This is a genomic window from Bradyrhizobium sp. AZCC 1588 (assembly GCF_036924735.1).
GTDB lineage: Bacteria > Pseudomonadota > Alphaproteobacteria > Rhizobiales > Xanthobacteraceae > Bradyrhizobium.
In genome coordinates this window covers 2,732,781-2,789,905 of sequence record NZ_JAZHSC010000001.1, presented here as the reverse complement: position 1 = coordinate 2,789,905, position 57,125 = coordinate 2,732,781, and the positions used below count along the sequence as shown (strand labels likewise).

Genomic DNA, 57,125 nt, shown 5'->3' with positions numbered 1-57,125 from the left:
GCATCAGGAGCAAATCCGAGAATGTCGAGCGCGTCGTGACCGAGGAGCAGATCTCCAGGCTCGGCTGACCTCAAGCCTACTGCGCCTTCTCGTGCGCTGCGGTGCCGATCGCCTTGTAGTCGTAGGTCGGATAGAACTCGGTGCGGTAGCTGCCCCAGGCCGTGTTCTCGAGGATGCGGTTGACCTCGCGCAATCGGGACGCCGGCAGCCGCAGCGTGACCACCTGTCCGATCCCCATCATGACATACCAGCTCACGACTTCGACGCCGTCAGGCGGGAAAGCCTTGTAATATCCCTGCCGCTGAAGCTGCGCGTTGAGTTCGCTCAGGGGCCGCGACTGGCCATGTTTGAGGAATACGGTGAGCATCACCGCGTTGTCGGTCGTCGGCGGGGCGTTCTCCGCCGCCGGTGCGGTTTGCGCCGCCACGCCCGAGCTGAACGTCAGGACGCCGGCCAGCGCGGCCATCGCTATCCATGATCCCTTTGCCTGCGACATCGCGGTCTCCTTTTTTGGATTCGTTGCGGGATGATTTGGGCTTCGATCATTGCGGGACTGCCGGCGCATGTAATCAGGGCGATGCCGCGAGCAAGCCGTCGCGCGGAACGGGCGTCGGGGGGAAGGGACACTCCGGCTTGGGGCGCCGACGGGAAACACATCGAGAAGCGGTTGAGATCTATTAACAAAGCAAATGCCATCACCGTTAAAGTACGGGGCTGGCGCGCTACGGCATTTATGTTCGGATCACGTATTTCGGCCGAAAACATCCAATTTCGAGTGAATTCGGCTCAATCTAGTCCGGCGGCGGGACGCGCCGGCGGATTTCTCCGTATTCTTACCGGTTAAGAACTTAACCATGAAAGAGGGTGGAACCGATAAAATAGTTATATGTCGGGACAAGATCATCGCGCCGCTGATTCGCACTTCACGAAGTGGATGGAAAACGTCACACCTCTCGAAGAGAATCCTGAGATCGTCCAGCTATCCGCCGCGCGCTCGCGTGCCGCGGAAGAGGCGGGAGCGGCGATTGCCCGGCAGTTGAACGGACCGCTGACAGCGCTGCTGCTCTACATGAATGAGATCAAGCAGCACAGCCACCAGCTTTCGCAAGGATCCGGCAACCGGCTCTACCTGCAACAGGTGGTGGAGAACGCGCTTCAGCAAACCGAACGCGTCTGCGCTCTGGTGAAGCAGATGTCGGACAATCACCCGGCGTCCGACGCCGTTCGCAAGCAGGCGAGCGAGGGTCAGGCCGGCCGCTCCGCGGATGGCGCCCGCAGGCCGGGCCTGATGTTGGCCCCGGAGTCCGGCCAGAAGCCTCTGACCAGGCGCGAGCGCGAGGTGCTGAGCCTGATCAGCGAAGGTTGCTCCAACAAGCAAGGCGCCTTGCGGATGAATATCAGCCCGAGGACATTCGAGAGCCATCGCGCCGAGGCTATGCGCAAGCTTGGCGCCCGCAACACCGCGGATCTGGTTCGCAAGGCGCTGCTGCAGCCCGCCTGATTTTTCTCGAAGCGATGCTTGCGATGCGCGGCGGCGCGGCGCGGTTTTGCGCTGCCGGAATCGGGAGGCTTGCGCACCCGACAAGTCGCCGATCACGCGGCGATTGCCGACATGTCTTTGGTAAGTGTGGTCTACGCGTCGTAGTTGGCGATATGAATAGTTGTGGGGTTTGTTGGCGCGCCACGGCCGATGAAGATGGGCACTACGCGTTCGCCGTGCCGCTATGATGAAGCATCCAAATCTGCGACTAACCTCGCGGCGTGGCCGCGACTGGCCGCCTTGGCGCTGTCAACGACGGCCTGCAGCTCGTCGACGATGCGTCGCACGCCGTGCAAGAACTCGCGGCCGGCCGGGTCGGCCGCGCGCCGCCGTTAGTTCGCTCGAACAGCCGCACGCCCAGCAACCCCTCGATACGCCGGCTGCGTCAGCTGAGATTGGATTGCGTGAGCCCGAGCACATCAGCAGCCTTTCGGAAGCTGTCGTGACACGCGGCCATCTCAGCGTAGCGTAGATGCTTGAGCTTGACAGACACGCGGACGAAACGGATGAACAGTCACGGCCGCCGACGGGCCAACGCGAAGGCCCAGTCGCGGCCCTCGCCGCGTATAATGGCTTGGTTGATCCACACCATGGCCAAGGGCTCGAGCAGGCGCGCTATGCTGAGCGGACCCGCGTCCAATGGCTCAAAGCCGAGTTCGGCGACTAACGCTCGTGCAGTGTCCTTTGCGGCGGCATCATCGCCAGCGAGAAACATCGCGGGGCGCGCCGAAAGCATGGTGGTATCTCCCATCACCTCCGCGCCGGCCTGATTGAGCGTCTTCACGACGCGCGCGCCCGGAAGCCAGGCTGCCACGCGTTCCGCGCCCGACGTGTCAAATCCGCACTCAAGCCCGAGCGCCCCATCGCGCATGATGAGCGGGTTCATGCAATCGATGACGACCTTTCCGTTGAGGTCGCCCAGGCCGCGTACGGCCGGTTCCGCCTTGCCCCACGGCAACGCCAGTACGACAACGTCCGCAGCAAGCGCGGCGGCCTGGCCCGGTGCTTCGCGTCCCCCAGTCTGGGCGAGAAAAGACGCCATGTCCTTGGCGCCGGCGGTGCGCACGCCATAGACCACATCATGGCCTGCCTTGACCCAGGCGCGCCCGAGCGCGCGCCCCACTGCGCCAGCGCCGATGACTGCAACGCGCATGACCAAATCTCCTTCTCGGCTTGGCGTGCGCTGAACTACGCGCTTCTGCGATTCACACCAGCAACGATCGGCGGTGGCGTCCAGTTATGTGGGTGCGGCCAGCCGCGATCCCAAAGATAGATCGCAAGATCGAGCGAATTATCGGCCACGTCGATGCGCACGATCTTGTTCGCCTGGATGGTCAGCAACAGCGTCTCGATCGAAGTTCCCTCGCGAAAGGTGGGCATGAGCCCCATGAATTCGCGGTCGTGCTTCCAGTGGAGATTGAAGGTGATGAAGCCGCGACCGTTGCCGCGGCTGTCTAGTGCAAGGTGTTCATCGACAAGGTCGATCTGATAAGCAAGCGTGGTGGCGAAGGCTGCCGCCCACGTCTTGAGAGGGCCGATCCCCTCGATCCCCCGTCCGCCTGGGCTATTGGTCACGACATTTGGTGAAATGATCGCGTCCCATCGATCGATCTGGGCGCTTTGGAAGGCGTCATAGAGTTCGCGTGTCAGTGTCATTGGTTCAATCCCCGAGCTGGTTTTGGCAGTGGCGAGCGTGGGAACCACGATAGCGAGCGTGCTACCGGCGATAAGGAGGCATCTGTCTATTTTCGATCATGGTCCTAGCCGGCATCGTCTATTGACATGATCGATGGGGTTGCGGCTCCTGGGTCACACTTTGGCGTGGACGAGCGGAAACTGAATCAATCTGTTCAGCCCGCGCAGCAAGATAGTCTGCTCAGATCCTTGTCGAACCCCTGTGCAGCGAGCTTGAGCCCTTCGACGGTGGTCAAATAGGGGAAGATCGCGGTCGTGAGATCGTCGATCGTTAGTTTGTGCCGGAGCGCCAGCACCGCGGTCTGGATACTGTCCGCGCCTTCCGGAGCCAGGATATGCGCCCCGAGCAGCCGCCGTGACGCGCGATCGGCGATCAGCTTGATCAGACCGCGGGTGTCCCGGGCCGCCAACGCGCGCGGCACCTGGTCGAGCCGGACCGTCGAAACACGAACATCGTAACCGGCGGCGCGCGCCGCCGTTTCCGTGAGACCGACGCTTGTCCCCTGCGGGTCGGTGAACACCACGGCCGGCATCGCCGCATTGTCGTAACGCAGCGTGTCGCCGTTCAAGGCGTTCATCGCCGCAAGCTTTGCGCCGTAAGCCGCCATGTAGACAAACTGGTCGCGGTCGGTCACGTCACCGGCAGCATAGACGTCCGGCCTGGTAGTACGCATGTGGTCGTTCACGACGATCGCACCGTTGTTCGAGGCGGCGATCCCCGCTTCGGTGAGACCGAGTTGCTCGGTATTCGGCGTCCGGCCGGTGGCGATGAGCACCTTCTCAGACTCAAGAACCTGCTCCCGGCCATTGCGTGCCACGGCGAGCTCCACGCCCGCGCCGTCCTTTCGAATCGCGCGGTATGCAACACCTGCAACAATTTTGATCCCTTCGTCTGCAAGGTACTCCGTCAGCGCTTCGCTGATTTCATCGTCGGCCTTGGGCAGCAGGCGTGAACGGCAAACGAGCGTGACCGCAACGCCGGCGCGGGCAAACAACTGGGCAAGCTCCGCGCCGATGTAGCCGCCGCCGATCACGAGCAGCGACTTCGGCAGCTCCTCGAGATCCAACGCCGACGTGCTCGTAAGATAGGGAACCGTTTCGATGCCGTGAATCTCCGGCACGGCTGGTCGCGCGCCGGTGGTGATGATGATCTTTTCGGCGTGGACCTGCTCGCCCCTGACCTCGATTCCGCCATTGACGAGACGGGCCGCCCCTTCGATATACGCAACGTCTCCATAGAACGGCAGAATGTCTGTGTACCTGGCCTGCCGCTGCTCCGTGACCAGCTCGTTCTTTTGCCGAACCGTCGCGCGCCAATCCCTGAGCTTGGCCTCTGCTTCGATTCCGGCGAAACGGGCTGCAACGCCGGCGCTATGAAATGTCTCGGCCGCACGTATTAGCGTCTTGGAAGGCAGACACCCGATGTTGGTGCAGGTGCCGCCGATGACCCCGCTGCCGATGAGGGCGACCTGCGCGTTCTGCTCGCACGCAGTGATCGCAGCCGAGAAACCCGCTGAACCGGCTCCGATGACAGCCACATCGTAGCGGCCGCCATTCTTGCCGTTCGCGATCGTGTTGTTGTTCGCCATTGAACCATCTCCTGGGCGTGTCAGCCGCCGACCGAAAGAGCGTCGAGGCGTTGGGCGGAGCCGGTGCGTGCATCGATACCCGCTAAACTTGGTCCGAAAATCGCCCGGCCGGCCTCGAGCGCTTCGGCGAGCGAAAGGCGAACGCCGCGCATGTCAGCAGGTTGATCCTTGTGCCACGCTTCGAGATGGTCGTCCGTGGCGAAGAATACGGTCACCGTGCAAAGAGAGTGCGCCGCGGATCCGCCTTCATAACGCAGGCTCAACCAGACAACCGTCGTTTCAGGACGAGCAACCGCGATTGCTCGGCCGCGGTCGCGAGTTGTGATCCTAATCGCGGTGCCGCTGCGATGACAGCGCGAGTCGATCTGAATGTCGCGCCGCAACATAGCGCCGACGCCGAGCGCGTCGACGGCGCACATGGCGTTGGCCGTTCGTCCGTCCAGCTTGACCCGCTGACCGGTGTCGCGGTCGGTGAAAGGATAGGCTCCGATGATCCGCTCGCCATCGCGGGAGAGGACGACAAGATCGCGCTGCCGGAGTTCCGCAAGCTGACCCCGGGCCTCGGCCGTATCCAACCGGGCGCGCGCCGCAAGTACGTCGATGGTCGGAGCTCGACCCTGCTCCGCGTAAAGCCCGAGTAGCGCAGCACGTACGCGGTCTTCGGCGGGCGAATAACCCGACCAACGATTCAAAATGTGTTCAGACTCGAACATCGCCAGTACCGCATCCTTGACCACCGGAGATGTGACGACCGACCAATCCGGACAGGGAACGCCGGGACGCATGATGAAACTCGGCTGGGCTGTCGCCTTTGCGGATGATGGACGCGATGCGCTGCTAGCGGTCATTGTTCAGTGCTCCTGTCTGTTGCGCCGTATTTGAACTCGCGATCCATTGCCGAAATCCGATCTGCCGCCTAACTCTGGGGTCTGTAGCTGCTACAGGCTCAAGAGGGTTTTCATGATGCGCGATCACGCTGGCGTGAGGGGCCTGCAGAGGGGCGAACTTGCCAAACGGGCCCGGTGCAACATCGAGACTGTCCGCTATTACGAGAAGATCGGATTGCTGCCGCAGCCTTCACGCACGACTGCCGGCTATCGGGTGTACGACACGATATACGAGCGACGTCTCGGGTTCGTGCTCAGAGCGCGTGAGCTCGGCTTCCGCCTCGACGAGATTCGCGCGCTGCTGCGGCTCGTCGACGAGCTCGATCAACCGTGCACGGAGGCTCGCGCTGTTGCGACGGCTCACCTCGACGATGTACGTGCGAAGATCGCCGACTTGAAGCGCATGGAACGCCTACTGAAAGACGTGATTGCGCAATGCGGCAGCAGCAAGTTGCGCGAATGCGCGTTGATCGAGACATTGTTTCGCGACGATCGTCGTGCCTTGGCGAGCACCCGCGCTTGAGTGCGGGAGGTGCGGTAGATCAATGCACACTTCGTCGTCATTGCCGGGTCGAGGAAATCGCGGATTTGTATAAGCGCCGATCGGTCATTGAGCTGTTCTTCGATGGGTCAAACACACCCTGAAATCAGCGACTCTTCCGAACCTCCGACCGGCTCAATTTCATCCAAATCCCAAAGCGCATCCGTGGCGACTGCCTGCTACCTTGCATGGGGTCGTTTTCGATATTTTTGGTTGGGAGCCACAGCTACGCGACGGCAAGATATCCTGCTTGAAGCCGCACACTCTAGCGAGGCCAGCTCGTGGAGTTCAGCGGCGAGCAACGTGGCGGCTACGCGGTCGCGCCGTTCCCGCGGGCGGACTTGTTCGTCCTGCACTATGTTCCAGAAGCGGCCTGATCATCGAATGGCGGCGCAGAAAACGGACTCTTAAGCGGGTCCTGGCGTGCTGTAGCGTAATTGGCGCGCCACGGCCGATGAAGATGGGCGCTACTGCTTCGCCGTGCCACTATGGCAGAACCATGCGGATCTGCGATAGGCCGCGCTTTCGCTGCCGCGGCTCCTCGGAGCTACTCTGACGCGGTCAGGCTGCCGTCCGTTTCATTGCGCGCCGTGGTTGTTTGGGCGACGGAATCAGAAGGTCGGCCGGCGTGACGTCGGCCTCGACTGACGCATCGGGTGCAAGCGGGATACGTTCGTCCACGGCGCTCTCGACCCGATTGCGGCCAAGCGCCTTCGCCTGGTAGAGCGCCTTGTCAGCGCGTTCACATAGCGCCTCGATGTCGGCTGGCCGGTCGTTCGCATGTGCGAGCCCGATGCTGACCGTGGCGGCGATCGGGACACCGTCCACGACACGCGCCGCCGCCGCGAAGCTCTCGCGCACGCGCTCGGCAGCCGCAATCGTCGTCTGTTGGTCTGGCCCGCTGACGATCGCGGCGAACTCTTCTCCCCCAAGCCGGCCCGCGATGCTGTCCCGCGGCAAATTGGCGGAGAGCGTGTGCGCGAACAGCCGCAGCACGCGGTCGCCCATCGCATGCCCATGGCCGTCGTTGATCGCCTTGAACCAGTCGAGATCGAATATGAGGAACGCGACCGTCCCGCTCGCAGGCGCGTTCAGACGTTGCTCGGCGAATTCCATGAAGGCGCGACGGTTGGCAAGGCCAGTCAGTGCGTCCGTCATTGAAGCGCGCTTGTGTGCGAGCTCGCTCCGCTCCTTGGTGAGCGCGAGAAAGAGATAGTTGATGGCGATGAAGTAGAGCAGGGTGAACGTGCTCACGATCGCGAACCAGAACGACCGCAGCGCATCGAAGCTGGCGATCGGTGCCTCTGCGAGCGGAGACATCACGGCGAGCGGAATGCGCACGAGAAACAGGCCGCCACCGAGCGCGGTCAGCACGATCAGCGGCCAGCGCGACAGCAGCGGCTCGGCGCGGCCCCTCCACAGCACGTAGGCGCAGCCCAGCGAATAGGAGCCCACGGCGGCTGACACGATGATCATGCGCGCCGTGGCGGAATCGTACAGCGCTGGGATCTGGCAGGCCGCGATCCACACGAGAGCACCGGCAAGCAGGACGGCGGGGCTCGGGCGCTTGCCTTCGAAGCAGCGCGCCCCTTCCAGCATTAGCGCACAGGCGCTGAACAGCACCACGTAGGCGAGGTCGACCGAATAGACGTCCGGGATCGTGCCGCGCAGGCAGAGCAGGCCAAGCGCGGCCGCCATCACGAGCACTGCGCAGCTCCACCAGGCAAGCGCACGGATCGCGCGGTTTTGCAGCCAGGCGAAGAAGGTCAGCGCGCCGAGCAGCGCCATGACTGACAGCATCAGCACGTAGATTGTCGGAACATAGAGTAGCGGCATGGTTCCTGCCCGGTCGCAGGCCCTATACCAAATCCTTGCTACGATTTGCTTGCGATAGTTGGTAAACGTCGTCGTAACGGCTTCCGAATTCGGGGATGGACGTGCAGCGCCGCCGACGCCGCGTCGGGCGGCTTCATCAAATCTCGTTCCGCGAACCTGCCGTCGGAAAGCAGAGTCGGAGCTTGAGCCCTGGCGCGTTGTCGAGCAGTTCGATCCGTGCGCCGTGGAGACGGGCAACGGCGGCGACCAGGCTCAATCCGAGACCGTTGCCCTGCGCGTAGCGGCTGTGTTCGAGCCGGTAGAAGCGCTTGAACACATGCTCATGCTGATCGGCGGGAATTCCCGGGCCGTCGTCGGCGACCGAGACGGCCGGCTGACCGTCAATGGTCTCGTGCACAACCACGACCTGCCCTCCGGCACGGCCGTGCTTGATCGCATTGTCCACGAGATTGGCGATGGCATCGAAGATCAGATCGCGATCGCCGGTCACCAGCACCTCGCGATCGCCGGCAATGGTGAGGCGGGTGCCGTCCTGCTCGGCCGCGGCATCGTACAGCTCGACCACCTCGCCGGCGATCTCCGCCAAGTCCACGCGGTGGAACGCGTCTTTTCGCGCCTGGGTCTCGATCTGCGCGATCCGCGTGATGGATGCAAAGATCCGCAAGACAGCATCGAGGTCGGCGATGGCGTCGCCGATCAGCGTCTGATCGTCGTCGCCGATGCGCGGCCCGTGCCAGGCCTTCTCCAGCCGTCCGCGCATGCGCGTCAGCGGCGTCCGCAAATCGTGCGCGACATTGTCGCTCACCTGCTTGATCTCGCCCATCAAGGTTTCGATACGGTCCAGCATCAGATTGAGGTTCTCCGCCACGCGATCCCATTCGTCATGGGTCCCGCGCAGCGGGATGCGCTTGTCGGGACCGCTGAGCATGATGGCGCGGCTGGTGGCGTTGATCGACTCGATCCGCCCTACCGTCCGCCGCGTCACCAGGATGCTCGCGACGCCGCCTATCATGAACATCAAGGCAATGCTCAAGGCCACCGCCGTCTTGATGTGATCGGTAAAGCCGTCGAGGTCGCTGATATCCTTTCCGACCAGCAGACGATCGCCGTTCGGAAAGGTTTCGACCGCCGCCCGCAGCAATGGCCGGCCGTCTGCGCCGGACGGTGGCTCCACTCCGCGAAACTCGGCCCATCCCCCCGCCGCCGTGACCGCCGGTGGCCAGGTCTTGAGATTGCCGGCCAGCGCGGCCGATGCGGGATCGACCAGAAGATAGATATTGTCGGCAAAAGTCTGGTCGGCAACGCGTTGCCGGATCAGGGCGATCAGCCCATCGCGCCCGGAGCGCTCGTAAGCGCCGCGCAGGCTGACAAGCTCGATCATGATGGCGCGGTCCGACTGGCTGCGCACATAGGAGGAGGTGGCGAGATAGACGTAGGCAAAAATCGCCGACGCTATCACGCCAAAAATCCCGATCCCGAGCAGCGCCTGCTTGAACGTCGACGAGGCGAAGGTCTTAGCCAGGAGCACGGAGACAATACCCGATGCCGCGCACCGTATGGATCAGCGGATAAGCCTGCTGACCGTCGACCTTGCGGCGAACGCGCCCGACATAGACATCGATGATGTTGGTTGAGGGATCGAAATGAAGATCCCAGACTTGCTGCAGCAGCATGGCGCGTGATACGACGCGGCCTTCGTTGCGCACCAGATACTCCAGCAACTGGAATTCCCGCGGCAACAGCAAGATGTCTTTGCCACGCCGACTGGCGGTGCGAGACACCAGGTCGATCACGAGATCGCCCACCCGCAAAATGGTCTCCTTCACGATGGTGTCGCTGCGGCGCCCCAGCGCCTCGACCCGCGCCAGTAGTTCGACGAACGAAAATGGCTTCACCAGATAGTCGTCGCCGCCGGCGCGCAAGCCGCGCACCCGATCGTCGACCTCACCGAGCGCGCTGATGATCAGGACGGGCGCGGCGTTGCCATCGTCGCGCAGTTGCCGCATCACTGCGATGCCGTCGATATCCGGAAGCATGCGGTCAATGGTGATTACGGCATAGTCGCTGGCGGCGCTGCGACGCAACGCCTCATGGCCGGTGGCGGCCAGATCCACCTGGTAGCCGCTGGTCGTGAGCGAATCCACGAGCTGGCCGGCGGTTTCCGGGTCGTCCTCAACGACCAGAATACGGCGGTGACCTCCCGTCATGGCGTTTCGTCTCCGAACGACTGCTCAAAAGCCGAACCCAGTCTGGCAAGAAAGCCGGAAGTCGTTGCGCGACTCTATGGCCGAACAAACCCACGCGTCGTCCGAGGGTTGCTTGCGGAGGCGCAAATAAGCGTGAGGCCGACGGCCGATCCGACGGCCGATCCGGCGTCCGGATGGCCGTCCTCGTTGCGACCGTCACGACGTTCCGGGCCGGAGAGGCGACCGAAGTCCGCGCGTCCACTCCGAACCCATCACGCTCGATTCTTTTGTTTGGAGCATGATCTCCGCGCTAACGCGTTCCGCGTTTGTCGCGAGGGAAAACCGGTGCCCACTTTGCACGCGGTCCCGCGGATCATGCTCTAGTAATAACCGTAGTCGCCGCAGACATTGACCACCCGGAATCCACGCGGCGTCCATACCCTGCGCCAGCAATTGTCGTAAGCGGCGTAAACTGCGGGCGCGCCAATGAACGCAAAGCGGTGGAAGCGATGATGATGGCGGTGATGGAAGCCGCGATGGAATCGGCCGCCGTGGAATGCGAACCGCGGCGAGGCTCCGGCATGCGCAAAGGACGCCCCTGGGAAACGGCTGCCGCTGAAACGGGGTCCTGCGCCGGAAAAGCGCGCGCCGCCGCCGATGTTCGTGCCGCCGCCAAAGCGCGGACCGCCACCCACGGCGCCGGCACGCATCCCGCCACCGCCGCCTCCGGCGTGCATGCCACCGCCGAAACCACCGCCACCGCCGGCGCGCATGCCGCCGCCGCCTCCGATACCACCACCACCGCCCATACCGCCGCCGCCGCCCCCGACACCACCGGCGGCGTGACCGCCACCACCGCCGCCACCCATACCGCCGCCGCCACGCTGCGCGAGCGCCGGCGACGCAAGCGCCAGCGTCGTACCAAGCGCCGCCGCGATGAGGCCGTTAAGGAGCTTGCTGTTCATTTGCGATCCTCCTCCGTGATTGGACCATAGCGACGGATGCCGTCGCAGGAGGAAGACGAACAGGAGACGCAAATGATCCCGCGATGACCCATGACAAATGCGACAGTTTCTGACAGCGAAGTTAGTTTCACCGCGGAGCAGAGGCGTAGTTAAAATATGTGCGTCGATCGACCGACAGCAATGCGAAGAGTGGCACGCGAAGTTCGTCGCAATCATCGAGCGTTCCGCGGCCGGCCATGTGTGTTGGGAACCGCCACTTTCCATTTTCCCTGGCGACCGCGCACGAGGCTGACGCTGTCGATGCGGATGTGATCGCCCAGGAAGTCGATGAACGCGCGCACACGGGCGGGCAGGAGACCGCCCTGGCCTAGGTAGACGGCATGAACATCCTCGCAGTCACCTGGATTGAAATCCTCCAGAACAGGCACGAGACGGCCCGCTTCGATATCGGGACGGATATGAAACAGGGCAAGGCGCGCAAGTCCCGCGCCGCCGAGGGCGAGGAGACGCGCGGCCTCGCCATCGCTTGCCCGCGCAACAGGGGGCGCTGACCGTGACTCAATGCCTTTGCCCTTGCGAAACGGCCAGCCCTCGACCATGCGCGAGAAGGTCCAGCCGATGCCTTTATGGCGCGCAAGGTCGGCTGGACTGCGAGGAGCTGCGTGCCGCGCGAGGTAGTCCGGCGATGCCACAACAGCCATTCGGCTCGTACCGAGCTTGCGCGCCACGAGGCTCGATTCCCGAAGCGGGCCCACGCGTATGGCGATGTCGGCGCGCTCTTCCAACAGGTCGATGACCGTGTCCGAGAGCATGATGTCGAGCGTGACCTCGGGATTCTGCGCAAGGAACAGAGGCACTATCGGCATCACGTGACGCATCCCGAACGGGACGTTGCTATTGACCCGGAGATGGCCGCGGGGACAGGCGCCGGCCGATGCCTCGCGCTCGGCCTCATCCATATCGGCCAGAATGCGCATGGCCCGGTCGTAGAAAGCTTGCCCCTCGGGCGTGAGCTGTAGCTTGCGCGTTGAGCGATTGATGAGGCGTGTGCTGAGCCGCGCTTCGAGCCGCGACACAAGCTTGCTGACGCCCGAGGGCGTCAGCTTGAAGTCGCGCGCCGCCGCAGTGAAGCCGCAGAGGTCGGCGACCCGCACGAACACTTCCATCTCGGCGGCGCGGTTGGTGTCGAGGCGAGGCATAGTGAATTCATCTCATAAATGAATGGAATTGTCGCCCTCTAGTTCCAGATGGCGCGGCGCACCATTGTTGGGCCCAGTCACTGCTGATCGGGAGCCAAAATCATGCCTGTTGCCGTCCTCGCCCTTACCGCTGGCGCCTTCGGCATCGGCACGACCGAGTTCATCATCATGGGTCTGCTGTTACAGGTCGCTGCCGACATGCAGGTCTCCGTCTCGACCGCCGGCCTGCTGATTTCCGGCTACGCTCTCGGGGTTTTCGCCGGCGCACCGATCCTGACGCTCGCTACGCGCCGAATGCCGAGAAAGGCGGTGCTGCTGGGGTTGATGGCGATCTTCACGCTCGGAAATGCCGCCTGCGCAATCGCGCCCAGCTATGCCGCGTTGATGGCGGCGCGCGTTCTGACGTCGCTCGCGCACGGTACCTTCTTCGGCGTCGGGTCGGTTGTGGGGACAGGGCTTGTCGCACAAGACAAGCGGGCCTCGGCGATCGCGATGATGTTTACGGGCCTGACGGCCGCCACGCTGCTTGGTGTGCCTTTCGGTGCCTGGTTCGGCCTGTCGTTCGGCTGGCGGTCCGCGTTCTGGGCCGTGGCGGCGATCGGCGTCGTCGCGTTCATCGTGCTTGCCCTGCTTGTGCCGAACCATGTGGGCCGCAACGGCGAGAACACTTCGCTGCGCGAAGAGCTGACGGTGCTCGCCCGGCCGCAGGTGCAGCTCGGGTTGGCGATGACCGTGCTTGGCTTCGCCGGTCTTTTCACGGTATTCACCTACATTCAGCCGATCCTCACCAAGATCACCGGGTTTTCCGAAGCCGCGGTCTCGCCGATCCTCCTCGTATTCGGCGTCGGGCTGTCGATCGGCAACATCGCCGGGGGACGGCTTGCAGATCGTGGCTTGCCGCGTGCTCTGATCGCAACCCTTGCCGGTCTCGTCATCGTCCTCGTCGTGCTTGCGCTCGCGCTCTCTGCCAAGACGCCGGCCGTGCTGCTGGTCGGCCTGCTCGGCGCGGCGGCTTTTGCCACGGTCGCGCCGCTCCAGATTCGCGTGATTGAGAAGGCAGGAGCGGCCGGGCAGAACCTTGCTTCCAGCCTGAACATCGCCGCCTTCAACCTTGGCAACGCGCTTGGCGCGTGGGCTGGCGGCGTGACCATCGATCGCGGTTTCGGCCTCGCCGCCTTGCCGGTGGTCGCAGCGGTTATCACGGCCCTCGGTCTCGCGCTGGCGTTCTGGAGCCTGCGGCTCGACCGGAGGTCCGCAACGCCGATCACGTGTCCCGCAGAATAACGGCGCGTCCGAAGAAATATTGGGTGCAGCGATCAAAGGCCGCCGCGACAAGCTATTGATCTCGACAAAGACAAGTCTGCCGATGGGTGATGGTCCGTTTGACGCCGGCTCATCTTGGAAGCTGACGCCGCTCGGGCCGATCAGCAGAAGTCTTCCATCAAGGAGCGACCGCGCGCCGCGGGTCGCGACGAGCGCGTCGGCTTGGGCTCTTCCGGGATGATCGTGATGGTCCACGCCGCCGGAACGCTCGACTTGCTTTCCACGATCGATCGAACGTGGCCAGTGACCGCCGATCCGGCCGAATGCACGGTTGCAGTCCTGCCATTGAACTGGGCGATACGGAGACGCCGCACTTCTTTCTGATCGCTCGTTTCAAACGTGAACATGAGGGCACTCCCTTGGTCCACGCAACTATCCTCAGTCAACGTTATCCGGAGGTGAAAATCTCAAACCGTAGAAGTACGGCTAACCGCGCGTCTGCGGTGCGCAGCGCGCTTTCCGGGATGATGTCAGCCGGCTGCGTCGGGAAACACCGCTTCCATCTTGGTTTTCAGCGTGGCGGCGTTGAACGGCTTGACGATGTAATTGTTGACGCCGGCCTTCTTCGCGGCGATCACGTTTTCGGTCTTGGATTCAGCGGTGATCATGATGAAGGGCGTCTTGGAGAATTCCGGGCTGGCGCGGACTTCCCTAAGCAGGTCGTAGCCGGTCATCGGCTCCATGTTCCAGTCGGAGATCACGAGGCCGTATCGCTTGGTCTGCATCTTGGCGAGCGCAGCCGATCCATCGCTGGCCTCGTCGACATTCTCGAATCCGAGCTGCTTGAGAAGGTTGCGGATGATGCGGATCATGGTGCTGTAGTCATCGACCACCAGGATCGGCATCGACAGATCAAAAGCCATGTTCGTACTCCGCGCAAACAATATGCCGCCGAACACAGGTGAATGCGCGTTGCACGCGAAAGAGTCTCGAACCCGCACCCGTCAGCACCGTGACAACTATCAGGGCTCGTTGAACAGCGCGTTAATCCCCTGCGGGACCCGGAACGCCGCAGGAGCGGCGATTGGCCGTAGTAATACGGTGAGGTAGGGGACCGTCGCAATCTTCGCGCGCAACGGCGATGCGATGCGTATCGCAGATCGGGCTTGCGGCCGTGGTCGACCGCAGGAAGCGGCTACGCAGCCGCGCTGTGGATGCGCGGATGCAGCAGCCTCGTGTACTGCGCCTTGACCGTCGCGTAGCATTCGCAGGACGTCTTGATCAGGCCGTCCACGTTGGTGATTTCGATATGCCCGCGGCTGTAGTGGATGAAGTCCGCCTGCTGCAGCGTATGGGCCACCAGCGAAACGCTGTTGCGGCGTGCGCCGATCATCTGGGCCATCGCTTCCTGGGTCAGGACCAGCTTGTCGCTGCCGGAGAGGTCGCGCGTATGCAACAGGCATCGCGCCAGCCGGGATTCCACCGTATGCGAGGCATTGCAGCCGGCGGTCTGCTGTATCTGCGCATAGACGGCGAGGCCATGCCGCGTCAGTGCGGTACGCAACGTCGCGCTCTGGTCGGCGGCAGCGCGAAGCTGGTCGAGATCGATCGTCGAGGCCGCGCCCGGCACCAGCACCACGGCGGTGTTCAGCGCCACGGGGTCGCCGAGGGCAGCGAATGCACCGAAGATGCTGTCGCGGCCGATCATCGCGATCTGGACGTGCTCGCCGCGCGCGAGCTTCACGACCAGCGAGATGACGCCCTTGTGCGGAAGATACGCACGCTTGAGCGTTTCGTCGACTTCGACCAGCACCATTTCCTGGCTGAGATCAGCGGCGCGCAGATGCGGGCGGATCAATTCGAAATCGTCCGCGGTCAGCGAGGACAAGAATCCATTCGGAGAACGAGGGGCTGAATCCAAAGCAGTCTCCTGCCTTACGGCCAAGCCGGTCTCTGGCGTCTGCTGCGTACAGTCCGAACTGCAGGATGATCCTCGCACATTATATTGGCAAGAAAAACTGGCAAACGTAGATTGATGGCGCATCGGCTCGGTTAAGTGGGCTTTAACCGCTCCGACGCTTCGCGATGTAAGCACAGCGATGCGAACTCGCCGCCGGCAGTAGCTGCGAACTTCTTTCGAAGCAGCGACCGCGGCAACTTGCCGTGGGGCAGGCTAGCTACAAATTCCCCCATCCGAATCAGCCCAGGTTGTGGAACCGACCTTATACACTGTAGAGGGCAGACAGAGCGGCCTGTTTACGGCGGAAAATGCTGTAGCGCACTGATTCGCAAGAAAAACTGCCGCACGCTCAGCCGAGCGGTTCCTTTTGTGGAACTTCATGACCGTAGTGGACGGAGTGCGTCCTACGCCGCGAGGGAGGTGGATCATGCGTCGCCCCTGCGATTGCGACTGAGGAATGATTGGACTGAAAGTTCGCTATCCGCTTCCGGGGGGCTGACATGACACGCGTTCTCATCGTCGATGATGATTCCATGGTCTGCGCGGCCATCGAGGTCTATCTCGAACGTCACGGCCTTGAGGTGACGGTAGCCGATAGCGGCGAAGCCGGGCTTCGGGCGCTGGAAGACTCCGGCTTCGACCTGATGCTCGTCGATATCTTCATGCCGCACATGCGCGGCTTCGAATCGATCAGGATTTTTCACGAGCGGGCGCCGACGATCCCGCTCGTTGCAATGTCGGGATACGCCTTTGCCAATCTCGACTCGCCGGCGCCGGATTTCTTGCGCATGGCGCTCGAGCTCGGCGCCATGCGCTGCCTGCGCAAGCCGTTCACGCCGGGCGCGCTCCTGGCGGTCGTCAACGAATGTCTCGCCGAAGCGCGCTCCCGTTTCAGCGGCGTCGCCCAGTCGAACTAGCGGCTGGCGAATTTCTCAGCCCAGCAATCGCCGGAATTTTTGCGAGCCGCGGTCACGGCCACTTAACCGTACTTTTACGGTTTGCTGCTTAGGTCAGCTTTAACCATCGGCACTCCAGTGTCCAATTGCTGCAAATCAGAGCCGTCAAGTTGAGGCATTGTTAAATCTCGCTCTGTATTGCTGGCATGGCCAAAGAAATGGCTTCGAAACCAGAAGGAAATAGACATGTCAGGCATTGTCCTCTCCGCGTCGGTTCGCCAGAACCTCCTCTCCCTCCAGTCGACCGCTGATCTGCTCGCCACCACGCAGAACCGCCTTGCCACCGGCAAGAAGGTCAACACGGCCCTCGACAACCCCACCAATTTCTTCACCGCGCAGTCGCTCGATTCGCGCGCTTCCGACATCAACAATCTCTTGGACGGCATCGGCAACGGCGTGCAGGTGCTGCAGGAGGCCAACAACGGCATCACCTCGCTGCAGAAGCTGGTCGACACCGCGAAGTCGATCGCCAACCAGGCGCTGCAGAGCGCGGTCGGCTACTCCACCAAGTCGAACGTCTCCACGACGATCGCCGGCGCCACCGCCACCGACCTGCGCGGCACCACGACCTACACCAGCGCGACCGCGTCCTCCAACGTACTGTTCGACGGTACGGCTGGCGGCACGACTGCGGCCACTTCGGCGGACAAGCTGGGCGGCACGCTCGCCACATATACGGGAACCGCGATCGACGGGGCGACCACCGCAGCCAGCCTTCTGAACGGTGCGGCTGTGAGCGACGCCCAGGCTGGCGTTGTGGCAGGCGACACGCTTACCGTCGATGGCAAGACGATTACCTTTGCTGCGGGTGACGCTCCCCTCACAGCGCCGACGGGATACACCCAGGTAACTGCGGGCGGCATCACCACGGGAGCCGTCCACTCTGACGCGAATGGAAACTCGATCGTCTATATCGGCGCGGCCGCCGGCGGCACGGCGACGCTCGGCGACGTGCTGACCGCGATTGACATCGCAAGTGGCGTGCAGAGGAACGTTGCTGGCACGCTGACGCCGAATGCCGGCCAGACCGTTTCGAGCGTCAACGGCAGCGGCCAATTGCTGGTCAGGAGCTCGACGGGCGCCGATCTCAGCGTGACGGGCAAGTCGGACATCCTGCAGGCGCTGGGTCTGACCACCGCTACCGGCTCCGGCAATACCACCATCACGGCGGCCCGCACGACCAGCGCCGGCAGCCTCGGTACTCTGGTTCAGGATGGCTCCACGCTGAACGTGAATGGCAAGATCATCACGTTCAAGAACGGTGGTACGCCTGGCGCGGGAGAAGTTGCGACCGGATCGGGCGTGACCGGCAACGTTGTGACCGATGGCAGCGGTAACTCGACCGTCTATCTCAACCAGGCCAGCCTCGCCGACGTGTTGACCGCGATCGACCTCGCCACTGGCGTCCAGACTGCATCTAACGCCGCCGGCGCCGCGACGCTGAGCACGGCGTCTGGTCAGACCAACTCCTCGCTCGTCGCCGGTTCGTTGAACATCTCGACCGGTTCGAATGCCGACCTGTCGATCATCGGTACGGGCAATGCGCTGTCGGCGCTCGGCCTCACCGGCAACACCGGCACGGGGACCAACTTCACCGCCGGCCGCACTGCCGCAGCCGGCAGCATCTCCGGCAAGACCTTGACCTTCTCCTCCTTCAACGGCGGCGCGGCGGTCAACGTCACCTTCGGCGACGGCACCAACGGCACGGTCAAGACCCTCGATCAGCTCAACGCGGCGCTGCTCGCCAACAACCTGAGCGCGACGGTCGACTCGACCGGCAAGCTCACGATTGCGGCGACCAACGAATACGCTTCGTCGACTCTCGGCTCAGCGGCGGCGGGTGGCACGATCGGCGGCACGCTGACCACCACCGTCGCCTTCACGACCGCGACGGCGCCGGTGGTCGATGCTTCGGCGCAGACCGTCCGCAGCGGCCTGGTCAACCAGTTCAACGGCATCCTGGCCCAGATCACCAGCACCGCGCAGGACTCCTCCTTCAACGGCGTCAACCTGCTCGGCGGCGATACGCTGAAGCTGACCTTCAACGAGACCGGCAAGTCGACCCTGAGCATCACCGGCGCCAACTTTGATGCCGCCGGCCTCGGCCTGGCGAACCTGACGAGCGGCGTCGACTTCATCGACAACTCCGCGACCAACAGGGTGATCTCCGACCTGAGCTCGGCTTCGACGCTGCTGCGCTCACAGGCGTCTGCCTTGGGTTCGAACCTGTCGATCGTGCAGATCCGTCAGGACTTCTCGAAGAACCTGATCAACGTGCTGCAGACCGGCTCGTCGAACCTGACGCTGGCCGACACCAACGAGGAAGCGGCGAACAGCCAGGCGCTGTCGACCCGCCAGTCGATCGCGGTGTCCGCGCTGGCGCTGGCCAACCAGAGCCAGCAGAGCGTGCTGCAGCTCCTGCGCTAATAAGCGCCACATACAAGATCAAAACGGCGGGGATCTCCCCGCCGTTTTTTTATTGTGAACTCGACTCTCGAGATCTTCGGATCCGCTGCGACCGGTTCATCACGACATTATTCACCATATCCGTATTAGCACGGACGGTGAAATTAATTAGCCGTGAAATCCGAAGCGTTACTTCTGGAGAAGATCAGTATCCGAATTTCTAAAGGGCGCGCTCATATGGATGATCTGTTGCGGGAGTTCCTGACGGAGACCAGCGAGAGCCTGGATACGGTCGACAATCAGTTGGTGCGGTTCGAGCAGGATCCGAGCGACGCGAAGATCCTGGATAACATCTTCCGCCTGGTCCACACCATCAAGGGCACCTGCGGCTTTCCTAGGGCTGCCGCGGCTGGAAGCGCTCGCCCATGCCGGCGAAACCTTGATGGGCAAGTTCCGCGACGGCATGCCGGTCAAGGCCGAAGCCGTGACGCTGATCCTGTCGAGCATCGACCGCATCAAGGAAATCCTCGCAGGTCTGGAAGCCACCGAGACCGAGCCCGAGGGCACCGACGAAGACCTGATCGAGAAGCTGCATGCGATGGCCGAAGGCGGTCACCATGCGGCGGAAGCGCAGCCTGAACCCGCGCCCGCGCCCGTCGTGGCGGCGCCGCCGGTCGCGCCCGCGATGACCAAGGGCACGCTGGTCGAGCAGGTGCTGGAGCGTCCGTTGCGTCCGGGCGAGGTCTCGCTCGACGACCTCGAGCGCGCCTTCCGCGAGACCGCGACCGAAGCCGCGCCGGCACCCGTCGCCAAGGCTGCGCCGGCGCCGGAAGCCAAGGAAACTGCCAAGGAAACGGCGAAGGCAAAGCCGGCCAAGCGCGCCGCCGCCGTCGAGGTCGACGGCGAGGTCGCCGACAAGATCGCCAACCAGTCGATCCGCGTCAACGTCGACACCCTCGAACATCTGATGACGATGGTCTCCGAGCTGGTCTTGACCCGCAACCAGCTTTTGGAAATCTCCCGCCGCAACGAGGACACCGAGTTCAAGGTGCCGCTGCAGCGGCTCTCCAACGTCACCGCCGAGCTGCAGGAAGGCGTCATGAAGACGCGGATGCAGCCGATCGGCAACGCCTGGCAGAAGCTGCCGCGCATCGTGCGCGACCTCTCGGGCGAACTCGGCAAGCAAATTGAATTGGAAATGCACGGCGCCGACACCGAGCTCGACCGCCAGGTGCTCGATCTGATCAAGGATCCGTTGACGCACATGGTGCGCAACTCCGCCGACCACGGCCTGGAGACCCCGGCCGAGCGGCTCGCGGCCGGCAAGGGCGAGCAGGGCACCATCCGGCTCTCCGCCTATCACGAGGGCGGCCATATCATCATCTGCATTGCCGATAACGGCAGAGGTCTCAACACCGAGCGGATCAAGGCCAAGGCGCTGCAGAACGGCCTCGTCACCGAGGCCGAACTGGAGAAGATGACCGAGGCCCAGATCCACAAGTTCATCTTCGCGCCGGGCTTCTCCACCGCCGCCACCGTCACCTCGGTGTCCGGCCGCGGCGTCGGCATGGACGTGGTGCGCACCAATATCGACCAGATCGGCGGCACCATCGACATCAAGAGCGTGGCCGGCGAAGGTTCTTCCGTCACCATCAAGATCCCGCTGACGCTCGCGATCGTTTCGGCCCTGATCGTGGAAGCCGCCGGCGACCGCTTTGCGATCCCGCAATTGTCTGTGGTCGAGCTGGTGCGCGCCCGCGCCAACTCCGAGCACCGCATCGAGCGCATCAAGGACACCGCGGTCTTGCGGTTGCGCAACAAGCTGTTGCCGCTGATGCACCTGAAGAAGCTGTTGAAGATCGACGACGGCTCGTCCTCAGACCCCGAGAACGGCTTCATCGTGGTCACCCAGGTCGGCAGCCAGACCTTTGGCATCGTGGTCGACGGCGTGTTCCACACCGAAGAAATCGTGGTCAAGCCGATGTCGACCAAGCTGCGGCACATCGACATGTTCTCCGGCAACACCATTTTGGGCGATGGCGCCGTGATCATGATCATCGACCCCAACGGCATTGCCAAAGCGCTCGGCGCCTCCGGCGCCTCGGCCCATGAGATGGCCGATGAGGCCGCCGCGGCGCATGCGATGTCCGGCGAACAGCTCACCTCGCTGCTCGTGTTCCGCGCCGGCTCAAGCCAGCCCAAGGCGGTGCCGCTCGGCCTCGTCACCCGGCTGGAAGAGATCGCCACCGACAAGATCGAGCTCTCTAACGGCCGCTACATGGTGCAGTACCGCGACCAGCTCATGCCGCTGGTGCAGATGGCCGGGGTCACTGTCCAGACTACCGGCTCGCAGCCGATCCTGGTGTTTGCCGACGACGGCCGCTCGATGGGGCTCGTGGTCGACGAGATCATCGACATCGTCGAGGAGCGGCTGCACATCGAGGTCGCCGGCCAGCAGGACGGCATTCTGGGTTCCGCCGTGATCAAGGGCCAGGCCACCGAGGTGATCGACGTCGGCCACTTCCTGCCGATGGCGTTTGCCGACTGGTTCTCGCGCAAGGAGATGCGGGCCTCCTCGACCGCGCAATCGGTGCTCTTGGTCGACGACTCCGCCTTCTTCCGCAACATGCTGGCGCCGGTCTTGAAAGCCGCCGGCTACAAGGTGCGGGTCGCCGTCAACGCGCAGGAGGGGCTCTCGGCGCTGCGCTCGGGCCAGACCTTCGACGTGGTGCTGACCGACATCGAGATGCCCGACATGAACGGCTTCGAATTCGCCGAGACGATCCGCGCCGACAACAATCTGGGCCAGTTGCCGATCATCGCGCTGTCCTCGCTGGTGTCGCCGGCGGCGATCGAGCGCGGGCGGCAGGCCGGCTTCCACGACTACGTCGCCAAGTTCGACCGCCCCGGCCTGATCGCGGCGCTGAAGGAACAGACCGCCGACACCCGGCGCGCGGCTTAAGGAAGCCTGGCCGGGGCATTAAGGAAGTTAGACCATGACAACCAAGACCGAGACCATCGAGGGCACCGTGGCCGAATACGTCACCGCCGTGATCGGCGGGCAATTGTTCGGCCTGCCGATCTCGCGGGTGCAGGACGTGTTCATGCCGGAACGGCTGACCCGGGTGCCGCTGTCCTCCGCCGAGATCGCCGGCGTGCTCAATCTGCGCGGCCGCATCGTCACGGTGGTCGACATGCGCGCCCGGCTCGGCCTGCCGAAGAACGACGACGGCAAGCCGCCGATGGCGGTCGGCGTCGACCTGCGCGGCGAGTCCTATGGCCTTTTGATCGACCAGATCGGCGAGGTGCTGCGGTTACCCGACAATGGCCGCGAGGAAAACCCCGTCAACCTCGACCCCCGCTTCGCCAAGCTCGCCGGCGGCGTGCACCGCCTCGACGGCCAGCTCATGGTCGTCCTCGACGTCGATCGCGTTCTCGAAATCATACCGAAAACAACCCTCGCGGCGTAGCACCGCTCGTCAAGCAAGGACGCCAATAATGAAAACCTGTCTTGTCGTCGATGACTCCAGCGTCGTGCGAAAGAGCGCGCGCCGCATCCTCGAAGAAATGGATTTCCAGATTATCGAAGCCGAGGACGGCGAGAAGGCGCTTGAAGTCTGCAAGCGCGCGATGCCCGAGGCGGTTCTGCTCGACTGGAACATGCCTGTCATGGACGGCTACGAATTCCTCGGCAATCTGCGCCGCCTGCCCGGCGGCGACGCGCCCAAGGTGGTGTTCTGCACCACCGAGAACGGCATGGACCATATCGCGCGTGCGCTGCATGCCGGTGCCGACGAATACATCATGAAGCCGTTCGACAAGGACATCGTCGCGGCAAAATTCCAGGAAGTCGGCCTGGTCGCGATCGCGGAACAGAGCCCGATCTAAATCTTATCGCTTGCCCCTGAGAGGCTCCCGTGACCCCGCCAGACTATGAGTATCTGCGTAAGCTCCTGAAGGATCATTCCGGTCTCGACCTGTCCGCAGACAAGCAATACCTGATCGAAAGCCGCCTGCTTCCGCTGTCGCGCAAGTGCGGTGTGCCCGGCATCGGCGAACTCGTGCAGAAAATGAAGGGCGGATCGTCATCGATCATCGCCCAGGTGGTCGAGGCCATGACCACCAACGAGACCTTCTTCTTCCGCGACAAGGTGCCGTTCGAACACTTCCGCGATACGATCGTGCCGGAGCTGTTGAAGGCCCGCGCCGGCCGCAGGAGCATCAGGATATGGTGTGCCGCCGGCTCGACCGGCCAGGAGCCGTATTCGCTTGCGATGTCGCTGAAGGAAATGGGCGCGGCGCTTGCCGGCTGGCGGATCGAGATCGTCGCGACCGACCTGTCGCAGGAAGTGCTCGAAAAATCGAAGTCGGGCGTCTACAGCCAGTTCGAGGTCCAGCGCGGCCTTCCGATTCAGCTTCTCGTCAAATACTTCAAGCAGAACGGCGAATTGTGGCAGATCAGCCCGGAGCTGCGCGGCATGGTGCAGCATCGCCAGCTTAATCTGCTGCACGATTTCTCCCAGCTCGGCACCTTCGACGTCATCTTCTGCCGGAACGTCCTGATCTATTTCGATCAGGAGACCAAGATCAATATCTTTGGCCGCCTCGCCAAGGCAATGGAAGGCGATGGCTTCCTGGTGCTGGGGGCGGCGGAAACGGTCGTCGGCCTGACTGATGTCTTCAAGCCGTTCCCGGACAAGCGCGGCCTCTATCGGCCGAGCGGTGCGCGTGCCGCATCTCCGCAGGGCGCAGCGGCAATGCCAAAAATGGCGGCAATGGCGGGACGGTGAGCGATGACAGAGGACGGCAAGGGCGCGGAGCGGGTTACGTTCAGCAGGGGCTATGACGTCTGCATCATGGCGATCGACGGGACCTGGCGCAGGGACTGCCAGCTCAACGCGATCTCGGACACCGACGCCGAACTGACCGTGGAAGGCTCCATTCAGGGCCTCAATCTCAAGGAGTTCTTCCTGCTGCTGTCCTCGACCGGCCTCGCCTATCGCCGGTGCGAGCTCGTTCGTGTCAACGGCACGGAAATGGACATCCGCTTCCTGAGAGGCAAGCACGGCAAGAAAAAGTCGGGCGCGTCGTCAAAGGCCGAAGAGGCAATGCACTGAGGCCGATCGCGGGCCAGGTGGAGTTCTTTCGGCGTAGCAAAGGGACTTGGCCGGCTCAACGGGCGCGGATGGCGCTCTCGCGCGCGGTGGCAAGACCCGCTATCAGATGCCGGTAATGCGCGATCGGCTCCGGCCGGCCGATCAGATAGCCCTGAACCTGACAGCCTTCCCGCGCGAGGAAAGTCCGTTGCTCTTCGGTCTCGACGCCCTCCGCGATGACCGGCAGCGCGAGCGTGCGCCCCAGTCTCACGATGGATTGGATGATGGCGCCGGCCTGAAAACTGTCGCCGATCCTGGAAACGAATGTCTGGTCGATCTTGATCTTGTCGAAGGGAAAGTCCTGCGGGTAGGACAGCGATGAATAGCCGGTGCCGAAATCGTCCATCGCGATGCGTACGCCAAAGCCCTTGATCCGGCGCAGGATGGAGAGGGCGCGGTCGAAATCCCAAAACAGCACGCCCTCGGTGATTTCGACTTCAAGGCGTTGTGGATCGAGACCGGTTTCGAGCAGGGTCGCAAGAATCATCGCCGGCACGTCGCTGCGCCGGAAGTCGACCGTCGACAGGTTGACCGCGATCGTCAGCGGCCGTCGCCAGGATGCGGCTTCCCGGCAGGCTTCGCGCAGCACCCATTCATCGATCGGGCCGATCGCGCCGGTCTCTTCCGCCAGCGGAATGAACAGCCCCGGCGGCACCAGGCCGCGCAGGGGGTGCCGCCAGTGCAGCAACGCTTCGAAACCGAAGACCCTTCCATTGGGCAGCGCCTGTGGCTGGTAATACAATTCCAGTTCGTTCTTCGCCAGTGCTGCGCGGATGTCGTGCTGCAGCGCGCGCTTTTCGCGCATCTGGCGGCCCATCTCAGGTTCGAAAAAGCGTGTGCTGCCGCGCTGGTCGGCCTTGACACGATAAAGCGCGGTCTCGGCATTGGCGACCAGGGTATCCGCATCGGCGCCGTCGCGGGGGTAGATGCTGGCCCCGATCGTGAGGCTGCCCTCAATCGCATGGCCTTCGATGCAAACCGGCTGGTCGAGGGCGGTGCCGAGCTGGGCGCAGAGATCTCGCGCCATCGCCGGTTGCGGGCCGTCGGGCGAGACGACAATGAATTCGTCAGCCCGAGCCGCGCCAGGAACGATCCGTTGCAGGCCGACGTCAGCCTGTGGCCGACCTCCACCAGAAACTTGTCGCCGGTCGAATGGCCGTAGACGTCGTTGATCTCCCTGAACTGATCGATGTCGACGCACAGCACGGCAAACGAGGCATTGCCGCCCGCGCCGCGCCAAGCACTTGCGATGCGCTCGTTGAACGCCGCCCGGTTCGGCAGGCCGGTGAGCTGGTCGTGAAATGCCAGACGCGCGATCCTTGCCTCGTTCTGCGCGCGCTCGGTAATATCCTCGTGGGTCGAAACCCAACAGCCGTTCTGCGTCGGCCGGTACGAAACATTGACGATACGGCCGTCGTCGAGCTCGGCGACGAGGTTATCGGGGTTGCGCGTGGTCATCGCTGTCAGCAGTTTCGATCCGTATTGTCCGAGGTCGCGATAGCAGGTGCCTGCCGCCTTGCGCGCCTCGAGCATTTCGTCGGTCGTGCATCCGACACGCAGGTGGTCGGGCGCCAGTCCGTACATTTTTTGACGTAGCGATCGTTCCATAGCAGCAGGCGATTGTCCGGCCCGAACATGCAGAGGCCATGGCTCATATTGTTCAGCGCCGCGTCGAGCTTCTCCATCGTGGTGGCAGTGTCCGGGTCCGGCGGCGCGGGCGTGGCATGCCGGATGCCGGGCAGCGAACGCAGCAGGTGGCTAACAGCGCGAGAAAGTCCCGGAGAAAATTTGCGGCGAGGGAACATCGTACGCTCCAGCAGGACGGCGCCGTGTCGGCCTTACGCCACTACGAGCGAAAGCGCCGGCAGGCTGGCGGCGTAAGGATCATCATTGCCGGAATCCAGCAGGGAGCGCAGGGCAATGCCAAGATTGACATTGCAGGCATGCATCGCGGCCGCGGACTTTGTGTAGCGGGGAGATGCGTCGTCAAGCACGATGACGTTGATGGAACTCTCGGGAGCGCCGGGCGAAACTTCCCAGGCAATCATTTGTTCAATCGGTCGCAGGCTGTTCTGGACGTGTTCGACCAAGTTGATGAGGTCTGAAACCACGTGGGGCGCCTGTGCGACGCTGTCGCCTGCTGTGTTTTGCATACGAGCACTCCTTAGTTACTTTATTAGGTGCGCGTTGCTACTTGTGCGTTAAGCCGTGGTCCCGTACAAATACGGTTCGGTATGAAGTGAATACCGTTATCCGAGTGTGCGTCACATTCAACCACGCATGGACGATGGAACATGGCTGAAAAAGCCCCCTCCCGCGGGGAGATTTTCGTAGTCGATGACGACCCTGCCGTTCGCGACACGCTTTCGATGGTGCTGTCGGCAGCCGGCTATCAGGTCATCTGTTTCGCCGACGGCGCCGCGCTGCTGGCGATTGCACGAACACGGACGCCAGCCTGCATCCTGCTCGACGTGCATATCCCCGGTAAGTCCGGCCTCGATATTCTGAAAGAGCTTCATGGTGAGGATTACCCTGCACCGATCTTCATGGTCTCAGGGCAGGGCGATATCGCCATGGCGGTCAGCGCCATCAAGAACGGCGCGCTGGACTTCATCGAAAAGCCGTTTCGCGGCAGCGAAATCGTGGCAAGACTCGATGAGGCGATCGAGGCCTATGCTCGCCGGCAGGCGCAAAGTACGTCGTCGCGCATCGCGGCCCTGCATTTTCCGGGACGGGAACCGCTCACGCGACGGGAACGCGAGGTGCTGGAGCAGTTCACCGCCGGCGCTTCCAACAAGGAAGCGGGGCGGCATCTCGGGATCAGCCCGCGCACGATTGAGGACCACCGCGCCAATATCATGAAGAAACTCGGCGCGCGGAATGCCGCCGACCTGGTTCGCATCGTGATGACCACCCAGCGACAGGGCCAGATCTGATCCAAGGGTGATCAAGGGTGATCAAGGCTGATCGCAGGCAGGCCGGATCCGGCGCAGCCTTGCGCTGGATGCAGACGCCGCCGTTGCGATCAATCGGCAAGCGCTTTGCGGATCATGATCGCCATATCCGATTTCCGATAGGGCTTGGCGAGCAGCAATACGCCTTCGTCGAGTCGCCCGTGATGAATGATGGCATTCTCGGTATAGCCCGAGGTGAACAGAACCCTTAATCCGGGCCTGGCCTTCGCTATCTCGTCGGCGAGCTGGCGGCCATTCATGCCGGGCATGATCACGTCGGTGAACAGCAGATCAAACGGACGGCCGGTATGGACCAACGCGAGGGCTTCAGTGGCGTTCGCCGCATCCAGCGTGACGTAACCGAGTGAATGCAGTTGCGCCAGCACATAGTCGCGCACCAGCTTGTCGTCCTCCACCACCAGAATTGTTTCATGGCCGCCCTCGACAGCCGGCGCCAGTGTAGCCTCGGTCGCCGGCAATGCGCCCGTGGCCGGCGGCAGATACATCTTGATCGTCGTGCCATGGCCTTCTTCGCTGTAGATCATGATGTGGCCGGCCGATTGTTTGATGAAGCCGTACACCATGCTCAGCCCGAGGCCGGTACCTTTGCCGGGTCCCTTCGAGGTGAAGAACGGATTGAATACTTTGTCGAGTATTGCAGCCGGAATGCCGGTTCCGGTATCGCTTACCGCAATCATGGCGTAGCGACCGGACCGCACGTCGCTGTGCATCTTCGCATAATTGTCGTCGAGCATGACGAAGCCGGTTTCGATGATGAGCTTGCCGCCATCGGGCATCGCGTCGCGGGCGTTAAGCGCCAGATTGAGGATCGCGGTGGCGAGCTGATTGGGGTCGACGATCGCGGGGCACGTTTCGTCTTCGAATACGGATTCGATCTCGACATGCTCGCCGAGCGTCCGCTGCAGCAGTTTCGCCGTATCGATGATCAGCGTGTTGACATCGGTTATCTTCGGCTCCAGCGGCTGCTTACGCGCGAAGGCGAGCAGGTGCTGGGTGAGGTCGGCGCCGCGTGAGGCCGCCTCGTCGATCATTCGCGTGATGGCGGCAAGCTGCGGTTCGCCCTTGACGGCGTCGGCCAGAATTTCGATCGTTCCCGTGATCACCGTCAGGATATTGTTGAAGTCGTGCGCGATGCCGCCGGTGAGCTGCCCCATCGCCTCCATCTTCTCGGCCTGCCGGATCCTGTCCTCGGCCGCGATCTGGTCGGTGAGATCGCGCATGAAGCCGTTGAACACGAATCCATTGCGCCGCCGAAGTGCGGTAATGCTGAGCTCGACCTTGATTTCCTCTCCATCTCGCCGCATCGCCTCGATTTCGAAGCGGCGGCCGAGGATGGCGGCCTCGCCGGTGCGCAGAAACCGCTCCAGGCCGGCCTTGTGCGCGGCGCGACGGACGTCGGGAACGATCAGCTCGCTCAGCTTGGTGCCGATCGCTTCCGCGCGCGACCAGCCGAATATCTTCTCCGCCTGCGAGTTCCAGTCGGTGACGATGCCCTGATCGTCCATCTGCACGAAGGCATCGAGCGCGGTGTCGATGATGCCGCGCGCAAGCTGCTCGCTCTCGCGCAACGTCTCTTGCGCCAACCGGCCCTCGGTCATGTCACGGCCGACGAAGAAGAAGCGCTTGACCGGCTCGGACCATGTCCCGAGCCATGACAACCACACCTCTCGTCCATCCTTGTGAATGCAGCGCGTATCAGACATCTTCGGGCGCAGCCCGCGTCGTGCCGCACGCATTTCCTGGCGCGAGGTCTCGAGATGATCGGGGTGGATAAAATCCTCGCCGCTGCGGCCGATCATTTCTTCCGGCCGATAACCCAATATGGCCTCGCAGCTCGGGCTGATCTGAACCAGGAATCCCCGGGAATCCATCACCATGATCAGATCCTGCGAGGTCTCGAAGATGCGGCGAAGCTCTTCGGTCTGTTGCCGCAGCACCTGCCTGGTCTTGTTGGCTTCGGTGATGTCGCGTGCCACCTTCGAGATGCCGATGGTCGCGCCTGAGGGGGCCTTGATCGGGGAGACGCTGAGCGAGACTTCAATCCGGCTGCCATCTTTTTTCAGGCGGACGGTTTCATGTTGCTCGATGCGTTCGCCCGAGTCGATCCGGCGCAACGTGTCATGCACCTCGGGCAGCCGGTCCATCGGAACGACAAGAGTAATGCTCTTGCCCACAGTTTCCGCAGCCGTGTACCCGTACAGCCGCTCCGCGGCCGAATTCCAGCCGGTGATCGTGCCATTGAGCGACGTCGTGACGATGGCGTCACTGGAGGACTCGACCGCTGCGCTGAACAGCCGTTCCCGTTCCGCGTGATGATCGCGCGCAGCTACGGTGCGGCGATGCTCCTCGACCTCCTGTTGGAGCGCTGCGGTTTTTGCATTGATCTCCTCGATCGCGTACGCAAAGGCGCGCGCGAGCACGCCGGTCTCGCCGCCCGCATCGACCGGGATGGCTGCCTTTCCCTTGCTGGTCACGCCCTGAACGGCTTCGGTGAGGCGGACAATCGGCCGGGTCAGCGACCTCGCGATCAGCAGCGCCAGCACTGCCGCGCACAACACCGCGATCGCCCCGACCAGAAACGAGGTATTTCGGATGCTCGCAGCCGGCGCCATGATCACGGCGTTCGGGGTGGTCTCGATGATCCCAGCCCATTCGGAACCGGCCAGAACGGCGGGAGCAAACGCGATCCCGTTGGACCGCCCAGTTTGGTCCGCAACGATTTCGGCGCTGCCTTGCTTTGCTCCGGCCTGCGAAGCCAGATGCGGGAAGTCAGCTTTCCAGTCGTTGGGTTTGCCAAGCAACGCGCCGAATTCGCGCGACCGGTCGGGGTGAATGAGATAGTCGCCCTGCCGGTTGACGACGTAGATCGTCTCGCCCGGCCACGCCGATGCTCTGATACGGTCGAACGCGCGCCGCATGTCGACATTGATCATGAAAATGCCGAACGGCTTGCCGTCGGTCGTGAAAATCGGCGTCGCGACGCGAAGTGTCGGCCGGTGCACCTCTTCGATCAGGCCGTTGAAGCGGCCGAGATCGAGCGGCGAGACGTAAAGCTGTTTAGGACCGAGCCGGGTCGTTTCCTGGAAATAGCCGCGATCGCCTCGCTTCTGCAGGCCCGCTTCAGGGACGATCCGAACCGTGCCGTTCGGTCCATTGCGGTCGACGCGGACCAGCTCGCGACCGTCATCGTCGAGGCCGATAATCCGAAACATCGCGTATGTCGGCTTGGCTTCGAGTTCCGCCGCGAAACGTGACGCTATCCGGTCGCGCCAGATCTTTTCGGAGACGCCATCGACCGGATCGATGCCGCCCGCCTGGCGGGCACGGACCAGCCCGTGCAGCGCCACCGCCGAGCGAAAGCCCGCAACATCTCCGGTCGCGCTCGCTGCGTAATATTCCAGATCGGTCGCGAGCTGCCGTGAATGCGTCTCGATGCGGTCGCGGGCGCGCTGCAGGAGCGCCTGTTCCAGGTTGTGATAGCTCAGCCATCCGACCGCGGTAACCGCGAGCGCGACCAACGCAATCATCGCGATGGCTAGCCTGGTTGTGAGCGTCATGTCGGTGTTCGCTCGCCCTCGCGCTCCGGTCCGGCAATCCACCGGACGAATCGGATGCTATGGTGCATTACGGGGAGCACGCAACACCGCGGGGCGTGGCGGCGAGCCACGTTCGGCGGCTTCCAGGCAGCCCGTGACGGCAGCCAGAAGGTCGGCCGGCCGGAACGGCTTCTGCAGACTGGAAATCGCTCCGAGCTTGGTCGCCATGGTCAGAAAGTCGGGCGCCGAGTCCGCTTCGGACGAGATCGGCCGGCCGGAGATGACGATAATCGGCATGTACGGCCGCTGCTGACGAACCATCCGCATGGTTTCAAATCCGTCCATTCCAGGCATAAAAATGTCGAGGAACAGCAAATCGAAATCTCCGCTCTGGCACAATGCCAAGCCCTGTCGCCCGCCACCAGCAGTGACCACGCTATGCCCGGCGCGTTCCAGCAGCAGACGGATGGTCACCTGGACCGCCACATCGTCATCCACGACGAGTATCTTTGCCAAATTAAGAGGTTCTCCGGGCCGCGCTGGAATCAAGTCACGGCAAGTTACGAGTTTTGCCGAATCCTCGTATTGCCGCAACTGCTTCCCCGGGCAGGACGTTCCGGTTGGGCGGTCAAAAGCCGGTAAGATGCCGCATCCGCATGTTTCCGGGCAGACGGATCCGGAACTCCGACTGCGAGCGTGATTCTCCCCGCGCGCATGCGGTTTAGTTAGCCGAGATCAGTTGCTGAGATATTCCGGATAGCGCGAGCGGATTTGGTCGAGTTCGCTCAGTGTTCCCGACAGATGGGTACGCAAGTGCTTCTGCGCCTCTGCGGGTTGGCCGGCCTCGATCGCTTTTGCAATCAGCTTGTGATGCCGCAGGATATCCTGCGCCTTGCCGGGGGAGGGCAGATGCAGCCGGCGCAGCCGGTCGATATGTCCGCTGCGGCTGCGCACCAGCGACCAGATGTCCTGCTTGTCGGTGGCGGCGTAGAGCTGGGCATGGAACTCGTTGTCGGCGGCCATGAACTTTTCGAAGTCGCCGGCTTTCGCGAATTGCTGTTGGCGGACGATGGTCGCATGGAGCTCGGCCGCGAGGGCTTCGTCATGGCGTATTGCCAGCATGCGGACAATTTCGAGCTCGACCGCCTGCCGCAGGAAATGCGCCTGCTGCGCCAGCCGCACGTCAACCCGGCTGACTACCGTGGCATATTGCGGAAAGACGTCGACCAGCCCTTCCTCCTCGAGCCGCATCAGCGCATCGCGGATCGGTGTCGAACTCACCCCGAACTGTCCGGCCAGCGCAGCGCGCGATAGCGGCGATCCCGGCGGCAGCTCCAGCGAAATGATCATGCCGCGCAGGCGCTCGAACACCTGCGGCGCGGCCTGACGATCGCGATCGAGCCGATCGGCGGAGCGCGGCACGGTCCGGCGGGAAACGATCTGGGATGCAGCCATCGAACGAATCGGCCTCAGAAGGCGCTTGCTTCAAATGCACTAATACATTAGTGCATTTCCGTCGAAGCGTCAATGAAACGCCGGAGGAGATGCACAATGAGAAACAGAATGTGGAGCGCCTGCGCAGGCGCCGTCGCGGCCCTTGCCATGGTGCTGCCGGGCTCTCAGGCCGCGGCCCAGCAGAAGACGGAGATTTCGCTGTCGCGCCAGCCGGGTATTTTCTACATGCCCTCGCACATCATGGAAAAACACAAGCTGATCGAGAAGCACGCTGCTTCGCTCGGCGTGCCAGGCGTCACCACCAAGTGGATCAACTTAAGCGGCGGCGGCGCCCAGACCGATGCGCTCTTGGCTGGCAGCGTCGACATCCTGAACACCGGGACCGGCAATCTCTTATTGCTGTGGGATCGCACCCGTGGCGGCGTCAAGGGCATCGTCGCCACCTCGGCGCAGCCGATGACGCTGATCAGCCGCGATCCGAATATCAAGTCGATCAAGGATTTTGGCCCGAACGACAAGATCGCCGTGCCGACGGTGAAGGTCTCGACGCAGGCGATCGTGCTGCAGATCGCGGCAAGCGAAACCTTCGGCGCCGACCAGTGGTCGAAGCTCGATGCCAGCACGGTACAGCTCGGCCATCCCGACGCCTATGTGGCGATGACCAATGCCCAGCACGAGGTCCGCAACCATTTTGCGATCCCGCCGTTCACGTTCCTCGAAATGAAGAACGTGCCCGGCGCGCATGTGGTGTTGTCGTCGCCCGACGTGATGGGCGGGCCGCTCAGCCAGGCGCAGTTCTTCACCACGACCAAATTCGCCGACGCCAATCCGAAGATCGTGCAGGCGGTGCGCGACGCCACCAAGGAAGCGCAGGATCTGATCCGCGGCGATACCAAGGCCGCGGTTGAGATCTACAAGGAAGTCACCGGCGACAAGACCAGCGTCGAGGACCTGCTGGCCTGGCTGAAGGAGCCCGGCATGATGGAGTGGAACCTGCAGCCGCAGGGCACCATGAAGTTCGCCACCCATCTGCACAAGGTCGGCACGCTGAAGAGCATGCCCAAGGCGTGGACCGATTATTACCTGCCGGTCGCGCACGACCTGAAGGGCAATTGATCGACATGGCCGCGCTTCTCGACGTCAGTGACGTAACACTGCGCTACAAGACCTCGAGCGCGGTCGTGACCGCGACCGAGCGGGTCAGCTTCACGGTCGATCGTTCCGATCGCTTCGTGCTGCTCGGCCCCTCCGGTTGCGGCAAGTCGACGCTGTTGAAAGCCGTCGGCGGCTACATGAAGCCGAGCGAGGGCAAGATGCGGATCTCAGGCCGGGAAATATCCGAGCCCGGCGCCGACCGCATGATGATCTTCCAGGAGTTCGATCAGCTTCTGCCGTGGAAGACGGTGCTCGAAAACGTGATGTTTCCGCTGCTGATGACGCGGAAACTGCCGCGCAAGGAAGCGGAGACGCGCGCGCGGGCCTATATCGAAAAAGTCAGCCTCACCCGCGTCGTCGATGCCTATCCGCACACGCTGTCCGGCGGCATGAAGCAGCGCGTCGCGATCGCGCGCGGCATGGCGATGGAGCCGGACATTTTGCTGATGGACGAGCCGTTCGCAGCCCTCGATGCGCTGACGCGGCGCACCTGCCAGGACGAATTGCTGCAGCTCTGGGCGGAGACCAAATTCACCGTCCTGTTTGTCACCCATTCGATCGCCGAGGCGATCAAGATCGGCAACCGTATCCTGCTGCTGTCGCCGCATCCCGGCCGGGTCAAGGCCGAGGTGATCGACGTCGACAAGGTTTCCGGCGAGGACGGCAGCGCGGCGCGGTTGGAAAAGCAGATCCATGATCTCTTGTTCGCCGATCATGCAACGGCACATTGAGGGGAGCACGATGGGCGAGGCAAAAATCCTGCTGCGCGATGCCGCCGAACTGACGGCGGCGGTGCCGGCCGAGGTCGAGCGCAAGCTCACGGTGCTGGAGCTGTTGTGGAACGACGGTTTTGTGCGCAAGGCCGTGATCATCATCTTCCTCGCCGCGGCCTGGGAGACCTACGGCACTATCCTCAACAATCCGCTGCTGTTCCCCACCTTCCACGACACTATCGTCACCATGTTCGACAAGGTGCGCGACGGCACCATTCCCTTGCGCGCCTGGGCGTCGCTAAAGGTGCTGTTCATGGGCTATGCCGCCGGCATTGCGCTCGCCGCCATCTTTACCATCCTGGCGATCTCGACCCGGATCGGCACGGATTTCCTCGAAACCATCACGGCGATGTTCAATCCCTTGCCGGCAATCGCGCTGCTGCCGTTGGCGCTGATATGGTTCGGGCTGGGTAACGGCAGTCTCGTCTTCGTGCTGATCCATTCGGTGCTGTGGCCGGTTGCGCTCAACACCCATTCCGGCTTCAAGAGCGTCTCGAACACGCTGCGCATGGTCGGCCGCAATTACGGCCTGCGCGGATTGCCCTACGTGTTCCGCATCCTGATTCCCGCGGCCTTCGCCTCGATCCTGACGGGCCTGAAGATCGGCTGGGCGTTTGCCTGGCGAACGCTGATCGCCGCCGAACTGGTGTTCGGCGTGTCGTCGGGGCAGGGCGGCCTCGGCTGGTTCATCTTCGAGAATCGTAACTTGCTGGATATCCCCGCCGTGTTCGCCGGCCTGTTGACCGTGATCGTCATTGGCCTGATCGTGGAGAACCTGATCTTCCGTACGATCGAGCGCAACACCGTCCAGAAATGGGGTACGCAGTCATGAGCAACAAGAAGAACCCCGCTGATCTCCGCAGCGCGCGCTGGTTCGCGCCTGATGATCTCCGCGCCTTCGGCCACCGCTCGCGCGCCATGCAGATGGGCTACGCGCCGGAGGAATGGAAGGGCCGGCCCCTCATCGCGATCCTCAACACCTGGTCGGATGCGCAGCCCTGTCACATGCATTTCAAGAGCCGCGTCGACGACGTCAAGCGCGGCATCCTGATGGCGGGCGGTTTCCCGATGGAGCTGCCGGCGCTGTCGCTGTCGGAATCGTTTCTGAAGCCGACCACCATGCTCTACCGCAACATGCTGGCGATGGATGCCGAGGAACTGCTGCGCGGCCATCCGATCGATGGCGTGGTGCTGATGGGTGGCTGCGACAAAACCACGCCCGGCCTGCTGCTCGGTGCTACCAGCATGAACCTGCCGACGATCTATCTGCCGGCCGGGCCGATGCTGCGCGGCAACTGGAAGGGCAAGACGCTGGGTTCGGGCTCGGACGCCTGGAAATACTGGGACGAGCGCCGCGCCGGAAAAATCTCCGACAAGGACTGGGTTGACGTCGAGGCCGGCATCGCCCGCAGCTACGGCACCTGCATGACCATGGGCACCGCGTCGACCATGACGGCGATTGCGGAATCGATCGGCATGACGCTGCCGGGCGCGTCCTCGATTCCGGCCGCCGACGCCGGCCACATCCGCATGGCCTCCGAATGCGGCCGCCGCATCGTCGAGATGGTGTGGGAGGACCTGACGCCGGAGAAGGTCCAGACCCGAAAAGCCTTCGAGAACGCGATCACGGTGGCGATGGCGATGGGCTGCTCGACCAATGCGATCATCCATCTGATCGCGCAGGCGCGCCGCGCCGGCCAGGACATCGGGCTCGACGATTTCGAAACGGCGAGCCGCAAGGTGCCCGTGATCGCCAATGTGCGCCCGAGCGGCGACAAATATCTGATGGAAGATTTCTTCTACGCCGGCGGCCTGCCGGGGCTGATGAGCCGCATCAAGCAGCATCTGCATCTCGACGTCATGACGGTCACCGGTCAGACGCTCGGCGAGAACATCGCACGCGCCGAAGTCTATAATGACGACGTTATCCGCACCATCGAGAACCCGATCTACAAGGAAGGTGCGCTTGCGGTGCTCAAGGGCAATCTCGCGCCTGATGGCTGCGTCATCAAGCCGAGTGCCTGTGAGCCGCGCTTCCTCAAGCACACCGGGCCGGCGCTGGTGTTCGACGATTATCCTTCGCTGAAGAAGGCGATCGACGATCCCAATCTCGACGTCACGGCGGATCACGTGCTGATCCTGCGCAATGCCGGTCCGCAGGGAGGGCCGGGCATGCCGGAATGGGGCATGCTGCCGATCCCGACCAAACTGGTGAAGCAGGGCGTGCGCGACATGGTGCGGCTGTCGGATGCGCGCATGAGCGGCACCAGCTACGGCGCCTGCATCCTGCATGTGTCGCCGGAATCCTACATCGGCGGCCCGCTGGCGCTGGTGCGAACCGGCGACAAGATCACGCTCGACGTCAACGCCCGCACCATCAACCTCGATGTGCCGGAGGCCGAGCTCGCAATGCGCCGCGCCGAATGGAAGGCGCCGGAGCCGCGTTACGAGCGCGGCTATGGCTGGATGTTCACCCGCCACATCAAGCAGGCCAATGAAGGCTGCGACTTCGATTTTCTGGAGACCGGATTTGGAGCGCCGGTGAGTGAGCCGCCGATTTACTGACTGTCGTTCCGGGGCGCGCAGAGCGCGAACCCGGAACCTCGAGATTCCGGGTTCACGCTTCGCGCGCCCCGGAATGACAAACGAGAGGCCGGTGCGGAGCGCGGCGGTCAAACAAAAAGCATCACAGGGGAGGACGACAAATGACCATCACCCGACGCAACCTGCTCGCTGGCGCCGGCGCCGCTGCCGCCACGACGCTGCTCGCGCGCACCGCCCTCGCGCAATCGTTCCCGTTTACGCCGAACCAGCGCTATCCCGATCCCGCCGTGCAGATCCTCGATCCCAGCTTTGCAAAGTACCGGATCTATTCCTCGACCATTGAACAGGTCGCGACCGGCATGCGCTGGGCCGAAGGGCCGGCGTATTTTCCGGAGGGAGGCTATCTCTTGTTCTCCGACATTCCCAACAACCGCATCATGAAGTTCGACGAGAAGACCAACCAGACCTCGGTCTTCCGCGCCAATGCCAACTACGCCAACGGCAACGCGCGCGATCGTCAGGGCCGCCTCGTCACCTGCGAGCATTCGGTCACCCGCCGCGTCACCCGCACCGAGAAGGACGGCAAGATCACCGTGCTGGCCGACAAGTTCGAGGGCAAGCGGCTGAACGCGCCGAACGACATCGTGGTGAAATCCGACGACACCATCTGGTTCACCGATCCCCTGTTCGGCATCAACGGCGAGTGGGAAGGCAAGAAGGAAAAGCCCGAGCAGGCGACTACCAACGTCTATCGCCTGACCAAGGACGGCAAGCTCACCGCCGTTATCACCGACATTTTCAATCCCAACGGGCTCGCCTTCTCGCCGGACGAGAAGAAACTCTATGTCGTGGAATGGAAGGGCACGCCAAACCGCAGCATCTGGAGCTTTGATGTCAACGACGATGGCACGGTCGCTAACAAGACCAAGCTGATCGACGCCGCGGATCAGGGCGCGCTCGACGGTTTTCGCGTCGACCGCGACGGCAATCTGTGGTGCGGCTGGGGATCCAACGGCGCGCTGCAGCCCGAGCCGACGGAGGTCGGCGGCCGCCGGGTGTTTCAGCTCAAGGGCAAGCCGGAGGATCTCGACGGCGTGATGGTGTTCAGCCCGGCCGGCAAGCCGCTCGCGCATATCCGCCTGCCCGAGCGCTGCGCCAATCTCACCTTCGGCGGCCCGAAGAACAACCGCCTCTACATGACAAGCTGCCACTCGGTCTATGCGCTGTATGTGGAAGCGCATGGGGCGGTGTGATTGATCCCGTCATTCCGGGATGGCCTGAAGGACCAGACCCGGAATCTCGAGATTCCGGATTCGCTCGCTGACGCGAGCGCTCCGGAATGACGACCCAGAAAGCGAGAACACGATGACAAAACTGAGCGACGCCACCCGCAACAAACTCAAAACCGTCTCCACGGCCACCGTCGCCACCGCGCTGTTCAAGCGCGGCTTTCGCATCCAGATGATCCAGGATGTGCACCCCTTAGGGCCCGATCAACCGGTGTTGGTCGGCGAGGCTTTTACCTTGCGCTACATGCCGGCGCGCGAGGACCTCAACAAGATCGACGTGTTCCGCGACCGCAGCCACCCGCAGCGCAAGGCGATCGAGGATTGCCCGCCCGGCGCGGTGCTGGTGATGGACAGCCGCAAGGACGCCCGCGCCGCGTCCGCCGGCGCCATCCTGGTGACGCGGCTGATGCAGCGCGGCTGCGCCGGCGTCATCACCGATGGCGGCTTTCGGGATTCCGCGGAGATCGCAAGACTCGGCTTCCCCGCCTATCACCACCGCCCGAGCGCGCCGACCAATCTCACGCTGCATCAGGCGATCGAGATCAACGTCCCGATCGGTTGCGGCGACGCGCCGGTGTTTCCCGGCGACGTCATTCTCGGCGATGCCGACGGCGTGATCGTGATCCCTGCGCATCTGGCCGACGAGATCGCCGACGAGGCGGTCGAGATGACCGCGTTCGAGGATTTCGTCACCGAGCAGGTCCAGAACGGCCGCAGTATCCTCGGCCTATATCCAGCGACCGACCCGCAGACGATGACCGATTTCGCCGAGTGGCGAAAGAAGAACGGGCGGTGATTGCGTGCCCCGGACGCAGCGCAGCGCGAAGCGTTGCGCTGCAGAGCCGGGGCCCATCTATCCGGTCGGCATCAGTTGACATGGGTCCCGGCTCTGCGATGCAGCGTTGCACGCCGCATCGCGTCCGGGACACGAGCGCCTCACGCCTCACCCTTCTCCGCCAGTCCCACCGCCCACAGCGCGAACGCATAGGCGATCGCGACTTCATCGAGCCGATTGAAGCGGCCCGATGCGCCGCCGTGGCCAGCGCCCATGTTGGTGCGCAGCAGCACCGGCCCGCCGCCGGTCATGGTTGCGCGCAACCGCGCGATCCACTTCGCCGGCTCCCAATAGGTGACGCGCGGATCGGTCAGGCCGCCCATCGCGAGCACGGCGGGATATTCCTTCGCCGCGATATTGTCGTAGGGCGAATACGACAAAATGGTGCGAAAATCCTTTTCGCTCTCGATCGGGTTGCCCCATTCCGGCCATTCCGGTGGCGTCAGCGGCAGCGTGTCGTCGAGCATGGTGTTGAGGACGTCGACGAACGGCACTTCGGCGACGATGCCGGCAAACAATTCGCCCGCCCGGTTAGCGCTAGCTCCCATCAGCATGCCGCCGGCGCTGCCGCCATGGCCGACGAGGCGTTTGGCGCTGGTGTATTTTGCTTCGATCAGGGCGCGGCCCGCGGCGGCGAAATCGTCGAATGAATTGGTCTTCTTCTCGCGCTTGCCGTCGAGATACCAGCCCCAGCCCTTGTCCGCGCCGCCGCGGATATGCGCGATCGCATAGACAAAGCCGCGATCGACCAGCGACAGCCGGTTGGTTGAGAACGAGGCCGGCATTGCCATGCCGTAGGAGCCGTAGCCGTAGAGCAAGAGCGGCGCGCGACCGTCGCGCACGAGGTCCTTGCGGTGCAGGACCGAGACCGGCACTAACGCACCGTCATGCGACGTCGCCATGATCCGCGTGGTGACATAGTCGGCCGGGTCATGGCCTGACGGGATCTCCTGCCGCTTGCGCAGGACGCGCGTTCGCTTGGCCATGTCGTAGTCATAGACTTCCGACGGCGTCGTCATTGACGAATAGGAAAACCGCAGGTTGGTGGTTTCGAATTCGTAGCTGCCCATGGTGTCGAGCGAATACGCCGCCTCGTCAAAGGCGATGGCATGTTCCTCGTTGTTGCCGAGATCGCGGATAATGATCGAGGGCAGCGCATTGGCGCGCTCCAGCCGCACCATGTGGCCGGCATAGAGTTCGACATCGAGCACATAGATGCCGGCGCGATGCGGAATCAAATCGCGCCAGTTGGCGCGCTCGGGCGAGGCGAGCGGCGCGGTGACGACCTTGAAGTCGATCGCGTCATCCGCATTGGTGAGAATGAACAATTCATCGCCGCGGTCGGCGATCGAATACTGCACGCCTTCCTCGCGTTCCGCCACCAGTCGCGGCGGCGCTTCGGGGTTGGCGAGATCGATCAGCCGCTGTTCCGAGGTCTCATGATCGCCGCCGGCGATCACGCAGAAGCGCCCCGAAGAGCTCTCGTGCAGATGGGTGAACCAGCCGGAATCCTTTTCTTCATAGACCAGCGTGTCGTCGGCCTGCTTGGTGCCCATCCGGTGCCGCCACACCTGCATCGGGCGATGGTTGTCGTCGAGTTTGACATAGAAGAAGCTTTGGCAATCCTTGCTCCAGACGATGCCGCCGTCGGTCTCCTCGACAAGATCGTCGCGGTCGATCCCCGTCTCCCAGTCGCGCACGCGGATCGAGAAGTATTCCGAGCCCTTGGTATCGGCGCTCCACGCGTGCAGTCGATGGTCAGGCGAATGCCGCGCGCCGCCGAACTTGAAATATTCATGGTCCTTGGCGAGGGCGTCGCCGTCGAGCACGATTCTTACCGCGCCGCCATCGCGCCGCGTGCGGCCGAACATTTCATGCTGCCCGCCCTCGCGGAATTTTCGCAAATAGGCGAACGGGCCGTCCGGCGACGGCACGCTGGAATCGTCCTCCTTGATCCGTCCGCGCATTTCCGCGACCAGCTTCTTCTGCAGGACGGCGGTGTGGCCGAGCAGGCTCTCGGTGTAATCGTTCTCGGCTTCCAGATATTTGCGGATGTCCGGATCGAGGATCGAGGGGTCGCGCAGCACTTCCTGCCATTTCGGGTCCTTCAGCCAGGCATAGTCGTCCTGCACGGTGATGCCGTGCGTGGTGAAAGTATGCGGCCGGCGCGGGGCGACCGGCGGCGAGAGGGCGGGCTTCTTGGCGGCAGCTTGTGTCACGCGGTCCTCGTATGGCTCAATGATTGTGCCTTATATCGGGGTGAATGGCCGGATTACCAGATGCGATCCGTAGGGTGGGCAAAGCCACCGGGTCGCGCGAATGCGCGCCCGATGACAGGCTCCGCGTGCCCACCATCTATCCCCGCGGTCGGTTTGAATGGTGGGCACGCTGCGCTTTGCCCACCCTACGACTCTCTAACTATTCCGCAACTTCGCCCCGGCGCCGCCGCCGAACATCGGGATCCGGTTCACCGCGAGCACCACCGTAAAGGTGATCACCAGCATCGCGATGCCGAGCACCGAGATCGCGGCGAGGTCGCCGCTTTCGTTGAGGTCGTAGATCAAAACCGACAGCACCTTGGTCTGCGAGGTGAACAGCACGATCGCCGCGGATAACTCCCGCATCACGCCGATGAAGATGAAGCACCAGGTCGCGATCACGCCGGTGCGCAACAAGGGTGCGGTGATCTGGCGCAGCGACTGCAGCCGACTCGCGCCGAGAATGCGGCTGGCGTCCTCCAGTTCGGGATGAATGGTCGCGAACGCCGCCTGCAATTGCTGATAGGCCGAAGGGAGGTTGATGGTGAGAAACGCCAGCAGCAGGATCCACAGCGTGCCATAGAGCACGAAGGGCGGTCGCGTGTAGCTCAAGAACAATCCGACGCCGAGCACGATGCCGGGCACGGCCACCGGGGCGGTGGCGAGAAAGCCGAGCATGCGATGGCTCGCGATCACGCGGCGGGTCGTGACATAGGCGACCACGAGCGCGAGAATCGTGCCGATCGTCGCCGTCGATGCACCCAGGATCACCGTGTTCTTCAGGGCAAGCTGGGTCGACGACAATTCGGTGAAAACGAAGACGACGTTATGCAGCGTCGCCGTCGACGGCATCACCAGCGTGGTCGCGTTCGGCGAGAACGCCGCGTTGAGCAGCGCGAAATAGGGCAGGAACACCGGGTTGAGCAGCACGAGGAGGCAGAACGCCAGCGCGGCCCAACGCCATAGCCCCATTTCGATCGGCCGCGGCGGGCCATATTTGCCGCCGAGCACGGAGTAGCCGCGGCGGCCGAGCAAAAATTTCTGGCCCTGCAGCAGCAGGATCGTCAGCAGCAATAGCGGCACGGCGGCGGCAGCAGCTAGTTCGAGCTTTGGCGGATACTGGAACAGGCTCCAGATCTTCGTCGTCATGGTGTGGAAGCCGGCCGGCAGCGCCAGAATTGCCGGCGACCCGAATAGCGTCATCGCCTGCAGGAACGCGATCAGCGCGCCGGCGACCAGCGCCGGCAGTGCCAAAGGAATCGTGACGCGCCGCGCCGTGGTCCAGGCCTTGCCGCCGAGAATGGCGGAAGCGTCTTCCAGTTCGCCCGGCATGTTGTCGAGCGCATTGGCGACCAGCACGAACACAAATGGAAAGGTGTAGCAGGAGATCACAAAGATCAGCCCGGTCAGCGAATAGATGTCGAACAAGGGATCTTCGGCGCCGGTGAGGTAACGATAGAACTGATTCAGCATGCCGCTATTGGGCGCCGCCAGCAGTTCCCAGGCCACCGCGCCCAGAAACGGCGGTGTCACGAAGGAAGCCGTCACCAGCGCGCGGATGATCTGCCGCCCCGGCATGTCCGTCCGCGATACCAGCCAGCCGATCGGGGCGGCGACAAGGCAGCAGGCCACCGCCGAAGTGGTGGCGATGATCGCCGTCGTCAGCAATGGATCGAGGAAAGCGGGGTCGGTGAACAGCGTGACGAAATTCTGCAGCGTCGGATGCCGCGCCTTATCGGTGAATGCAAAGACCGCCAGCCACGACAGCGGCAGCACGATCAGCACGATCATGAAGGCTGCGAACAGCCACAGGATCGGGCGGGTGAGGTCGATGCGCGATCTTGGGGTGTCGGTGGTGGTGATGGTGGTCATGCCGATTTTCTCTCCGTCATTCAGGCGTGGTCCGAAGGACCCCTCGCCCCGCGCTTGCGGGGAGACCCGGCATGACGGCGGTAGATGGGACGGGCAGCATCCTCAAACCCTGAACAGCCGCGCATAGCGCGTCTTGATTTCTTCCGTCATCTTCTCCACGCCCTCGGCATCCTCCTTCATCAGCTTGATGTCGGAGATCTTCCGCCGGCCTGGCTTCGACTGCACCTGTGCGTGCACCGAATATTGCGCGCTGAAGTCGATGAAGAATTGTTGCGTCTCGCGCGTATGTAGCCAAGCCTGAAACAACTTCGCGGCATTGGGATGCTGCGCGCTCTTGAAGATGCCGGTCGGTCCCGAAATCGTCGGCGTACCCTCGGTCGGGTAGATCGGCTCGACCGGCTGGCCGGCTTCCTTCAACAGCACGATGCCGTATTCGTTGCCGTCGGCCATCACCGCGCGCTCGCCGAGCGACAGCTTCTTCGGCGGATCGGTCGACGACTGCACCTGCATCACCCGCTGCTTCGCCAGTTTCTCCATGTATTCCCAGCCGAGTTCGCGAACGAGCTGAAACGTCGCGGTCATGATGGTGCCGCTATAGGCCGGGTGGGCCTTGACCATCTTGCCCGCCCATTTGGCGTCGAGCAGGTCGGCAAAACTCTTCGGCGCGTCTTCCGCTTTGACGAGATTGGTGTTGTAGGCGATCGACGACAGCCACACCCGCGAGGTCGCAAACATGCCGTCGGGATCGCGATAGCTCTCCGGAAAGTGTTTTGCGACGTCCTCCGGCACGAACGGCATCAGCCAGCCGTTCTTCTTCCAACTGATGAAGTGCGAGGCGTCGGAGGAGTTGACGATGTCGGCGGCGCGAATATTGCTCGCAAATTCCTGGTCGATACGTTGAAACAGTCGCTCCGAACCGGAACGCTCGATCTGGATGGTTACGCCCGGAAAGGTGGCCTCAAATGCCTTGCCGAGCTTTTCTCCGACCGGCAGGTCCATCGACGAATAAAAGATCAGCTTGCCCTCCTTCTTCGCCGCCTCCACCAGCGCCGGCGTGATCGCGACCGGCTCCGGCGCCTGGGCGCGAACAAGGGAGGCGAATGCCGTGCTAACCGCCAGCGCCGCCGAGCCTTGCAGGATGTCGCGCCTTGAAAGCTTTCGTCCCCTCATCGCGTCCTCCCGTCTCGTTTCGTGGCTATCGGCTCAGCGCCCGGCAGCGCTCGGACGGCAGCGTCAGCCAGACCTCGCTGCCCTTTTGCACGTTGGTTTCGGTCGGCGTGGTAGTGCGCAAACTGGTGCCGTCGGCCACCTCGACCATGTAGTCCCGCACCGCGCCGAGATAGACCTGCCTCGTGACGACCGCCTTGACCGCATTCTCTGGTGAAGCCGGCGCCTGCGTCGAAAGCCCGATATCGTGCTGGCGGATCGCGACAACGGCGTCCTGGCCTGCCGTGAGCGGTGCGCCGACCACCTTCAGCGTCGCGCCCGCGAAGGCAACATGGTTGGCGTCGCGCGCGGTGCCCTTGATGACATTGCTGGCGCCGATAAAGCGGGCGACGAATTCGGACTCCGGCCGTGCGTAGATGTCTTCGGGCGTGCCGAGCTGGTCGATCTTGCCGCCGTTCATGACCGCGATCAGGTCTGCCGTGGTCATGGCCTCGGACTGGTCGTGGGTGACGTAGACGGTGGTGTAGCGATATTCGTCGTGCAGGCGGCGGATTTCGAACCGCATTTCTTCGCGCAAATTAGCGTCGAGATTCGAAAGCGGCTCGTCGAGCAGCAGCGTCTCGGGCTCGACGATCAGCGCGCGCGCCAGCGCCACGCGCTGCTGCTGCCCGCCGGAGAGCTCGCCGGGATAGCGCTGCGCCAGCGCCTCGAGTTTTGTCGTGGCGAGGATCGCTGCCAGTTTTTTCGCGATGGTGTCGCGGTCGAGTTTGCGCAGCCGCAGGCCGTAGACGATGTTTTCGGTCACCGTCATGTGCGGCCACAGCGCATAGCTCTGAAAGATCATCGACATGTTGCGCTGTTCGGGCGGCAGCGTGCGCGCGCGTGACGACACCAGCCGCTCGCCGACATGGATCTCGCCGTCGGAAGGTTCCAGAAAGCCCGCGATCAGCCGCAGCGTGGTGGTCTTGCCGCAGCCCGACGGCCCCAGCAGGCAGACCAGTTGTCCGTGATCGATTTTCAGGGAGACTTTATCGACCACCGCAAGCGAGCCAAATCGCTTGGTCAGGCCGCGCAAATCAACGGACGCCAATCGCCTCACTCCCACTCTTGTTCTTGCACGGATCAGCGCCCGGCTTGGTATGCCAGTATACGCACTAATGCGGCTTGGAAAAGAGAGTTGGGTTGGGAAAGAAATAGCGATGTTGTCGTCGCTGCGAACGCAGGGACGACGGGATAGAGGCGAGAACCGCTCAACATGTCGCCCCTGCGAACGCAGGGGCCCATACACCGCGGCCCGCGCAAAGGACACAAGGGGCGGCGACGGCTGTGCTTCAACAATGTAGGCTGGTGGTTATGGGTCCCTGCGTTCGCAGGGACGACAACTTTTACGCCCCCACGTTCTCGCCGAGATACTCGATCGCGGCTTCGGTTCCGCCCTTGCCGTGCGGAATGCTGAGCGCATTGAGGCCGACCTCGACGACGCCAAGCGTGCCCAGGATCATCGGCGCATTGACATGGCCCATATGGGCGATGCGGAACGCCTGGCCGGACAAATCGCCGATGCCGGTGCCGAGCACCACGCCGCATTTCTCCTTGCAGTAGCGCTGCAGCGCGGCCGGATCGTGGCCGTTCATGGTCACCGTCGTCACCGTGTTCGAGCGCTCATTGGCCTCCGCGATGTTGAAGCCAATCACCTGGCCCTCGCCCCACACCGCCACGGCGCGACGCACGGCCTCAGCAAGCAAACGATGGCGCTGAAACGCGTTCTCCAGCCCTTCCGTCTGCAGCATGTCGATCGCCTTGCGCAGCGCGAACAATAGATGCACCGGGGCAGTACCGGCATATTTGCGGTAATGCTCGCTGCCCTCGCGCTCGGTCCAATCCCAATACGGCGTGCGCAGGTTGGCCTTTTTATGCACCTCGCGGGCGCGGTCATTGGCGGCGACAAAGCCTAAGCCGGGCGGCGTCATCAGGCCCTTCTGTGAGCCGGACATCGCGACATCGATACCCCACGCGTCCATCTCGAACGGCATGCAGCCGAGCGAAGCCACCGTATCGACCATGAACAGCGCCGGATGACCCGTCGATTTGATCGCCTTGCCGATCGCCTCGATGTCGTTATAGGCGCCGGAAGCCGTATCGACCTGCACGGCGACGATGGCCTTGATGGTGTGATCCTTGTCTTGCCGCAGCCGCGCCTCGACCTCGCTCGCGCGGATCGCGCGGCGCCAGTCGCCCCTGAGCACCTCGACCTCGGCGCCCATCGCAGCCGCCGCCTGGCCCCAGCCGATCGCAAAGCGTCCGCTTTCCAGGACCAGCAGCTTGTCGCCACGCGACAACACGTTGGAAAGCGTCGCCTCCCACGCGCCATGCCCGTTGGCAATGTAGATGTAGGATTTGCCTTTGGTGGCGAACAGCTTTGAGAGATCGGCGAGCAGGCCGTCGGTCAATTCCAGCATCTGGTCGGAATAGATGTCGAGCGCCGGGCGATGCATCGCCTGCAGCACTTCGTCGGGCATGGTGGTAGGTCCCGGGATGGCCAGAAATTCCCGGCCCGCGCGAACGGTCATTTGTTGGTTTTCCTTATTCGGCAGATACGCGAAATCGAAGCGTGGGGTTTGGTTAGGAATAATATTCGATCGGAACCGTCATTGCGAGCGCAGCGAAGCAATCCAGAGCCGCAAAAAGAGTTGATTGCTCTCATTGCTCCGCTCCCCACAATCATCGCGGGTCATTTCCCCACCGCATTCGCGATCGCGCGCCAGATCTGATCCTTGAGCTCGGTCGCCGGCGGGCTCGGGATCGTCACTGCAGGCCCCTCGCGCTTCCTGCAGGCTTCGACCAGCCGCAGCACCCAGATTTCGCCGTCGGTGTAATAGGCGTCGCCGCCGCCGTTCCGCCCTGCGATCGTGGGGCCGATGCCGGTGACCTGGTATTTCGCGTCCACCATGCCGGCATTTTCCAGATCGGCTGCAAGCAGCGCGCGCTCGGCGTCGAGATCGGGCGAGATGTGGTGCGTGACGGCGGCGGTGTATCGGCTGACGCCGACGCCGCGATCCTCCGTCGCAGCTCCCAGCCAGACCGGTCGCTTCTCCTCGCCGCTCTCCAGCACCTTCCAATAGCGCACATGGTTGCGGCGGTCGGCGCTGCTCCCGATTGGTTTTTCATAGGCGAGATCCTCGCGGCGGCCGAGGTAATAGAGGTTGCTCACCGGCGCCTCCTTGTAGGGGCGGTCGAGCAGCACGCTGCCGATGATCTCGATCGAGGATTTCAGCGTAATCCGGTCGGCCGGATACCAGCCCGCAGCATGCATCGCGCAGACCACGTCGCGCTGGTCTCCGATCAGCCCGACATTCATGGGATCGCCGGGAATGCCCTGCGCGGTCCGCGTCACCATCGGCATGCTGGTCAGCCCGCGCTGATGCTCGTAATGCGTCCAGAAGCCCGGCAGCACCAGATAGGCGAGCAGGCCGTAACCGCCGAGGATGACGAGCGTGAGCAACATTGCCCGCCGCAAGCCGCGTCGTCGCCGCATTTGTTTTTCGATGCGTTGATCGGACACCGTAGATGCCGCTCCCTCTGCCCGCAAGCGGGGCGCGGTTGAAGAGCACCGCTACCGCCGCGTCTCCCGACAACCCGCAGCTTCGGCCTCCTCGACCGAGCAGAACCAGCGCGTGCCTTTTGAGATCTTCATCTCGATCTTCGCATACCAGCGGCTTGTCGGCTGGTGATAGATGCACTCGCCGGAGCGATTAACGTTGCCCTTGATGGTGCAGTCGGGCGAGGGCGCCACCGGTCCTGATGCCGAGGCCAAGAGGACCGCCCGGGCATTCTCCGGCGGCGTGACTGCGCCGAGAACGGCGGTTTTCTTGTTGCGGATGCGCCAGTCCCACGGTGCGATGAACGCGCCCTGCCACATCCCGGCTTTGGCTTCGCGCGCGGCCTTCTCGTCTGCCTCGTAGTCGCGCGAGAGGCGCGTCAGCGCCAGTGCCCAGCCGTTCGACACCAGCCATTTCTGGATGTCCTCACCGTCGGCCTCGCAGCGCGCCACCGTGCGGCCGCGGCGATCTGCCACCGCCCGTGTATGACAGGTCCAGCTCTTGGCCCCGAAGCGTTTGATCAGCTCGTCGCGCGCGGCGGCGCCGCAGGTCCAGCGCTCGCCCTTGGTGTTGAGGCAGAGCTGATCGACGGCAGGCGCGTCGATGCCGCCGAGGCGAATGCGCGTGTGGCCGATCTGGAGCTGATCGCCCTCGCGGATTTTTGGAATGCCGGTGATGTCGGCCGCGTGCGAGGTGGCGGGCAGTAGCAATAGCAGAAGGGCGGGCAGCAATGTCCGTGGTTTCATCAGCAATCCTGATAGCGGAACGATGCGAAATAATGCGGCGGATTGTGCGGACAATGCGGCCGCCTTGCCAGAGCGGCGGTGTCGCATGGCTTTCAACTTCCCGCGAGATGTTTACCCTCCCCCTCCAGGGGAGGGTAAGCACCGTGTCACGCATTGCCCTTCGTCATCACCCGCCGCGCCAGCGCCAGGCCCATCAGCACAAACGCCGACGTCACTTCCGGCCCGCCGACCAGAATCCGCGTCGGTGTCTTCATCTTGTTCCACTCGTACGCCCGATACGGCCCGTGCCTGCCGCCCTCGCCGAGACTTGCGACGATGACATGCAGCGCCGGCGCGAATGTCGAGACGTCGGCGCCGAGATGCGCCAGCGCCATCAGCGCCAGCGCGGCGTCGAACGGGTTCATCTCGCGCGCGATCAGTTCACCCTCGACATAGGCCAGCACCTTCTCGCGGATCAGCGCGAACGTGCCGTCCGGATCGATCGCCTGCCGCGCGGGCTCGGGCAATGCCATGAACGCGGCATGGCAGCGGCCGAAATAGGCGGAGTACAGTTCCGGCAGATAATAGATATGCGAGCGCGGATTTTTGAACGCGCCGCTTTCGGCGAGCCGCCGCTGGAAGCCCAGGATGCGATGCACCGTCTCCAGCCGCTGCGGCGTCTCGAGGATCTTCCAGCGCGTCAGATTGCGGAAAGAGACCTCGAGAATATCGAGGTTGAGCGTCGGATCGAGATCGTTGCCATACGGGCGGTCGCCCGCGAGATTGTCGATCCAGGTGACGACGCCGCCCTCGTAATCGATATTGTCGTTCAAGGGCACGGTGACGCGCGGCTCGTTGGCGCCCTCGCGCACCTGATAGCCGCGATAGAAATCCAGCAGCGGCTGATCGAGGATCGGATCGGTGCAGCCGGCTTGTGTAGCGGCCGAGAACGAGCACGCCGTGGTGTCGCAGTCCGGCACGTAGATGCCGAAACCTAAATCCTGCTTGATCTGCGAGAAGAATTTTGAGAACCGCGGATGCGGCAGCGGCGCCAGGGCCGTGATCACGTTCACGGTGGTGCCATTATGCGCGGGCACTTCCTCGACTGAGGTCTTGAGGCAAAAATCGACCATTTCCGAAATCGCGCGCCTTGAGGCCGTGGCCTCGTCCGAAGACGCCAGCCCGGTCTCGACGTAACTGAGCAGCGCCTCGGTGAAGAAGGCGTCGTAATAGGCCGAGCGGTGGCGGATCTGCATCGGCTCCCACATCGGCTCGGCGATCCCTCGCCAGGGCGGGTTGATCAGCGCACGCGCCGGCGAATGCGCGATGAAGATCCGCGCCAGGTTGAACAGCAGCGTCGAGTTCTTGTAGCCGCGCGAGTTCAGCCCGGTCAGCGCCATCAGCATCTCGCGCCCGCCCATGTCGGCATCGCCGATCAGGTTGAAGGCGGCATAGGTCGGGATGAAGCCGTTCTTGGCGAACGAGCCGAGCAGATGCGCGCCGCAGCGGCGGATCACTTTGTCGATCTCGCTTCGATCGGGCGGGCGGCCCAGTGCCGCCACCGGTCCGGGGGCGGGGTGGCGGACATTGATATCGGCCATCAGTTCGGCGATCGGCTGCCCCACCGCGGCCCAGTCCGGCTCGGCATCGTCGCGCGCCCGTCGCAGCGCCTCCTGCAGGGCGCCGAGCCGCTTCTGGTCGCGCAACGCCGGGTGCCCGGTCCGCCGGAGCAGCGGCCGCAGCGCCGGGTTGCCCAGCGCGGTGCGATAGAATTTTCCCAGATGGGGGTCGCCGCCGCGGTATTTCAGCAGCACGGGGTCGCAGATGTCGTAGAGCGACGGGCCGTCTTTCCGCGCGGTCAGCGCCCGAAATGCGGCGCCGGCGATGGTAGAAAAGCCCATGCAGTTTCTTTCCGCCGGAACGGTGAAGGGAGGGCCACGTTGAGCACGATCCGTAAAACCCCGGTAGTCCCGGGGCTTCTGTACGGGCTCGATGGGAGTCTACGCAGCCACCGCCGGCCGGATGGGCCTGCAAGCCCTTGAGAACTAACCAAATCTAGCGAGGAACACAATGTGATATGGGTCACTTACCTGGCGTTAACCCTCCTCCATAATCGGCTGCAATTGGTTCCATGCGTCGAATGAGGTTGTCCGGAAGGGCCCGACAGGCTAAAAGACCGTTGTTGCGGTGCCGCAAATTGAGCGCAATTAGACGGCACACACCCGGCAACCCCATCAAACCTGAACGGTCCTCACGCGACTAACCGGCGCGGTCTTGTTTGGCGCTGTGGACAAACTTGGGAATGGAAACGCGAATGAACCTTGGTCAGCTCTGCATTTCCCGCCGCACCGTTACCATTGCGGTGGCGTTTGTCGGCCTGGTGTCGCTGGCGATCGGGGCCCATGCCGCGCTGAACAAGCGTTCGCTCGACGCCGCCAAGGCGATCGGCACCGAGCAGACCGGTGCGATCGGCACCTCCGCCCGCGTCGCCCTGGTGATCGGCAACGGCCATTATCCGGATGCCGCAGCGCCTTTGTCCCAGCCGATCAACGACGCCCGCGGCCTCACCGCCGCGCTGCGCGCCAAGGGGTTTGACGTCGACGTGGTCGAAGACGCCACCAAGGACGACATGGCCCGCGCCGTCGCCCGCCTGAAAGACAAGATCAAGCCGGACACAGTCGCGATGCTGTTCTTCGGCGGCTATGGCGTCCAGGTCGGCCGCGAGAGCTTTATGATCCCGGTCGATGCCGCGATCTGGAAGGAAGCCGATGTGCGCCGCGACGGCGTCAGCATCGAGCAGGTGCTTGATACGATGACCGAGAAGGGCGCCAGCGCCAAGCTCGTCGTCGTCGATGCCTCCCGCCGCAATCCTTACGAGCGCCGCTTCCGCTCCTACTCCCATGGCCTCGCCCCGATCTCCACGCCGGAGAACGCGCTGATCCTGACCTCGGCCACGCCGGGCAAGGTGGCCGACGACGGCAAGGGCCAGTACAGCGTGCTGGTCACCGAGCTGCTCAACAATCTGAATTCGCAGCCCGGCGTCGCCAGCGCCTTCAACAAGACCCGCATCTCCATCTCCCGCGCCTCCGACGGCGAGCAGGTGCCGCAGGTGTCCTCGTCCTTGCTGGAAGACGTCCGCCTCGGCGGGTAAGGCGCTTTTCGCGCACAACATCTCCCCGTCGTCCCTGCGAACGCAGGGACCCATACGCCGCGGCCCGCGGAAATGGCACACGGGGAGACGGCTTTGCTTCAACGACTGAGTGCGGTGGTTATGGGCCCCTGCGTTCGCAGGGGCGACGGACACCTACTTCCCGTCCGCGCTCGCCGTTACCGCCCGCACCGGATCGCCTTCGCGCAAGAGCGCGCCGGCGCGCGCCACCACGATGTCGCCTTCCTGCAGGCCCGAGGTGATCTCGACCTGGCCGGCCGACATCAGCCCGGTCTCCACCCGCCGCGTTTCGACGCGGGCGCGCCGCACCACCTGCACCACGGTGCCGGCGGTGCCATAGAGGATCGCGGTCAGCGGCACCGCGACGCCGCAGCTCTGTCCGGTCCTGATCTGCGCGCGGCCACTTGAATTGACGAGCAGCCGCCGGGGGGTGGTGACGCCGACGAACACCTGCGCGAGCTGGCTGTTCGGCTCCACCGTGGTCGAGAGACGCCGCACCCGCCCGTCGACCTCGCCGGCGCCGATCACCTTGATCCGCGCGGTCTGGTTCACCTGCAGTTTGGCGATATCGCGCGTCGGCACCATGCCGACCAGGTCGAACTCGCCGCGCGCGATGATCGAGAACAGCGCTTCGCCCTTGGCCCCCGCCATCGCGCCGACCGACGCCGTTGTGGCCGAGATCACGCCCGCCACCGGCGCCTGCACCGTGATCTGCCCGCCTTCCGGCAAGTTCAGCCGCGCCAGCACCGCGCCTGCGGTGACGCTGTCGCCCGCATCCACCATCACCTCGGCCACCTTCAGCCCCATCCGCTCGGGCCGCACCTGCGTCTCCTCGCGCGCAATGATGGTGCCGGACACCTCGACGATATTGGCAAAACAGGACTTCGCGGCCTTGAGCACGGTGACCGCGGCGCCCTTGGGGGCGGTAGGGTCGGTGTCGTCGGCGGCGGAAGCGGGCAAGGTGGAAAGGCAGATCAAGCCTGCGGCAATCAGGGGGGCCAGCGTCAGTGAAAGGCCGCGTGCGCGGAAGATGGTCATCTGCGTTTCGTTCCCGGTTTCGGCCTTACCGATACCAGAAGGCCGGCGGGAGAGCCAAGCGCCAAGAATGTCACCCCTCCGCCCGGCTGCCGGCCTCCGCCGGCGCCGTTTCGAGCGCAAGCGGAACGCCGGCCAGTTCGTCCGCGCGGCCGATATGCCTCGCGATCGCGGGATTGACGGATGACGCGTGCGTCACCGGGAGCATATGGCCGGCGGCCGGCAAATGCCGGATCTCGGCGCAGTCGATGATCGCGCCGAGCCGCTGCACGATGCGTTGGGTGAGATAGGGCGACAGCCCTCCCGAAAACAATAGCGTCGGCACGCGAAGCGAGGCCGCCGCGGTGGCGACATTTTCTTCGGCGAACGCCGCCGTGAAATCGAACGCAAGCTTGTCGGCGCGCTCGATCATGCGCAGGCGCGCGCTGGCCGGTAGCGGATCCTGCGGACCGGAGCCGTTCCAGAATTCGATGAACATGTCGATCGCTTCCAGCGCCGATCCATTCCAGAGATCCTCGGAAACGTCACGGGCGACCTGCGCGAAACGCGCGTGCAGCCGCCGGTCCGCGTCACTCTCGCACAGCAGCGTCGGCAGCACCGGCTCGATCAGCGTCAGGCTGCGCAGGCGATGCGCGAAACGGGAGCAGGTCGCGATCTTGAACGCAATCGCGCCGCCGTAGGAATGGCCGACGAGGTGGATGGGGCCGTCCGCATCGTGGAGCTGGCCGCTCAGGCATCGAACTTCCTCCGCGAGCGTCAGCGGCAGATCCGCCGCGCAGCAGCTATTGGTGCCATAGCCCGCGATGTCAGGAGCGAAGAATGGATGCTCGCGCCCGAGTTCATCGGCGAGCGTCTTCCATTGGCGGCCTGAGCCCAGCGAGCAATGCAGCGCCACGACGCAAGCCTTCTCGCGATATGCGCGCGAGATTTCAATCACATTGGTCATCGAAATGCTCCTGATTCTTATGCGGGACGCCACCGGCGGAGCCACGCCAACGGCTCCGCTAATCCTGCTGGCGGAGCATGATCCGGAAAAGTGGACACCGGTTTTCTCTCGCGACAACGCGGAACGCGTTTGCGCGGAGATCATGCTCAAATCAACGAGCCAGAGCGGGATGACGATTCGAAGAAACATCATCCCGCTCGGTTTCACCGCTTGGTGATGACGACCTCGAGATATTCGCTGGGCACGACCATCGTGCCGTCGCCGGAGCGGTTCATGCGAACGATCAGGGCATGCAGGTCGTTATGCAGCTCTTCCTGTTTCGCCGGCTCGAGGGCTGCGAACGCTTTCAGCACCGGGCCGTAATACGTCTTGAACACGTCGAGGAAGTGCGCCGGCGAGCGATAGCGGAACCTGAAGATGCGCGATTCCGCTCTGATCGAGCGTGCGTCCGCGTCGAACATTTCGGTCAGCCGTGCGCTCGTTCCCCACTGCGCGGGCGATTTGGCCCCAGTGGGCGGCGGCAGATATTTGCCGAGCGTCCTGAAGACCTGTCCGATAAAACCGTCCGGCGTCCAGTTCGCCAGGCCGATCCGGCCCTTGGGCTTGCAGACCCGCATCAGCTCGGCGGCCGCGCGGTCCTGGTTCGGCGTGAACATGACGCCGAAGGTGGAGAGCACCGTGTCAAAACTGTTATCATCGAACGGCAGGTTTTCCGCGTCAGCTTCCCTGAATTCGATTTGCATGCCTTCCGCCGCGGCGCGTGCCCGACCGCGCTCCAGCAACGCCGGCACGTAGTCGGTCGAGGTGACGTCGCACCACCGCCGAGCCGCAGCGAGGCTCGCCATGCCGTTGCCGGCGGCTACATCGAGCACCTTTGAGCCGGCCTTGAGATCGAGCGCCTCGCAGAGTTCTTCGCCGACGATCTGCAGCGTCGAGCCGACAATGGCGTAATTGCCTGACGACCATGCGGCTTGTTGACGCGTCTTGAGGGCTGCAAGGTCGGGGGCAGGTTGGGCAGAATCGGCTTGGGTGTGGGTCGTTGCGATCGCGCTCTGGGCGGCCATCGACGTCTCCTTTTTGGGATGCTGCGGCCACGGAAGAGGGCCGCGATGAACCAAACATGGCCTTGGGCGGACCTAAAGACTGTGATGCGGGGCTGATTTTGCCTTGAGGGGACCCTGATTTTTCAGTGAGATGCCCGTTTCTGTGAGATTTTTCACAAGGACCCGCCGGGAAATTCGCTCTACCTCTTCCGGGAGCATGATCCGGAAAAGTCGATACCGGTTTTCCCTTGGGACAAACGCGGAGCGTTTGCCCGGAGATCATGCTCAAACAAGAAGTGCGGGACAAAGTGACCGGAAATTACGTGCCGATCCGAAATGACTATGACGATTTAACCGGGATTGAAGCCGTGCAATTTCGCTTTTCCAACCATGTGCTGGACGTCGACCTTCGCGAGCTGACGCGCGGCGGCGAGAGCGTGGCGGTCGAACCGCAGGTGTTCGATCTATTGGTTCATCTGATCGAAAACCGCGACCGCGTCGTCACCAAGGACGATCTGATCGAGAAGGTGTGGGATGGCCGCATCGTCTCCGAATCCACGCTGACGAGCCGGATCAACGCCGCGCGCAAGGCGGTCGGCGACAGTGGCAAGGATCAAATCATGATCCGCACGCTCGCGCGAAAAGGTTTTCGTTTCGTCGGCGACGTGCAGCCGAAAGCCGCGAACGGCCGCGAAGCGCGTGCCGGTGCGCCCCAGCCGCTCGATCTCGCGGGCGAACCGCTGCACCCGCCCCTCCCGGCGCTCGATCGCACCGCGATTGCAGTGCTGCCGTTTGCCAATCTCTCTGGCGAGCCGGGGCAGGAATATTTTTCCGAAGGCATCAGCGAGGACATCATCACCGCGCTGTCGAAGCTGCGCTGGTTCTATGTGATCGCGCGAAATTCCTCGTTCATCTACCGGGGGAAATCCGTCCACCACCAGCAGATCGGCGAGGAGCTCGGCGTCGGCTATGTCGTCGAAGGCAGCGTGCGCAAGGACGGCGACCATGTGCGCATCACGGCCCAGCTCGTCGACGTGGCGAGCGGCAGTCACCTCTGGGCGGAACGCTACGACCGCAATCTCGCCGACGTGTTCGCCGTGCAGGACGAAATCACGCAGGCAGTCGTCGCGGCGATCGAGCCGCAACTCTACGCTGCCGAAGATTTCCGGGCCCGGCGCAAGACGCCTGACAACATGGATGCCTGGGATCTGGTGATGCGGGCGCTATCGCATTATTGGCGCGTGACGCGGCAGGACAATCTGGTCGCGCAGGCGCTCTTGGAAAAGGCGATCAGTGTCGATCCTGCTTACGGCCAGGCGCTCAGCCTGCTGGCTGCCTGCCACACGTTCGGCGCCCATATGGGCTGGCAGGAAATGTCCAGGGCCGTACCAACGGCGGAGCGCGCGGCGCTGGCGGCGATCCGGGCCGACAGCGAGGACGCGTGGGCGCATTATGCGCTGGCCAGCGTCTATCTGTTCAACCGGCGCTTCGATGATTGCATCGCCGAATTCGAGCTGGCGCTGCGGCTCAATCCGAATTTTTCGCCCGCGCGCGGCATCTATGGTGTTGCGCTGTCCTATCGCGGGCGCTGGGAAGACGGTGATCGCGCGGCGCGCGAGGCGCTGAAACTCTCACCCCGCGATCCCTTTGCCGCGATCTATTGCGGCGTCGCCGCCTATTGCCAGTATGTCGGCAAAAATTACGCAGAGGCGATCCGCCTGTCGCGTGAAGCGCTGCGGCAGCGCACCGACTTCGTCGGCGCCCACCGCGTGCTGACGGCCTCCCTCGGCATGGCCGGCGACACTGACGCCGCTAAAGCAGCCATCGAGGGCCTCCGCGGCGTCCAGCCCAACATCTCGCTCGCCTGGCTGGCCAGCGGACTGCCGTTCGAGCACGAGGCTGACAAGGCACATTATCTGGAAGGGTTTCGGCGCGCCGGTCTGCAATAGCTTCGCGGCGATATCTCAAGCGAGTCTGGACAGTAAATCAGAGCGGTCTGAAAGTCTTGGCCGGTCGTAACGGGCATGTTGACGCTGCCCTCGCTGCTGCGAGGTCTAGAGCGTTTTCGAGCGAAGCATGCCCTCGGACTTGATCCGGGGTGGATGCCGGTTCGCGTGAAGAAAACGCGTAAAAAATAGGAGCAGGAGAACTGCATGCCATTGATAGAGGTTCACGTCATCGAGAACGTGTTCAATTCCGAGCAGAAGAGCCAGATGATCAGGAAGCTTACGGACGCCATGGTGTCGATCGAAGGCGAGAACATGCGCGGCGTTACCTGGGTCAAGATTTCCGAAGTCGCGAGCGGCGATTGGGGCGTCGGCGGTCAGCCGCTGACCACCGAAGCCGTCAAGGATCTCGCGGCCGGACGAAAGGTGGCCTGACGAGCTTCGTCTTGCATCACCGGCGGGCTGGCCCTGCCGGCGGTGCGGTTCATCGTTTCCTCATTTTGGATCCTTGATCCAGCCGGGTCCGGTGCTCGTCGCGCGTTCAGGCGTACGTACCGAAGCCTGCTGACACCATGCTGGCAGCAGGCCTTCGATAGAAAGGACGCCCGGCAAGCTCACAGGGTT

51 protein-coding genes and 4 pseudogenes (1 of these 55 only partly in view) are annotated in these 57,125 nt (G+C 63.4%); 23 read left to right on the top strand and 32 right to left on the bottom strand.

Going from position 1 to position 57,125, the window contains the following annotated elements; genetic code table 11:
• On the top strand, nt 1-68 hold the final stretch of the coding sequence (locus V1277_RS13015; protein ID WP_028348539.1) for a hypothetical protein. The gene continues 139 nt to the left of window position 1, outside the view; the window shows 68 of its 207 coding nt (coding positions 140-207); the start codon falls outside the window, past its left edge; it ends in the stop codon at nt 66-68.
• Nucleotides 69-76: 8 nt separating this feature from the next.
• Here the strand turns inward: V1277_RS13015 and V1277_RS13010 are convergent, their stop codons facing one another.
• Entirely contained in the window at nt 77-496 is a 420-nt protein-coding gene (locus tag V1277_RS13010; protein ID WP_334416488.1) for a hypothetical protein, read from the bottom strand.
• 438 nt (nt 497-934) lie between these two features.
• On the opposite strand from V1277_RS13010, the gene V1277_RS13005 reads away from it, so the two are divergent.
• A complete protein-coding gene (locus V1277_RS13005) occupies nt 935-1,501 on the top strand; it encodes a response regulator transcription factor (RefSeq protein ID WP_442894577.1) in 567 nt (188 codons plus the stop codon).
• 553 nt (nt 1,502-2,054) lie between these two features.
• Here V1277_RS13005 and V1277_RS13000 read toward each other — a convergent pair.
• The 4 genes from V1277_RS13000 to V1277_RS12985 all read right to left on the bottom strand — a co-directional run bounded on the left by V1277_RS13000 (nt 2,055) and on the right by V1277_RS12985 (nt 5,609).
• Nucleotides 2,055-2,693 carry an NADPH-dependent F420 reductase gene (locus V1277_RS13000; protein ID WP_334416485.1) on the bottom strand — a complete coding sequence of 213 codons (639 nt, stop codon included), beginning with the start codon at nt 2,691-2,693 and terminating at the stop codon, nt 2,055-2,057.
• Between the two features lie 35 nt (nt 2,694-2,728).
• Nucleotides 2,729-3,244 (bottom strand): nuclear transport factor 2 family protein, encoded by a 516-nt coding sequence (locus V1277_RS12995; protein WP_334416484.1) that lies wholly within the window; start codon nt 3,242-3,244, stop codon nt 2,729-2,731.
• A 146-nt stretch (nt 3,245-3,390) separates the two neighbouring features.
• Nucleotides 3,391-4,824, bottom strand: coding sequence for a mercury(II) reductase (gene merA, locus V1277_RS12990; RefSeq protein WP_334416483.1), 1,434 nt, complete (start codon nt 4,822-4,824; stop codon nt 3,391-3,393).
• 20 nt (nt 4,825-4,844) lie between these two features.
• On the bottom strand, nt 4,845-5,609 hold the full coding sequence (locus tag V1277_RS12985; RefSeq protein ID WP_334416482.1) for an alkylmercury lyase family protein: 765 nt from the start codon (nt 5,607-5,609) through the stop codon (nt 4,845-4,847).
• A 178-nt stretch (nt 5,610-5,787) separates the two neighbouring features.
• On the opposite strand from V1277_RS12985, the gene V1277_RS12980 reads away from it, so the two are divergent.
• On the top strand, nt 5,788-6,234 hold the full coding sequence (locus V1277_RS12980; RefSeq protein ID WP_334420364.1) for a MerR family transcriptional regulator: 447 nt from the start codon (nt 5,788-5,790) through the stop codon (nt 6,232-6,234).
• A 579-nt stretch (nt 6,235-6,813) separates the two neighbouring features.
• On the opposite strand, the gene V1277_RS12975 is transcribed toward V1277_RS12980, so the two are convergent.
• From V1277_RS12975 to V1277_RS12955, 5 genes and pseudogenes are all read right to left on the bottom strand, one after another.
• Complete coding sequence (locus V1277_RS12975) at nt 6,814-8,088, bottom strand: GGDEF domain-containing protein (RefSeq protein ID WP_334416481.1); 1,275 nt, start codon at nt 8,086-8,088, stop codon at nt 6,814-6,816.
• Between the two features lie 136 nt (nt 8,089-8,224).
• Nucleotides 8,225-9,172: pseudogene (locus V1277_RS12970) on the bottom strand (ATP-binding protein); the annotation flags it as partial.
• A gap of 430 nt (nt 9,173-9,602) precedes the next feature.
• Nucleotides 9,603-10,295 (bottom strand): response regulator transcription factor, encoded by a 693-nt coding sequence (locus tag V1277_RS12965; RefSeq protein WP_028346485.1) that lies wholly within the window; start codon nt 10,293-10,295, stop codon nt 9,603-9,605.
• A gap of 359 nt (nt 10,296-10,654) precedes the next feature.
• Nucleotides 10,655-11,239: a hypothetical protein gene (locus V1277_RS12960; RefSeq protein ID WP_334416480.1), complete on the bottom strand. Its 585-nt coding sequence runs from the start codon at nt 11,237-11,239 to the stop codon at nt 10,655-10,657.
• 212 nt (nt 11,240-11,451) lie between these two features.
• A complete protein-coding gene (locus V1277_RS12955) occupies nt 11,452-12,438 on the bottom strand; it encodes a LysR family transcriptional regulator (RefSeq protein WP_334416479.1) in 987 nt (328 codons plus the stop codon).
• Between the two features lie 102 nt (nt 12,439-12,540).
• On the opposite strand from V1277_RS12955, the gene V1277_RS12950 reads away from it, so the two are divergent.
• Entirely contained in the window at nt 12,541-13,722 is a 1,182-nt protein-coding gene (locus V1277_RS12950) for an MFS transporter (RefSeq protein WP_334416478.1), read from the top strand.
• Nucleotides 13,718-13,837: pseudogene (locus V1277_RS12945) on the top strand (aldo/keto reductase); the annotation flags it as partial. The gene V1277_RS12950 and the pseudogene V1277_RS12945, both read left to right, overlap by 5 nt.
• A 25-nt stretch (nt 13,838-13,862) precedes the next feature.
• On the opposite strand, the gene V1277_RS12940 reads toward V1277_RS12945, so the two are convergent.
• The 3 genes from V1277_RS12940 to V1277_RS12930 form a co-directional block, all read right to left on the bottom strand.
• Nucleotides 13,863-14,108, bottom strand: a complete 246-nt coding sequence (locus V1277_RS12940; RefSeq protein ID WP_334416477.1) for a hypothetical protein — start codon at nt 14,106-14,108, stop codon at nt 13,863-13,865.
• A 123-nt stretch (nt 14,109-14,231) separates the two neighbouring features.
• On the bottom strand, nt 14,232-14,624 hold the full coding sequence (locus tag V1277_RS12935; protein WP_028348548.1) for a response regulator: 393 nt from the start codon (nt 14,622-14,624) through the stop codon (nt 14,232-14,234).
• Nucleotides 14,625-14,896: 272 nt separating this feature from the next.
• Nucleotides 14,897-15,622 carry a Crp/Fnr family transcriptional regulator gene (locus tag V1277_RS12930; RefSeq protein WP_057842648.1) on the bottom strand — a complete coding sequence of 242 codons (726 nt, stop codon included), beginning with the start codon at nt 15,620-15,622 and terminating at the stop codon, nt 14,897-14,899.
• Nucleotides 15,623-16,161: 539 nt separating this feature from the next.
• Between V1277_RS12930 and V1277_RS12925 the strand changes: the two genes are divergently transcribed.
• Nucleotides 16,162-16,578: a response regulator gene (locus V1277_RS12925; RefSeq protein WP_334416476.1), complete on the top strand. Its 417-nt coding sequence runs from the start codon at nt 16,162-16,164 to the stop codon at nt 16,576-16,578.
• 74 nt (nt 16,579-16,652) lie between these two features.
• Here the strand turns inward: V1277_RS12925 and V1277_RS12920 are convergent, their stop codons facing one another.
• Complete coding sequence (locus tag V1277_RS12920; RefSeq protein WP_156908665.1) at nt 16,653-16,814, bottom strand: hypothetical protein; 162 nt, start codon at nt 16,812-16,814, stop codon at nt 16,653-16,655.
• Between V1277_RS12920 and V1277_RS12915 the strand changes: the two genes are divergently transcribed.
• The 6 genes and pseudogenes from V1277_RS12915 (at nt 16,804) to V1277_RS12890 (ending at nt 24,140) form a co-directional block, all read left to right on the top strand.
• Entirely contained in the window at nt 16,804-19,044 is a 2,241-nt protein-coding gene (locus V1277_RS12915) for a DUF1522 domain-containing protein (protein ID WP_334416475.1), read from the top strand. The two genes, V1277_RS12920 and V1277_RS12915, sit on opposite strands and share 11 nt — an antisense overlap.
• 216 nt (nt 19,045-19,260) lie before the next feature.
• Nucleotides 19,261-21,985, top strand: a pseudogene (locus V1277_RS12910) (hybrid sensor histidine kinase/response regulator).
• Nucleotides 21,986-22,019: 34 nt separating this feature from the next.
• The gene (locus tag V1277_RS12905) at nt 22,020-22,493 is read left to right on the top strand and encodes a chemotaxis protein CheW (protein ID WP_334372052.1); all 474 of its coding nucleotides are present in this window, start codon (nt 22,020-22,022) and stop codon (nt 22,491-22,493) included.
• A 28-nt stretch (nt 22,494-22,521) separates the two neighbouring features.
• Nucleotides 22,522-22,911, top strand: a complete 390-nt coding sequence (locus V1277_RS12900; RefSeq protein ID WP_334416474.1) for a response regulator — start codon at nt 22,522-22,524, stop codon at nt 22,909-22,911.
• Between the two features lie 29 nt (nt 22,912-22,940).
• Nucleotides 22,941-23,813, top strand: a complete 873-nt coding sequence (locus tag V1277_RS12895) for a CheR family methyltransferase (RefSeq protein WP_334416473.1) — start codon at nt 22,941-22,943, stop codon at nt 23,811-23,813.
• A gap of 3 nt (nt 23,814-23,816) precedes the next feature.
• Complete coding sequence (locus V1277_RS12890; protein WP_334416472.1) at nt 23,817-24,140, top strand: PilZ domain-containing protein; 324 nt, start codon at nt 23,817-23,819, stop codon at nt 24,138-24,140.
• 55 nt (nt 24,141-24,195) lie between these two features.
• On the opposite strand, the gene V1277_RS34980 is transcribed toward V1277_RS12890, so the two are convergent.
• The 4 genes and pseudogenes from V1277_RS34980 to V1277_RS12875 all read right to left on the bottom strand — a co-directional run bounded on the left by V1277_RS34980 (nt 24,196) and on the right by V1277_RS12875 (nt 26,290).
• Nucleotides 24,196-25,548, bottom strand: a complete 1,353-nt coding sequence (locus V1277_RS34980; protein ID WP_442894479.1) for a putative bifunctional diguanylate cyclase/phosphodiesterase — start codon at nt 25,546-25,548, stop codon at nt 24,196-24,198.
• Nucleotides 25,549-25,562: 14 nt separating this feature from the next.
• Nucleotides 25,563-25,712: pseudogene (locus V1277_RS34975) on the bottom strand (hypothetical protein); the annotation flags it as partial.
• Nucleotides 25,643-25,984 carry a hypothetical protein gene (locus V1277_RS34970; protein WP_442894478.1) on the bottom strand — a complete coding sequence of 114 codons (342 nt, stop codon included), beginning with the start codon at nt 25,982-25,984 and terminating at the stop codon, nt 25,643-25,645. The pseudogene V1277_RS34975 and the gene V1277_RS34970, both read right to left, overlap by 70 nt.
• Before the next feature lie 33 nt (nt 25,985-26,017).
• Entirely contained in the window at nt 26,018-26,290 is a 273-nt protein-coding gene (locus V1277_RS12875) for a hypothetical protein (RefSeq protein WP_334416471.1), read from the bottom strand.
• A 183-nt stretch (nt 26,291-26,473) separates the two neighbouring features.
• Between V1277_RS12875 and V1277_RS12870 the strand changes: the two genes are divergently transcribed.
• Nucleotides 26,474-27,115, top strand: coding sequence for a response regulator transcription factor (locus tag V1277_RS12870; RefSeq protein ID WP_057841383.1), 642 nt, complete (start codon nt 26,474-26,476; stop codon nt 27,113-27,115).
• An 89-nt stretch (nt 27,116-27,204) separates the two neighbouring features.
• On the opposite strand, the gene V1277_RS12865 is transcribed toward V1277_RS12870, so the two are convergent.
• The 3 genes from V1277_RS12865 to V1277_RS12855 all read right to left on the bottom strand — a co-directional run bounded on the left by V1277_RS12865 (nt 27,205) and on the right by V1277_RS12855 (nt 32,145).
• Nucleotides 27,205-30,711, bottom strand: a complete 3,507-nt coding sequence (locus V1277_RS12865) for a PAS domain S-box protein (RefSeq protein WP_334416470.1) — start codon at nt 30,709-30,711, stop codon at nt 27,205-27,207.
• A 57-nt stretch (nt 30,712-30,768) separates the two neighbouring features.
• Nucleotides 30,769-31,206, bottom strand: coding sequence for a response regulator (locus V1277_RS12860; protein WP_334420362.1), 438 nt, complete (start codon nt 31,204-31,206; stop codon nt 30,769-30,771).
• 219 nt (nt 31,207-31,425) lie between these two features.
• Nucleotides 31,426-32,145, bottom strand: a complete 720-nt coding sequence (locus V1277_RS12855; protein ID WP_334416469.1) for a GntR family transcriptional regulator — start codon at nt 32,143-32,145, stop codon at nt 31,426-31,428.
• 108 nt (nt 32,146-32,253) lie between these two features.
• Between V1277_RS12855 and V1277_RS12850 the strand changes: the two genes are divergently transcribed.
• The 6 genes from V1277_RS12850 to V1277_RS12825 all read left to right on the top strand — a co-directional run bounded on the left by V1277_RS12850 (nt 32,254) and on the right by V1277_RS12825 (nt 38,702).
• A complete protein-coding gene (locus tag V1277_RS12850) occupies nt 32,254-33,261 on the top strand; it encodes an ABC transporter substrate-binding protein (protein WP_442894576.1) in 1,008 nt (335 codons plus the stop codon).
• Nucleotides 33,262-33,266: 5 nt separating this feature from the next.
• Complete coding sequence (locus V1277_RS12845; RefSeq protein WP_334372066.1) at nt 33,267-34,031, top strand: ABC transporter ATP-binding protein; 765 nt, start codon at nt 33,267-33,269, stop codon at nt 34,029-34,031.
• Between the two features lie 10 nt (nt 34,032-34,041).
• Nucleotides 34,042-34,905 carry an ABC transporter permease gene (locus tag V1277_RS12840; protein WP_334372068.1) on the top strand — a complete coding sequence of 288 codons (864 nt, stop codon included), beginning with the start codon at nt 34,042-34,044 and terminating at the stop codon, nt 34,903-34,905.
• Entirely contained in the window at nt 34,902-36,638 is a 1,737-nt protein-coding gene (gene araD / locus V1277_RS12835) for an L-arabinonate dehydratase (RefSeq protein WP_334416468.1), read from the top strand. The genes V1277_RS12840 and araD overlap by 4 nt, the downstream gene beginning before the upstream one ends.
• A gap of 140 nt (nt 36,639-36,778) precedes the next feature.
• Nucleotides 36,779-37,870 (top strand): SMP-30/gluconolactonase/LRE family protein, encoded by a 1,092-nt coding sequence (locus tag V1277_RS12830; RefSeq protein ID WP_334416467.1) that lies wholly within the window; start codon nt 36,779-36,781, stop codon nt 37,868-37,870.
• A 112-nt stretch (nt 37,871-37,982) separates the two neighbouring features.
• On the top strand, nt 37,983-38,702 hold the full coding sequence (locus V1277_RS12825; protein ID WP_334416466.1) for a ribonuclease activity regulator RraA: 720 nt from the start codon (nt 37,983-37,985) through the stop codon (nt 38,700-38,702).
• Between the two features lie 140 nt (nt 38,703-38,842).
• On the opposite strand, the gene V1277_RS12820 is transcribed toward V1277_RS12825, so the two are convergent.
• The 8 genes from V1277_RS12820 to V1277_RS12785 form a co-directional block, all read right to left on the bottom strand.
• Nucleotides 38,843-40,960, bottom strand: a complete 2,118-nt coding sequence (locus V1277_RS12820) for a S9 family peptidase (RefSeq protein ID WP_334416465.1) — start codon at nt 40,958-40,960, stop codon at nt 38,843-38,845.
• Nucleotides 40,961-41,155: 195 nt separating this feature from the next.
• Complete coding sequence (locus V1277_RS12815) at nt 41,156-42,871, bottom strand: ABC transporter permease (protein WP_334416464.1); 1,716 nt, start codon at nt 42,869-42,871, stop codon at nt 41,156-41,158.
• 102 nt (nt 42,872-42,973) lie between these two features.
• Nucleotides 42,974-44,041 (bottom strand): ABC transporter substrate-binding protein, encoded by a 1,068-nt coding sequence (locus V1277_RS12810; protein ID WP_334416463.1) that lies wholly within the window; start codon nt 44,039-44,041, stop codon nt 42,974-42,976.
• Nucleotides 44,042-44,066: 25 nt separating this feature from the next.
• Nucleotides 44,067-45,137, bottom strand: coding sequence for an ABC transporter ATP-binding protein (locus tag V1277_RS12805; RefSeq protein WP_334416462.1), 1,071 nt, complete (start codon nt 45,135-45,137; stop codon nt 44,067-44,069).
• 286 nt (nt 45,138-45,423) lie between these two features.
• Nucleotides 45,424-46,608 carry a pyridoxal-phosphate-dependent aminotransferase family protein gene (locus tag V1277_RS12800; protein WP_334416461.1) on the bottom strand — a complete coding sequence of 395 codons (1,185 nt, stop codon included), beginning with the start codon at nt 46,606-46,608 and terminating at the stop codon, nt 45,424-45,426.
• Between the two features lie 161 nt (nt 46,609-46,769).
• The gene (locus V1277_RS12795) at nt 46,770-47,573 is read right to left on the bottom strand and encodes an LssY C-terminal domain-containing protein (RefSeq protein ID WP_334416460.1); all 804 of its coding nucleotides are present in this window, start codon (nt 47,571-47,573) and stop codon (nt 46,770-46,772) included.
• Between the two features lie 78 nt (nt 47,574-47,651).
• Nucleotides 47,652-48,383, bottom strand: coding sequence for a thermonuclease family protein (locus V1277_RS12790; protein WP_334416459.1), 732 nt, complete (start codon nt 48,381-48,383; stop codon nt 47,652-47,654).
• A 146-nt stretch (nt 48,384-48,529) separates the two neighbouring features.
• The gene (locus V1277_RS12785) at nt 48,530-50,263 is read right to left on the bottom strand and encodes a hypothetical protein (RefSeq protein ID WP_334416458.1); all 1,734 of its coding nucleotides are present in this window, start codon (nt 50,261-50,263) and stop codon (nt 48,530-48,532) included.
• Nucleotides 50,264-50,676: 413 nt separating this feature from the next.
• On the opposite strand from V1277_RS12785, the gene V1277_RS12780 reads away from it, so the two are divergent.
• Nucleotides 50,677-51,513 carry a caspase family protein gene (locus V1277_RS12780; RefSeq protein ID WP_334416457.1) on the top strand — a complete coding sequence of 279 codons (837 nt, stop codon included), beginning with the start codon at nt 50,677-50,679 and terminating at the stop codon, nt 51,511-51,513.
• Nucleotides 51,514-51,666: 153 nt separating this feature from the next.
• Here the strand turns inward: V1277_RS12780 and V1277_RS12775 are convergent, their stop codons facing one another.
• Together V1277_RS12775 and V1277_RS12770 are read right to left on the bottom strand one after the other, a co-directional pair.
• A complete protein-coding gene (locus tag V1277_RS12775; RefSeq protein WP_334416456.1) occupies nt 51,667-52,569 on the bottom strand; it encodes an efflux RND transporter periplasmic adaptor subunit in 903 nt (300 codons plus the stop codon).
• 70 nt (nt 52,570-52,639) lie between these two features.
• A complete protein-coding gene (locus V1277_RS12770) occupies nt 52,640-53,512 on the bottom strand; it encodes an alpha/beta fold hydrolase (protein WP_334416455.1) in 873 nt (290 codons plus the stop codon).
• Here V1277_RS12770 and V1277_RS12765 point away from each other — a divergent pair.
• Complete coding sequence (locus tag V1277_RS12765) at nt 53,505-53,729, top strand: hypothetical protein (RefSeq protein WP_334416454.1); 225 nt, start codon at nt 53,505-53,507, stop codon at nt 53,727-53,729. The genes V1277_RS12770 and V1277_RS12765 overlap by 8 nt on opposite strands.
• On the opposite strand, the gene V1277_RS12760 is transcribed toward V1277_RS12765, so the two are convergent.
• A complete protein-coding gene (locus V1277_RS12760; protein ID WP_334416453.1) occupies nt 53,716-54,576 on the bottom strand; it encodes a class I SAM-dependent methyltransferase in 861 nt (286 codons plus the stop codon). The two genes, V1277_RS12765 and V1277_RS12760, sit on opposite strands and share 14 nt — an antisense overlap.
• Before the next feature lie 347 nt (nt 54,577-54,923).
• On the opposite strand from V1277_RS12760, the gene V1277_RS12755 reads away from it, so the two are divergent.
• Both V1277_RS12755 and V1277_RS12750 read left to right on the top strand, forming a co-directional pair.
• Entirely contained in the window at nt 54,924-56,504 is a 1,581-nt protein-coding gene (locus V1277_RS12755) for a winged helix-turn-helix domain-containing protein (RefSeq protein ID WP_334420360.1), read from the top strand.
• Nucleotides 56,505-56,708: 204 nt separating this feature from the next.
• Nucleotides 56,709-56,936 carry a tautomerase family protein gene (locus V1277_RS12750; RefSeq protein ID WP_057854591.1) on the top strand — a complete coding sequence of 76 codons (228 nt, stop codon included), beginning with the start codon at nt 56,709-56,711 and terminating at the stop codon, nt 56,934-56,936.
• The last annotated feature ends 189 nt before the right edge of the window (nt 56,937-57,125 follow it).

Excerpts from the sequence above, each read along its gene's own strand:
- V1277_RS12855 (WP_334416469.1), bottom strand. The coding sequence starts at position 32,145 with ATGGCTGCATCCCAGATCGTTTCCCGCCGGACCGTGCCGCGCTCCGCC.
- V1277_RS12900 (WP_334416474.1), top strand. The coding sequence starts at position 22,522 with ATGAAAACCTGTCTTGTCGTCGATGACTCCAGCGTCGTGCGAAAGAGC.
- V1277_RS12770 (WP_334416455.1), bottom strand. The coding sequence starts at position 53,512 with ATGACCAATGTGATTGAAATCTCGCGCGCATATCGCGAGAAGGCTTGC.
- V1277_RS12960 (WP_334416480.1), bottom strand. The coding sequence starts at position 11,239 with ATGAACAGCAAGCTCCTTAACGGCCTCATCGCGGCGGCGCTTGGTACG.
- V1277_RS13005 (WP_442894577.1), top strand. The coding sequence starts at position 935 with ATGGAAAACGTCACACCTCTCGAAGAGAATCCTGAGATCGTCCAGCTA.
- V1277_RS12985 (WP_334416482.1), bottom strand. The coding sequence starts at position 5,609 with ATGCGTCCCGGCGTTCCCTGTCCGGATTGGTCGGTCGTCACATCTCCG.
- V1277_RS12790 (WP_334416459.1), bottom strand. The coding sequence starts at position 48,383 with ATGAAACCACGGACATTGCTGCCCGCCCTTCTGCTATTGCTACTGCCC.
- V1277_RS12950 (WP_334416478.1), top strand. The coding sequence starts at position 12,541 with ATGCCTGTTGCCGTCCTCGCCCTTACCGCTGGCGCCTTCGGCATCGGC.
- merA (WP_334416483.1), bottom strand. The coding sequence starts at position 4,824 with ATGGCGAACAACAACACGATCGCGAACGGCAAGAATGGCGGCCGCTAC.
- V1277_RS12800 (WP_334416461.1), bottom strand. The coding sequence starts at position 46,608 with ATGACCGTTCGCGCGGGCCGGGAATTTCTGGCCATCCCGGGACCTACC.
- V1277_RS12785 (WP_334416458.1), bottom strand. The coding sequence starts at position 50,263 with ATGGGCTTTTCTACCATCGCCGGCGCCGCATTTCGGGCGCTGACCGCG.
- V1277_RS12830 (WP_334416467.1), top strand. The coding sequence starts at position 36,779 with ATGACCATCACCCGACGCAACCTGCTCGCTGGCGCCGGCGCCGCTGCC.
- V1277_RS12780 (WP_334416457.1), top strand. The coding sequence starts at position 50,677 with ATGAACCTTGGTCAGCTCTGCATTTCCCGCCGCACCGTTACCATTGCG.
- V1277_RS12825 (WP_334416466.1), top strand. The coding sequence starts at position 37,983 with ATGACAAAACTGAGCGACGCCACCCGCAACAAACTCAAAACCGTCTCC.
- V1277_RS12870 (WP_057841383.1), top strand. The coding sequence starts at position 26,474 with ATGGCTGAAAAAGCCCCCTCCCGCGGGGAGATTTTCGTAGTCGATGAC.
- V1277_RS12965 (WP_028346485.1), bottom strand. The coding sequence starts at position 10,295 with ATGACGGGAGGTCACCGCCGTATTCTGGTCGTTGAGGACGACCCGGAA.
- V1277_RS12750 (WP_057854591.1), top strand. The coding sequence starts at position 56,709 with ATGCCATTGATAGAGGTTCACGTCATCGAGAACGTGTTCAATTCCGAG.
- V1277_RS12955 (WP_334416479.1), bottom strand. The coding sequence starts at position 12,438 with ATGCCTCGCCTCGACACCAACCGCGCCGCCGAGATGGAAGTGTTCGTG.
- V1277_RS12975 (WP_334416481.1), bottom strand. The coding sequence starts at position 8,088 with ATGCCGCTACTCTATGTTCCGACAATCTACGTGCTGATGCTGTCAGTC.
- V1277_RS12925 (WP_334416476.1), top strand. The coding sequence starts at position 16,162 with ATGACACGCGTTCTCATCGTCGATGATGATTCCATGGTCTGCGCGGCC.
- V1277_RS13010 (WP_334416488.1), bottom strand. The coding sequence starts at position 496 with ATGTCGCAGGCAAAGGGATCATGGATAGCGATGGCCGCGCTGGCCGGC.
- V1277_RS12775 (WP_334416456.1), bottom strand. The coding sequence starts at position 52,569 with ATGACCATCTTCCGCGCACGCGGCCTTTCACTGACGCTGGCCCCCCTG.
- araD (WP_334416468.1), top strand. The coding sequence starts at position 34,902 with ATGAGCAACAAGAAGAACCCCGCTGATCTCCGCAGCGCGCGCTGGTTC.
- V1277_RS12915 (WP_334416475.1), top strand. The coding sequence starts at position 16,804 with ATGTCAGGCATTGTCCTCTCCGCGTCGGTTCGCCAGAACCTCCTCTCC.
- V1277_RS12905 (WP_334372052.1), top strand. The coding sequence starts at position 22,020 with ATGACAACCAAGACCGAGACCATCGAGGGCACCGTGGCCGAATACGTC.
- V1277_RS12890 (WP_334416472.1), top strand. The coding sequence starts at position 23,817 with ATGACAGAGGACGGCAAGGGCGCGGAGCGGGTTACGTTCAGCAGGGGC.
- V1277_RS12795 (WP_334416460.1), bottom strand. The coding sequence starts at position 47,573 with ATGCGGCGACGACGCGGCTTGCGGCGGGCAATGTTGCTCACGCTCGTC.
- V1277_RS12850 (WP_442894576.1), top strand. The coding sequence starts at position 32,254 with ATGTGGAGCGCCTGCGCAGGCGCCGTCGCGGCCCTTGCCATGGTGCTG.
- V1277_RS12940 (WP_334416477.1), bottom strand. The coding sequence starts at position 14,108 with ATGTTCACGTTTGAAACGAGCGATCAGAAAGAAGTGCGGCGTCTCCGT.
- V1277_RS12980 (WP_334420364.1), top strand. The coding sequence starts at position 5,788 with ATGCGCGATCACGCTGGCGTGAGGGGCCTGCAGAGGGGCGAACTTGCC.
- V1277_RS34970 (WP_442894478.1), bottom strand. The coding sequence starts at position 25,984 with ATGTTCCCTCGCCGCAAATTTTCTCCGGGACTTTCTCGCGCTGTTAGC.
- V1277_RS12840 (WP_334372068.1), top strand. The coding sequence starts at position 34,042 with ATGGGCGAGGCAAAAATCCTGCTGCGCGATGCCGCCGAACTGACGGCG.
- V1277_RS12845 (WP_334372066.1), top strand. The coding sequence starts at position 33,267 with ATGGCCGCGCTTCTCGACGTCAGTGACGTAACACTGCGCTACAAGACC.
- V1277_RS12760 (WP_334416453.1), bottom strand. The coding sequence starts at position 54,576 with ATGGCCGCCCAGAGCGCGATCGCAACGACCCACACCCAAGCCGATTCT.
- V1277_RS12815 (WP_334416464.1), bottom strand. The coding sequence starts at position 42,871 with ATGACCACCATCACCACCACCGACACCCCAAGATCGCGCATCGACCTC.
- V1277_RS12920 (WP_156908665.1), bottom strand. The coding sequence starts at position 16,814 with ATGCCTGACATGTCTATTTCCTTCTGGTTTCGAAGCCATTTCTTTGGC.
- V1277_RS12810 (WP_334416463.1), bottom strand. The coding sequence starts at position 44,041 with ATGAGGGGACGAAAGCTTTCAAGGCGCGACATCCTGCAAGGCTCGGCG.
- V1277_RS13000 (WP_334416485.1), bottom strand. The coding sequence starts at position 2,693 with ATGCGCGTTGCAGTCATCGGCGCTGGCGCAGTGGGGCGCGCGCTCGGG.
- V1277_RS12865 (WP_334416470.1), bottom strand. The coding sequence starts at position 30,711 with ATGACGCTCACAACCAGGCTAGCCATCGCGATGATTGCGTTGGTCGCG.
- V1277_RS12935 (WP_028348548.1), bottom strand. The coding sequence starts at position 14,624 with ATGGCTTTTGATCTGTCGATGCCGATCCTGGTGGTCGATGACTACAGC.